Source organism: Sphingomonas sp. PEI4, assembly GCF_056679955.1.
The window spans coordinates 2,637,260-2,690,507 of the sequence record NZ_CM155258.1; the positions used below are offsets into that span (position 1 = coordinate 2,637,260).

At 65.4% G+C, this 53,248-nt stretch carries 60 protein-coding genes, 2 tRNA genes and 1 riboswitch (2 of these 63 cut by a window edge); of the genes, 20 read left to right on the top strand and 42 right to left on the bottom strand.

Annotated elements, in window-relative coordinates; all coding sequences use genetic code 11:
• The 6 genes from AC1MLZ_RS12205 to AC1MLZ_RS12230 all read right to left on the bottom strand — a co-directional run.
• A protein-coding gene (locus tag AC1MLZ_RS12205) for an LOG family protein (RefSeq protein ID WP_480958700.1) crosses the window boundary here: on the bottom strand, nucleotides 1-257 show its beginning. It extends 325 nt beyond the left edge of the window; 257 of the gene's 582 nt are visible here — the first part of the coding sequence; it begins with the start codon at nucleotides 255-257; the stop codon falls past the left edge of the window.
• A gap of 188 nt (nucleotides 258-445) precedes the next feature.
• Nucleotides 446-1,924, bottom strand: a complete 1,479-nt coding sequence (locus AC1MLZ_RS12210; protein ID WP_480958701.1) for a phytoene desaturase — start codon at nucleotides 1,922-1,924, stop codon at nucleotides 446-448.
• On the bottom strand, nucleotides 1,921-3,087 hold the full coding sequence (crtY, locus tag AC1MLZ_RS12215) for a lycopene beta-cyclase CrtY (RefSeq protein WP_480958702.1): 1,167 nt from the start codon (nucleotides 3,085-3,087) through the stop codon (nucleotides 1,921-1,923). Before crtY ends, AC1MLZ_RS12210 begins: the two co-directional genes overlap by 4 nt.
• A 123-nt stretch (nucleotides 3,088-3,210) precedes the next feature.
• Complete coding sequence (locus AC1MLZ_RS12220; RefSeq protein ID WP_056066456.1) at nucleotides 3,211-3,513, bottom strand: YggT family protein; 303 nt, start codon at nucleotides 3,511-3,513, stop codon at nucleotides 3,211-3,213.
• Between the two features lie 252 nt (nucleotides 3,514-3,765).
• Nucleotides 3,766-4,683: an acetylglutamate kinase gene (gene argB / locus AC1MLZ_RS12225; protein WP_480958703.1), complete on the bottom strand. Its 918-nt coding sequence runs from the start codon at nucleotides 4,681-4,683 to the stop codon at nucleotides 3,766-3,768.
• 138 nt (nucleotides 4,684-4,821) lie between these two features.
• Nucleotides 4,822-5,469 carry a queuosine precursor transporter gene (locus AC1MLZ_RS12230; RefSeq protein ID WP_480958704.1) on the bottom strand — a complete coding sequence of 216 codons (648 nt, stop codon included), beginning with the start codon at nucleotides 5,467-5,469 and terminating at the stop codon, nucleotides 4,822-4,824.
• A 124-nt stretch (nucleotides 5,470-5,593) separates the two neighbouring features.
• Here AC1MLZ_RS12230 and AC1MLZ_RS12235 point away from each other — a divergent pair, with 124 nt between their 5' ends.
• Nucleotides 5,594-6,859, top strand: a complete 1,266-nt coding sequence (locus AC1MLZ_RS12235; RefSeq protein ID WP_480958705.1) for a NupC/NupG family nucleoside CNT transporter — start codon at nucleotides 5,594-5,596, stop codon at nucleotides 6,857-6,859.
• Between the two features lie 216 nt (nucleotides 6,860-7,075).
• Here the strand turns inward: AC1MLZ_RS12235 and AC1MLZ_RS12240 are convergent, their stop codons facing one another.
• The 3 genes from AC1MLZ_RS12240 to AC1MLZ_RS12250 all read right to left on the bottom strand — a co-directional run bounded on the left by AC1MLZ_RS12240 (nucleotide 7,076) and on the right by AC1MLZ_RS12250 (nucleotide 8,977).
• Nucleotides 7,076-7,309, bottom strand: coding sequence for a fasciclin domain-containing protein (locus AC1MLZ_RS12240; RefSeq protein WP_480958706.1), 234 nt, complete (start codon nucleotides 7,307-7,309; stop codon nucleotides 7,076-7,078).
• Between the two features lie 82 nt (nucleotides 7,310-7,391).
• On the bottom strand, nucleotides 7,392-8,330 hold the full coding sequence (dapF, locus tag AC1MLZ_RS12245) for a diaminopimelate epimerase (RefSeq protein ID WP_480958707.1): 939 nt from the start codon (nucleotides 8,328-8,330) through the stop codon (nucleotides 7,392-7,394).
• 182 nt (nucleotides 8,331-8,512) lie between these two features.
• Nucleotides 8,513-8,977 carry a DUF6456 domain-containing protein gene (locus tag AC1MLZ_RS12250; protein WP_480958708.1) on the bottom strand — a complete coding sequence of 155 codons (465 nt, stop codon included), beginning with the start codon at nucleotides 8,975-8,977 and terminating at the stop codon, nucleotides 8,513-8,515.
• 124 nt (nucleotides 8,978-9,101) lie between these two features.
• Between AC1MLZ_RS12250 and AC1MLZ_RS12255 the strand changes: the two genes are divergently transcribed.
• Complete coding sequence (locus AC1MLZ_RS12255; protein ID WP_480958709.1) at nucleotides 9,102-9,662, top strand: helix-turn-helix domain-containing protein; 561 nt, start codon at nucleotides 9,102-9,104, stop codon at nucleotides 9,660-9,662.
• Between the two features lie 3 nt (nucleotides 9,663-9,665).
• Here the strand turns inward: AC1MLZ_RS12255 and AC1MLZ_RS12260 are convergent.
• The 7 genes from AC1MLZ_RS12260 to AC1MLZ_RS12290 all read right to left on the bottom strand — a co-directional run bounded on the left by AC1MLZ_RS12260 (nucleotide 9,666) and on the right by AC1MLZ_RS12290 (nucleotide 14,471).
• Nucleotides 9,666-9,741: transfer RNA gene (locus tag AC1MLZ_RS12260), tRNA-Val, on the bottom strand.
• A gap of 62 nt (nucleotides 9,742-9,803) precedes the next feature.
• Nucleotides 9,804-10,745: a hypothetical protein gene (locus tag AC1MLZ_RS12265; protein WP_480958710.1), complete on the bottom strand. Its 942-nt coding sequence runs from the start codon at nucleotides 10,743-10,745 to the stop codon at nucleotides 9,804-9,806.
• Between the two features lie 101 nt (nucleotides 10,746-10,846).
• A complete protein-coding gene (locus AC1MLZ_RS12270; RefSeq protein WP_480958711.1) occupies nucleotides 10,847-12,340 on the bottom strand; it encodes an NAD(P)(+) transhydrogenase (Re/Si-specific) subunit beta in 1,494 nt (497 codons plus the stop codon).
• Nucleotides 12,341-12,453: 113 nt separating this feature from the next.
• Entirely contained in the window at nucleotides 12,454-12,759 is a 306-nt protein-coding gene (locus AC1MLZ_RS12275) for an NAD(P) transhydrogenase subunit alpha part 2 (RefSeq protein WP_480958712.1), read from the bottom strand.
• Between the two features lie 2 nt (nucleotides 12,760-12,761).
• A complete protein-coding gene (locus tag AC1MLZ_RS12280) occupies nucleotides 12,762-13,106 on the bottom strand; it encodes an endonuclease domain-containing protein (RefSeq protein ID WP_480958713.1) in 345 nt (114 codons plus the stop codon).
• A gap of 104 nt (nucleotides 13,107-13,210) precedes the next feature.
• A complete protein-coding gene (locus AC1MLZ_RS12285) occupies nucleotides 13,211-14,344 on the bottom strand; it encodes an NAD(P) transhydrogenase subunit alpha (protein WP_480958714.1) in 1,134 nt (377 codons plus the stop codon).
• A 4-nt stretch (nucleotides 14,345-14,348) separates the two neighbouring features.
• Complete coding sequence (locus tag AC1MLZ_RS12290; RefSeq protein ID WP_082441508.1) at nucleotides 14,349-14,471, bottom strand: aa3-type cytochrome c oxidase subunit IV; 123 nt, start codon at nucleotides 14,469-14,471, stop codon at nucleotides 14,349-14,351.
• Nucleotides 14,472-14,610: 139 nt separating this feature from the next.
• On the opposite strand from AC1MLZ_RS12290, the gene AC1MLZ_RS12295 reads away from it, so the two are divergent.
• A complete protein-coding gene (locus tag AC1MLZ_RS12295; protein ID WP_480958715.1) occupies nucleotides 14,611-16,026 on the top strand; it encodes a sigma-54-dependent transcriptional regulator in 1,416 nt (471 codons plus the stop codon).
• A gap of 546 nt (nucleotides 16,027-16,572) precedes the next feature.
• Here AC1MLZ_RS12295 and AC1MLZ_RS12300 read toward each other — a convergent pair.
• The 7 genes from AC1MLZ_RS12300 to glmM form a co-directional block, all read right to left on the bottom strand.
• On the bottom strand, nucleotides 16,573-17,457 hold the full coding sequence (locus tag AC1MLZ_RS12300; RefSeq protein WP_480958716.1) for a bestrophin family protein: 885 nt from the start codon (nucleotides 17,455-17,457) through the stop codon (nucleotides 16,573-16,575).
• Between the two features lie 67 nt (nucleotides 17,458-17,524).
• Nucleotides 17,525-18,583 (bottom strand): dihydropteroate synthase, encoded by a 1,059-nt coding sequence (gene folP / locus AC1MLZ_RS12305; RefSeq protein ID WP_480958717.1) that lies wholly within the window; start codon nucleotides 18,581-18,583, stop codon nucleotides 17,525-17,527.
• Between the two features lie 206 nt (nucleotides 18,584-18,789).
• The gene (locus AC1MLZ_RS12310) at nucleotides 18,790-19,929 is read right to left on the bottom strand and encodes a DNA methyltransferase (RefSeq protein ID WP_480958718.1); all 1,140 of its coding nucleotides are present in this window, start codon (nucleotides 19,927-19,929) and stop codon (nucleotides 18,790-18,792) included.
• Nucleotides 19,930-20,105: 176 nt separating this feature from the next.
• Nucleotides 20,106-20,744 carry a ribonuclease HII gene (locus AC1MLZ_RS12315; protein ID WP_480958719.1) on the bottom strand — a complete coding sequence of 213 codons (639 nt, stop codon included), beginning with the start codon at nucleotides 20,742-20,744 and terminating at the stop codon, nucleotides 20,106-20,108.
• Entirely contained in the window at nucleotides 20,744-21,592 is an 849-nt protein-coding gene (gene thiD, locus AC1MLZ_RS12320) for a bifunctional hydroxymethylpyrimidine kinase/phosphomethylpyrimidine kinase (RefSeq protein WP_480958720.1), read from the bottom strand. The genes AC1MLZ_RS12315 and thiD overlap by 1 nt, the downstream gene beginning before the upstream one ends.
• A 300-nt stretch (nucleotides 21,593-21,892) precedes the next feature.
• Nucleotides 21,893-22,105, bottom strand: coding sequence for a DUF1272 domain-containing protein (locus AC1MLZ_RS12325; protein WP_480958721.1), 213 nt, complete (start codon nucleotides 22,103-22,105; stop codon nucleotides 21,893-21,895).
• Nucleotides 22,105-23,445, bottom strand: a complete 1,341-nt coding sequence (gene glmM / locus AC1MLZ_RS12330) for a phosphoglucosamine mutase (RefSeq protein WP_480961539.1) — start codon at nucleotides 23,443-23,445, stop codon at nucleotides 22,105-22,107. The genes AC1MLZ_RS12325 and glmM overlap by 1 nt, the downstream gene beginning before the upstream one ends.
• Nucleotides 23,446-23,513: 68 nt before the next feature.
• On the opposite strand from glmM, the gene AC1MLZ_RS12335 reads away from it, so the two are divergent.
• Nucleotides 23,514-24,788: a dicarboxylate/amino acid:cation symporter gene (locus AC1MLZ_RS12335; protein WP_480958722.1), complete on the top strand. Its 1,275-nt coding sequence runs from the start codon at nucleotides 23,514-23,516 to the stop codon at nucleotides 24,786-24,788.
• On the top strand, nucleotides 24,763-25,755 hold the full coding sequence (locus tag AC1MLZ_RS12340) for an aldo/keto reductase (RefSeq protein WP_480958723.1): 993 nt from the start codon (nucleotides 24,763-24,765) through the stop codon (nucleotides 25,753-25,755). The genes AC1MLZ_RS12335 and AC1MLZ_RS12340 overlap by 26 nt, the downstream gene beginning before the upstream one ends.
• Nucleotides 25,756-25,904: 149 nt before the next feature.
• On the opposite strand, the gene AC1MLZ_RS12345 is transcribed toward AC1MLZ_RS12340, so the two are convergent.
• Nucleotides 25,905-27,500, bottom strand: coding sequence for a peptide MFS transporter (locus tag AC1MLZ_RS12345; protein WP_480958724.1), 1,596 nt, complete (start codon nucleotides 27,498-27,500; stop codon nucleotides 25,905-25,907).
• A gap of 126 nt (nucleotides 27,501-27,626) precedes the next feature.
• On the opposite strand from AC1MLZ_RS12345, the gene AC1MLZ_RS12350 reads away from it, so the two are divergent.
• Nucleotides 27,627-28,202, top strand: coding sequence for a nitroreductase family protein (locus AC1MLZ_RS12350; RefSeq protein WP_480958725.1), 576 nt, complete (start codon nucleotides 27,627-27,629; stop codon nucleotides 28,200-28,202).
• Between the two features lie 37 nt (nucleotides 28,203-28,239).
• Nucleotides 28,240-28,596, top strand: a complete 357-nt coding sequence (locus AC1MLZ_RS12355; protein ID WP_480958726.1) for a GntR family transcriptional regulator — start codon at nucleotides 28,240-28,242, stop codon at nucleotides 28,594-28,596.
• A gap of 145 nt (nucleotides 28,597-28,741) precedes the next feature.
• Here the strand turns inward: AC1MLZ_RS12355 and AC1MLZ_RS12360 are convergent, their stop codons facing one another.
• Nucleotides 28,742-29,557, bottom strand: a complete 816-nt coding sequence (locus AC1MLZ_RS12360; RefSeq protein WP_480958727.1) for an arylamine N-acetyltransferase family protein — start codon at nucleotides 29,555-29,557, stop codon at nucleotides 28,742-28,744.
• 609 nt (nucleotides 29,558-30,166) lie between these two features.
• On the bottom strand, nucleotides 30,167-31,879 hold the full coding sequence (locus AC1MLZ_RS12365; RefSeq protein WP_480958728.1) for an acyl-CoA dehydrogenase family protein: 1,713 nt from the start codon (nucleotides 31,877-31,879) through the stop codon (nucleotides 30,167-30,169).
• Between the two features lie 46 nt (nucleotides 31,880-31,925).
• Between AC1MLZ_RS12365 and AC1MLZ_RS12370 the strand changes: the two genes are divergently transcribed.
• Nucleotides 31,926-32,948: an L-threonylcarbamoyladenylate synthase gene (locus AC1MLZ_RS12370; protein ID WP_480958729.1), complete on the top strand. Its 1,023-nt coding sequence runs from the start codon at nucleotides 31,926-31,928 to the stop codon at nucleotides 32,946-32,948.
• A gap of 125 nt (nucleotides 32,949-33,073) precedes the next feature.
• On the opposite strand, the gene msrA is transcribed toward AC1MLZ_RS12370, so the two are convergent.
• Nucleotides 33,074-33,616, bottom strand: a complete 543-nt coding sequence (msrA, locus tag AC1MLZ_RS12375) for a peptide-methionine (S)-S-oxide reductase MsrA (protein WP_480958730.1) — start codon at nucleotides 33,614-33,616, stop codon at nucleotides 33,074-33,076.
• A 59-nt stretch (nucleotides 33,617-33,675) separates the two neighbouring features.
• Between msrA and galE the strand changes: the two genes are divergently transcribed.
• Nucleotides 33,676-34,689, top strand: a complete 1,014-nt coding sequence (gene galE, locus AC1MLZ_RS12380) for a UDP-glucose 4-epimerase GalE (protein ID WP_480958731.1) — start codon at nucleotides 33,676-33,678, stop codon at nucleotides 34,687-34,689.
• Here the strand turns inward: galE and AC1MLZ_RS12385 are convergent.
• The 3 genes from AC1MLZ_RS12385 to folK all read right to left on the bottom strand — a co-directional run bounded on the left by AC1MLZ_RS12385 (nucleotide 34,686) and on the right by folK (nucleotide 36,029).
• Complete coding sequence (locus AC1MLZ_RS12385) at nucleotides 34,686-35,183, bottom strand: phosphatase PAP2 family protein (protein WP_480958732.1); 498 nt, start codon at nucleotides 35,181-35,183, stop codon at nucleotides 34,686-34,688. The genes galE and AC1MLZ_RS12385 overlap by 4 nt on opposite strands.
• 227 nt (nucleotides 35,184-35,410) lie before the next feature.
• Nucleotides 35,411-35,486, bottom strand: a tRNA-Lys gene (locus tag AC1MLZ_RS12390).
• 21 nt (nucleotides 35,487-35,507) lie between these two features.
• Entirely contained in the window at nucleotides 35,508-36,029 is a 522-nt protein-coding gene (gene folK / locus AC1MLZ_RS12395) for a 2-amino-4-hydroxy-6-hydroxymethyldihydropteridine diphosphokinase (RefSeq protein ID WP_480958733.1), read from the bottom strand.
• 22 nt (nucleotides 36,030-36,051) lie between these two features.
• On the opposite strand from folK, the gene AC1MLZ_RS12400 reads away from it, so the two are divergent.
• Entirely contained in the window at nucleotides 36,052-36,801 is a 750-nt protein-coding gene (locus AC1MLZ_RS12400; RefSeq protein WP_480958734.1) for a uracil-DNA glycosylase, read from the top strand.
• Between the two features lie 70 nt (nucleotides 36,802-36,871).
• Here the strand turns inward: AC1MLZ_RS12400 and aguB are convergent, their stop codons facing one another.
• Nucleotides 36,872-37,720, bottom strand: a complete 849-nt coding sequence (gene aguB / locus AC1MLZ_RS12405) for an N-carbamoylputrescine amidase (RefSeq protein ID WP_480958735.1) — start codon at nucleotides 37,718-37,720, stop codon at nucleotides 36,872-36,874.
• A gap of 79 nt (nucleotides 37,721-37,799) precedes the next feature.
• On the opposite strand from aguB, the gene ung reads away from it, so the two are divergent.
• A complete protein-coding gene (ung, locus tag AC1MLZ_RS12410) occupies nucleotides 37,800-38,495 on the top strand; it encodes a uracil-DNA glycosylase (protein ID WP_480958736.1) in 696 nt (231 codons plus the stop codon).
• Entirely contained in the window at nucleotides 38,492-38,791 is a 300-nt protein-coding gene (locus tag AC1MLZ_RS12415; RefSeq protein WP_480958737.1) for an alkylphosphonate utilization protein, read from the top strand. The genes ung and AC1MLZ_RS12415 overlap by 4 nt, the downstream gene beginning before the upstream one ends.
• A gap of 46 nt (nucleotides 38,792-38,837) precedes the next feature.
• Here the strand turns inward: AC1MLZ_RS12415 and AC1MLZ_RS12420 are convergent, their stop codons facing one another.
• Complete coding sequence (locus AC1MLZ_RS12420; RefSeq protein WP_480958738.1) at nucleotides 38,838-39,719, bottom strand: hypothetical protein; 882 nt, start codon at nucleotides 39,717-39,719, stop codon at nucleotides 38,838-38,840.
• A gap of 191 nt (nucleotides 39,720-39,910) precedes the next feature.
• Here AC1MLZ_RS12420 and AC1MLZ_RS12425 point away from each other — a divergent pair, with 191 nt between their 5' ends.
• The 4 genes from AC1MLZ_RS12425 (at nucleotide 39,911) to AC1MLZ_RS12440 (ending at nucleotide 40,997) form a co-directional block, all read left to right on the top strand.
• Complete coding sequence (locus tag AC1MLZ_RS12425) at nucleotides 39,911-40,165, top strand: type II toxin-antitoxin system Phd/YefM family antitoxin (protein WP_480958739.1); 255 nt, start codon at nucleotides 39,911-39,913, stop codon at nucleotides 40,163-40,165.
• Nucleotides 40,165-40,326: a type II toxin-antitoxin system YoeB family toxin gene (locus tag AC1MLZ_RS12430; protein ID WP_480958740.1), complete on the top strand. Its 162-nt coding sequence runs from the start codon at nucleotides 40,165-40,167 to the stop codon at nucleotides 40,324-40,326. Before AC1MLZ_RS12425 ends, AC1MLZ_RS12430 begins: the two co-directional genes overlap by 1 nt.
• Before the next feature lie 150 nt (nucleotides 40,327-40,476).
• A complete protein-coding gene (locus AC1MLZ_RS12435) occupies nucleotides 40,477-40,710 on the top strand; it encodes a type II toxin-antitoxin system ParD family antitoxin (RefSeq protein WP_480961540.1) in 234 nt (77 codons plus the stop codon).
• Entirely contained in the window at nucleotides 40,707-40,997 is a 291-nt protein-coding gene (locus tag AC1MLZ_RS12440) for a type II toxin-antitoxin system RelE/ParE family toxin (RefSeq protein WP_480958741.1), read from the top strand. The genes AC1MLZ_RS12435 and AC1MLZ_RS12440 overlap by 4 nt, the downstream gene beginning before the upstream one ends.
• Before the next feature lie 70 nt (nucleotides 40,998-41,067).
• Here the strand turns inward: AC1MLZ_RS12440 and AC1MLZ_RS12445 are convergent, their stop codons facing one another.
• The 8 genes from AC1MLZ_RS12445 to AC1MLZ_RS12480 all read right to left on the bottom strand — a co-directional run bounded on the left by AC1MLZ_RS12445 (nucleotide 41,068) and on the right by AC1MLZ_RS12480 (nucleotide 49,809).
• Complete coding sequence (locus tag AC1MLZ_RS12445; RefSeq protein ID WP_480958742.1) at nucleotides 41,068-41,979, bottom strand: GIY-YIG nuclease family protein; 912 nt, start codon at nucleotides 41,977-41,979, stop codon at nucleotides 41,068-41,070.
• Nucleotides 41,980-41,981: 2 nt separating this feature from the next.
• On the bottom strand, nucleotides 41,982-43,901 hold the full coding sequence (thiC, locus tag AC1MLZ_RS12450) for a phosphomethylpyrimidine synthase ThiC (RefSeq protein WP_480958743.1): 1,920 nt from the start codon (nucleotides 43,899-43,901) through the stop codon (nucleotides 41,982-41,984).
• A gap of 39 nt (nucleotides 43,902-43,940) precedes the next feature.
• Nucleotides 43,941-44,051, bottom strand: a riboswitch (TPP riboswitch).
• A 433-nt stretch (nucleotides 44,052-44,484) separates the two neighbouring features.
• Entirely contained in the window at nucleotides 44,485-45,354 is an 870-nt protein-coding gene (locus tag AC1MLZ_RS12455) for an outer membrane protein (RefSeq protein ID WP_480958744.1), read from the bottom strand.
• 78 nt (nucleotides 45,355-45,432) lie between these two features.
• Nucleotides 45,433-46,464, bottom strand: coding sequence for a ferritin-like domain-containing protein (locus AC1MLZ_RS12460; protein ID WP_480958745.1), 1,032 nt, complete (start codon nucleotides 46,462-46,464; stop codon nucleotides 45,433-45,435).
• 46 nt (nucleotides 46,465-46,510) lie between these two features.
• Nucleotides 46,511-47,518, bottom strand: coding sequence for a ferritin-like domain-containing protein (locus AC1MLZ_RS12465; RefSeq protein WP_480958746.1), 1,008 nt, complete (start codon nucleotides 47,516-47,518; stop codon nucleotides 46,511-46,513).
• Between the two features lie 201 nt (nucleotides 47,519-47,719).
• A complete protein-coding gene (locus tag AC1MLZ_RS12470) occupies nucleotides 47,720-48,583 on the bottom strand; it encodes a MipA/OmpV family protein (protein WP_480958747.1) in 864 nt (287 codons plus the stop codon).
• A gap of 70 nt (nucleotides 48,584-48,653) precedes the next feature.
• Nucleotides 48,654-49,043: a DUF2141 domain-containing protein gene (locus AC1MLZ_RS12475; protein WP_480958748.1), complete on the bottom strand. Its 390-nt coding sequence runs from the start codon at nucleotides 49,041-49,043 to the stop codon at nucleotides 48,654-48,656.
• Complete coding sequence (locus AC1MLZ_RS12480) at nucleotides 49,009-49,809, bottom strand: sterol desaturase family protein (RefSeq protein WP_480961541.1); 801 nt, start codon at nucleotides 49,807-49,809, stop codon at nucleotides 49,009-49,011. Before AC1MLZ_RS12480 ends, AC1MLZ_RS12475 begins: the two co-directional genes overlap by 35 nt.
• A gap of 73 nt (nucleotides 49,810-49,882) precedes the next feature.
• Between AC1MLZ_RS12480 and AC1MLZ_RS12485 the strand changes: the two genes are divergently transcribed.
• Nucleotides 49,883-50,455, top strand: coding sequence for a hypothetical protein (locus AC1MLZ_RS12485; RefSeq protein ID WP_480958749.1), 573 nt, complete (start codon nucleotides 49,883-49,885; stop codon nucleotides 50,453-50,455).
• Between the two features lie 86 nt (nucleotides 50,456-50,541).
• Here AC1MLZ_RS12485 and AC1MLZ_RS12490 read toward each other — a convergent pair whose 3' ends face one another.
• Nucleotides 50,542-50,805 carry a hypothetical protein gene (locus AC1MLZ_RS12490; protein WP_480958750.1) on the bottom strand — a complete coding sequence of 88 codons (264 nt, stop codon included), beginning with the start codon at nucleotides 50,803-50,805 and terminating at the stop codon, nucleotides 50,542-50,544.
• Nucleotides 50,806-51,017: 212 nt separating this feature from the next.
• On the opposite strand from AC1MLZ_RS12490, the gene AC1MLZ_RS12495 reads away from it, so the two are divergent.
• The 3 genes from AC1MLZ_RS12495 (at nucleotide 51,018) to AC1MLZ_RS12505 (ending at nucleotide 52,793) form a co-directional block, all read left to right on the top strand.
• Nucleotides 51,018-51,185: a hypothetical protein gene (locus AC1MLZ_RS12495; RefSeq protein ID WP_480958751.1), complete on the top strand. Its 168-nt coding sequence runs from the start codon at nucleotides 51,018-51,020 to the stop codon at nucleotides 51,183-51,185.
• Nucleotides 51,186-51,300: 115 nt separating this feature from the next.
• Nucleotides 51,301-52,176: a bifunctional methylenetetrahydrofolate dehydrogenase/methenyltetrahydrofolate cyclohydrolase FolD gene (gene folD, locus AC1MLZ_RS12500; RefSeq protein ID WP_480961542.1), complete on the top strand. Its 876-nt coding sequence runs from the start codon at nucleotides 51,301-51,303 to the stop codon at nucleotides 52,174-52,176.
• Nucleotides 52,173-52,793 carry a MarC family protein gene (locus tag AC1MLZ_RS12505; RefSeq protein ID WP_480958752.1) on the top strand — a complete coding sequence of 207 codons (621 nt, stop codon included), beginning with the start codon at nucleotides 52,173-52,175 and terminating at the stop codon, nucleotides 52,791-52,793. Before folD ends, AC1MLZ_RS12505 begins: the two co-directional genes overlap by 4 nt.
• Before the next feature lie 81 nt (nucleotides 52,794-52,874).
• Here AC1MLZ_RS12505 and AC1MLZ_RS12510 read toward each other — a convergent pair whose 3' ends face one another.
• Nucleotides 52,875-53,248 carry the end of an AcrB/AcrD/AcrF family protein gene (locus AC1MLZ_RS12510; protein WP_480958753.1) on the bottom strand. 1,429 nt of this gene lie beyond the right edge of the window, so only the last 374 of its 1,803 coding nucleotides appear in the window; its start codon lies beyond the right edge, outside the window; it ends in the stop codon at nucleotides 52,875-52,877.

The window sequence follows — 53,248 nt, forward strand, 5'->3', positions numbered from 1 at the left end:
CCCTGCACGACATGCAGTTCGGTAAGCCCTCGATGCGCAACCTCGGCATCAACCAGCGCCTGCGGAATGACGCCGATAACCTCACCGCCGCCCTCGAGCGCGCCGTCGGCGATCGCGCCCATGAGCCCAAGGCGGCCCCCGCCATAAACGAGGCCAATCCCCCGCTCGGCAAAGGTTCGACCAAGCGCCCGAGCGCCCTCGATATAGGTGGGATCAGCCGGCGTAGCCGACCCGCAATACACAGCAAGTCTCTTCATCCTGCCTCGCTAGGGGAAGCGCGCGGGGTGCCGCAAGGGAAGAATGGGTTCACGCGGAGACGCGGAGGTGTTTCTTTCCGAACAGCGCTCGCGCTGTCTTCATACTCGTTCCGTAACCCGTTGGAGACACGGTCGCTACGCGACAAGCGCAACACCTCCGCGTCTCCGCGCCTCCGCGCGAACAAACCTTACTTCTCGCCTTCCAACATCAGCCGAGCCGTAGCCTTGGCACTTCCCACCACTCCAGGAATCCCAGCCCCAGGATGCGTCCCAGCTCCCACGAAGTATAAGTTCGGAATATGCTCGTCCCGGTTGTGCACCCGGAAATACGCGCTCTGCGTCAACACCGGCTCCAGCGAGAAGGCGCTCCCAAGATGCGCGTTCAGATCCTGCGCAAAGTCCTTCGGCGCATACGAGAATTTCGTCACGATCCGCTCATGGATATCCGGGATCAACCGCCGCCCGATCTCGTCGAGGATGCGCTTCTCAAGGATCGGCGCGATCTCGTCCCAGTCGACCGGGAATTTCCCCAAATGCGGCACCGGCGCCAACGCATAAAACGTCGAATACCCCTCTGGCGCCAGCGAAGGATCGGTGACGGTCGGGTGATGCAGGTACAACGAGAAATCTTCCGACAGCACGCCGTGATCGTAGATGTCCTCGAGCAGCCCCTTATAGCGCGGCCCGAACAGGATCATGTGGTGCGGGATGCCGGGCCACGTGCCCTTGATCCCGAAATGCACGACGAACAGCGACGGCGAATATTTCTTCCGCTCGAGCGAACCCGTCTTGCGCTTCGCACTGCGCGACGTCGCCAGCAGGTCGCGGTACGTATGCATGATGTCGCTGTTCGCGGCGACCGCATCCGCCTGCGCCGACCAGCCGCTCGCGCACGTAACCCCGGTCGCGCGGTCACCGAGCGTCTCGATCGACGTCACCGGATCGTCGAGCCGCAACACGCCGCCCAAGCGCTCGAACTGTGTGACGAGCGCCGCCACCAGCCGGTTCGTGCCCCCACGCGCGAACCACACCCCGCCGTCACGCTCCAGCTTGTGGATCAGCGCATAGATCGCGCTCGTCGTCATCGGATTGCCGCCGACCAGCAGCGTGTGGAAGCTCAACGCCTCGCGCAATTTCTCCGACTTCACGAAGCTCGACACGATCGAATAGACCGACCGCCACGCCTGGTATTTCGCCAGCGCGGGCGCCGCCTTGATCATCGATCCGAAGTCGAGGAACGCGACGTGGCCGAGCTTTTCATAGCCTTCCTTGAATACCCCGGCGGAGTAATCGAGGAACTTCAGATAGCCTTCCCAGTCGCCCGGATGCAGCCGCTCGATCTCCGACCGCATCAGCGTATCGTCGTTGGTGTAGTCGAAATTCGTCCCGTCGGGCCAGTTCAGCCGATAAAATGGCAGCACCGGATCGAGCGTCACATCCTCGCTCATGTCGCGCCCGGTCAGCGCCCACAATTCGCGCAGGCAATCGGGATCAGTGATCACGGTTGGGCCCGCATCGAACGTGAATCCGTCACGCTCCCAGAAATACCCGCGCCCGCCCGGCTTGTCGCGGCTCTCGACGATCGTCGTCTGCACGCCCGCGGATTGCAGCCGGATCGCGAGCGCCAACCCGCCAAACCCTGCGCCGATGACTATTGCGGTCTTCATGATGACATACTGCCTGCGATGGCGCGGACGGCGCGCACGATGGGGACGGGGGGCTTGCCGGTCAGGACCCGCGCCTTGTCGGCGAGGGTCGAGCGTCCGGCATAGAAACGGCCTATCAGCGAGGGTGACAGGCGGTAGAAGCGCTCGAGGATACGGTAGCGTTCCTCCGGCTCGGCGGCGCGGAACAACATCGTGTCGAGCATCCGGTAGAAGCCGCGGCTTTTCCACGTCGCGCGTGCCATCGCATGCGTCGCGTCATGTAGATGGGCACCCGCGAAATCGCTGAGGCTCGCCAGCATCGCGGCGGTCCGCACCGCGTCCGGCAGCGAGTAGCCCGTAGTTGGATGAAACATTCCCGCACGCATGCCTGCCTTGGCGACATGCGCGCCGCCCGACCGCCAATACGCCTCGAAATCGCCGCCCATAGCAACCGGCAGCACGCCCGACTCCTCACGCTCGACGCTCGCCACCGACCAGCCACGCCCGGCGACATACTCATCGATCCGCGCGCCCAGCACCGGAATATCGAGATCGGGTGTGTCGCTATAATAGGTGTCCTCGACGAACATCCGGTTCGCACTGAACGGCAGGCAGTAGACGAACCGATACCCGTCGATCTGCGGAATAGTGGCGTCCATCACCATCGGCCGCGGACTTCCGTGCGGCACCGCCAGCGCCAGTTCGCGCCCGAGAAACTTCTGCCACGCGAGATTGAGCAACGACAGATCACCCGCCCCTCGCGCGTCGATCACGCCGGTGGCCTCGATCCGGTCGCCATCCGCCAGCACCACCGCGGTCGCACTCGCCCCCGACACTTTCCGCCCGAGCATCAAAGCATGCGGCGGCAGGACGCGGCGGACTTCGCGGTCCAGCCGCGTGCTCTCGATCGAATAATAGGTCGCATCGATCGTCCGCTCATGTGCCGGAAAGCGTACGTCGTACCCGCGCCACGCATGCACCACGAGCGGCGCGACGATCCAGCGATCGGCCTGCGCTACGTCGCTTCCAAAGAACGACCAGAGATGGTTGCCGCCGATGACGTCAGCGGAGTCGACCAGCCGCACGTCGAGCGCCGGATGCCTGGCCTTGAGCGCCAGCGCGATCATCCCGCCGGCCAAACCCGCGCCAACGATCGCGACGTCGCAGGAGATCGTCGATGCCATCCGCTCGGACTAGCGCAAAGTCACGCAGCCGAAAACAACCTTTCCCGCGTAATCACGGGCGAAAACAACCTGCATTGCAGGCGGCCATTGCAGGCGGGGTGACAGAAGCCCGAAACGCCGACCTCAATAGGTCGCGACGAGGTAATTCTGCGCGATGTTCGGGATGACGATGTTGCTGAGGATGTAGAGGATCAGCAACACGACCAGCGGCGACAGGTCCAGCGCGCCGAAATCGGGGAGAACGCGGCGGATCGGGCGGTACATCGGCTCGGTCATGCGTTGCAGCGCGGTCCACACGGTGCGGACGAAATCGCTGTGCGTGTTGATGACGTTGAACGCGATCAGCCATGACAGGATCGCCTGTACGACGATGATCCACCAGATGACGGTGAGCAGCAACTGGACGATCTGAAGAAGGGCGATCAAGGCGTGGGTCTCCGCTGGTGTATTGCCGATATAAGGGGGCGGGGGGAGAACGAGAAGGCCTGTGCTATTATCCCGTCTTAACTCCGGCCCCCTCCGTCACCCCGCTTTCTTTGTCACCCCAGCGAAAGCTGGGGTATCCCCGTTGGCGAGCGGTGGGCTCGAACCGGGAGATCCCAGCTTTCGCTGGGATGACGGCGTGGTGGTGGGCTGACTGACGGAAGTATTTTTGCGCCAGGACGCGACGAGAGCCCCTTACCGCGAGCGCCCGTTCGCGCTGACCAGCGTGCCCGCGCCCTGCTTGGTGAAGATCTCCAGCAGCATCGCATGCGGCACGCGGCCGTCGATGATCACCGCGGCATCGACGCCCGATTCCACCGCTGCGACGCAGGTGTCGAGCTTGGGGATCATGCCACCGGTGACCGTACCATCGGCGCGCAGTTCGGCGATCCGCGCCGGATCGAGGTCGGTCAGCAATTCGCCCTGCTTGTCGAGCACGCCGACGATATCGGTCAGCAAGAAGAAGCGGGCCGCCCCCATTGCGGCGGCGATCGCGCCTGCCATCGTGTCGGCGTTGATGTTGTAGGTGTGACCGTCGGCGCCGATCCCGATCGGTGCGATTACCGGGATGATGTCGGCGGCGATCAGCGTGTCGAGGATCGTCCGGTCGACGGCGATCGGCTCACCGACGAACCCGAGGTCGACGTGGCGCTCGATGCCCTGGAGCTTGTCCGGCTCGCGGCCGTGGCCGACTTTCCGCGCAAGGACGAGCCCTGCGTCCTTGCCCGAAATCCCGACCGCGCGGCCGCCCGCCTGGCCGATCCAGCCGACGATTTCCTTGTTGATCGAGCCGGCCAGAACCATTTCGGCGATCTGCGCGGTTTCCGCGTCTGTCACGCGCAAGCCGTCGACGAAGCGCGATTCGACGCCGAGGCGCTTGAGCATGGCGCCGATCTGCGGGCCGCCGCCGTGGACGACGACCGGGTTGATGCCGACTGCCTTCAGCAACACCATGTCCTCCGCGAAATCGCGCTGGAGCTCGGGGTCGCCCATCGCGTGGCCGCCGTATTTCACGACGAACGTCTTGCCGGCGTAGCGCTGCAGATACGGCAGCGCCTCGGTGAGCGTTTCCGCCTTGGCGAGCAGGGCGGGATCGGGCGTGTGATCGGTCATGCCGATCCCTTAGCCAGTCGAGGGGGGGAGCGAAAGCCGCGGACGTTGCTCTCGCTTCCTTGTTCTCCCGCGAAGGCGGGAGCCCAGTCTGGGTCCCCGCCTTCGCGGGGAAATAATGCGCGCTTTACATCGGGAAGCTCAGACCCGGTCCAGCCGCCGCCCCAATCGCACGAAGAACGTGATCAGGAACGGCACCAGCACGATCGACAGCACGACCTTGGTCAGCATCTGGCCCTCCATCAACGCCAAAATCGGCCGTTCGCCGAGGAACGAGATGGTGATGAACAGGATGGTATCGATGATCTGCGAAATGATGCTCGCGATCATGCCGCGGAGCCACACCAGCTTGCCCTCGCCGCTGCCGACCTGTCCCGACAGCTTCGAGAAAATCAGCACGTTGAGCGTCTGCGAGATCCCGTACGAGATCAGCCCCGCGATCATCATCCGCGAGCTCTGGCCGACCACGATCGGGAACGCGTCGACCGCGGGCGGGTACATCCCCGGATCGTGCGGCAGGGCCAGCACCAGGTGGATCAGCGCGGCCGACACCAGCAGCGGGATAAACCCGAGGCGCACCAGGAACGTTGCGGTCTTCTGGCCGTGCAGTTCGGCGATCGCGCTGCTCAGCACCACCAGCAGCAGGAAGCCGAAGATCCCTGCCTCCACGGCGAGCGGGCCGAGTGCGACCTGTTTAACCCCCAGCACGCCGGCGATGCACACCATGCCGCCATAGAGGACCGAAAAAACGAAGAGCGAACGCGGGAACGCGGGGGGCAACTTATCCATCGCCAGGGACGCTAGCGAAAACCGCCGCGCCGTCAAATGACTAGCGAGCACGGCGCGCGCGTGTCATGTCGCTGGCTTGCGCAGCCGGGGGGCGGCGCGTGTCAGTTAAAAATGCAGGGCGTCCATGGAAAGACTCTTCATCGGTTTGGCGGGCATCGCCGTCATCCTGGGCATCGCCGTGCTGCTGTCGAGCGACCGCCGCGCGATCCGCCTGCGTATCGTCGGCGCCGCGTTCGCGCTGCAGGCCGGGATCGCCGTGCTCGTGCTGTATTCGAGCTTCGGCAAGGTCGTGCTGGGCAGCATGTCTGGCGGCGTCGCCAACCTGCTCGGCTATTCGCAGAAGGGCACCGAATTCCTGTTCGGCAAGATGGCGACGCCCGAGATCGGCGGACAGAGCTTCGCGATCGCCGCGCTGCCGGTCATCATCTTCTTCGCCAGCCTCGTCTCGATCCTCTATTATCTCGGCATCATGCAGTTGGTGGTGCGCTGGGTCGGCGGCGGGATCGAGAAGGTCATCGGCGTGTCGAAGGTCGAATCGCTGTGCGCCGCGGCGAACATCTTCGTCGGCCAAAGCGAATCGCCGCTCGTCATCCGGCCGTATCTCGCGGGCCTTACACCAGCGCAGTTGTTCACGGTGATGACCAGCGGCATGGCGGGCGTCGCGGGCACGATCCTTGCGGCCTACGCGTCGATGGGCATCCGCATCGATTACCTGCTGGCGGCGAGCTTCATGGCGGCGCCGGGCGGGATCCTGATGGCGAAGATCATCATGCCCGACCGCGTCATGCCGCCGGAGGGCGAACTCGCACTTGGCGATCTGCTGGGTGAATCGTCGGCGGGCGAACCCATGCCACAAGCCACGCACGACGAGGAAAAGCCCGCCAATCTGATCATGGCCGCAGCCCAGGGCGCGCAGACCGGGGTGCGCCTGGCCGTCGCGGTCGGTGCGATGGTGTTGGCGTTCGTGGCACTCGTTGCGCTCGCGAACGGTCTGCTCGGCGGGCTTGGCAACATGATCGGGCTGCCGGGGCTGAGCTTCCAGGGGCTGCTCGGCTATGTGTTCGCGCCGATCATGTTCCTGCTGAACGTGCCGTGGAGCGAGGCCGGAATCGCCGGTGGGTTGTTCGGGCAGAAGATCGTGCTGAACGAATTCGTCGCGTACATCTCGCTCGGCACGCAACAGGGGCTGAGCCTGCGGACGATCGCGGTCATCACCTTCTCGCTGTGCGGTTTCGCGAACTTCTCTTCGATCGCGATCCAGATGGCGGTGACGGGGAGCCTTGCCCCGAACCAGCGGCCGATGATCGCGAAGTTGGGTCTGCGCGCACTGGCCGCGGGGAGTTTGGCGAACCTGATGTCCGCCGCGCTCGCGGGTCTGCTGATCGGCTGACCCTTCCGTCATCCTGACGAAAGTCAGGATCCAGAGCCACGAGGGTGGCGTTTGTTACCCTGGATCCTGACTTTCGTGAGGATGACGGAGGGGTTGAGACGACGGCAATGAGACGACGGGGCCCGCGAACGCAATCGGGCCCGCCACCTTCCGGCAACGGGCCCGACGAACCACCCCGCGGGGCAAGCGAAGCAGCTATCTCCCGTGATGGCCTGATTACGGCAGCATCACCGTGTCGACGACGTGGATCACGCCGTTCGACTGCATGACGTTGGCGATCGTGACGCGGCCCTTGTGGCCCTTGCCGTCCATGATGCCCCAGCCGCTGCCAGCCTTCATGAACATCAGCGGCTCGCCCTGCACGGTGGCGTAGGTCGCGGTGTCGCCGTTCGCCTTCGCCTTGGCGGCGATGGCGACGGCGACGATCGCGGTACGAAACACGTGATTCACGGCATGCTCTCCTGCACTGCGCCGATCGTCCGACGCTTCTGCGGGGAGATACGGCCGGATTGGAGAATGATGCAGCCGTGTTTCAGATCGTTGCGATAAGCCTGTCCCAAGCCGCGATTTCGTCGTCATGCCGCTGCGTGATGATCAGGTCGCTTGCCGTCGCCGTTGCAAGATCGACGTCGATCGAGCCGCTCCATTCGAACGTCGCATTGCCGGATAACGTGACCATCGCCGCCCCGCTCGCCTCGGCGCGGACCAGCCCGCCCTTGTTGAACACGGTCGTCGGCGTGTCGTAGGCGATCCGCCCGGTCAGGCACGCGGCATAGGTCGATGCCGCCATCGCGCTTCCGCAACTGTTGGTCAGCCCAACGCCGCGTTCGAACGTCCGCACGAACAGGTCGCGGCCACGGACCTCGACGAAACTGACGTTCGCGCGGTTGGGCAACCAATCGGGTGCCGCCTCGCACGCCTCACCCACGCGGACGAGCTCCGCCTCGTCGACGGCATCCACGAACGTCACGAGATGGGGATTGGGCATGGCGACGGCGGTGAAGGCGCGGGCCGTCGGCAAGCCGGCGATCGGCCGGTCGACGATGCGATCCGCGCCGGCTTCCATCGGCCACGCGGTGACGTCTAGCGACGCCGGCCCTGCGATTTCGCGCACGGTGAAGACGCCTGTGGCGATGTCTGCATCGTGCATGACGATCGCATCGCTGGTCTTGAGCAACGCCGTTGCGGTCTCGGCACCGCTCGCTGCGAACCCGGCGCGCGCGACGCATCGCAGGCCGTTGAGGCACGTCTCGGACTCGCTGCCATCGGAGTTGAACATCCGCATGCCGAACGCGCGGGTCTCGTCGCCGCCGGTGAGCAGGAGCAGGCCATCGCCCCCAACCGGCCCATCGCGATCCGCGAGCGCGCGCGCGACGGCCGCCCAGGCAGCGTCGTCCAGCGTCGACACACGCGCGTCGATCAAGGGGAAGTCGTTGCCGGAGCCGTGGCATTTGATGAGGTTGAAGCGCATGGCTGCCACTTAGGGATGCGTGGCGGGCAAAGCGAGTGCGGACCGGGGCGAGGTTGCAGGCCGGTTGGGTGGGGGCGCTGGGAGGACTTGCAAGAAAATCGTAGCTCGGATCGTCGACCTCACGATCCTCCCCCTGGCGGGAGAGGATCGTGAGGTCGGGTGATCGGGTTCGGCGCCCTGCGCTACCCAATCCCATAATGCGCCGCGAGGCGATCGAGCGCGAGCGTCAGGACCAGCCGCCCGGCCCGCGCCGGCCAGTGCAGCGCCTTCTCCGCAGCGGGCAGCCCTTCCCCCGCACAGACCACGCGCCACAGGATATCCGCAAGCCCCGGCCCCGCCGCGGCGATCGCGGTGTCGAACTGTCGCTTCGCCGCGATCTGCGCCGAGGTCGGATCGAGCCCGTCATGCCCGCCTCCATCGACCCGCTCCGCCCAGCGCATCGTCACGCTCGGCGCGATCGAAGCCCGCTCGTAATCGGCGCGCAACTGTTCTCCCGCCGCGAATTGCCGCGCATCGACCAGTCCGCGCGACCGCAGCCACCCGAGCGGTGATTCTGCCAGATTGACCGTCACCATCCGCCCCCGCCGCGCCCCCGATGGCTGGGGAACGCCCTCCGAATCGATCGATCGTTCCACCAGCTCGCGCATCCGTCGTCTCCCTCTGCCGCTCCACGTCATCTCCGGCGGTTGCCATATCGACACGGTTGTAGGACAGAGGAATAACCCATCTGGTTTGGAGTATTTCGATGATCCCCTCGATGATTCTGGTGCAATGATCACTGCCATTCGCGAAGTCCGCCGCGCCAAGGGCCTGACGCTGGAGGATGTCGCGCGGCGCTGTGCCCCGCCGACGACCGCGCAGACGATCGGCCGGCTCGAGACGGGCACGCGCACCGTGTCGATTGGCTGGCTCAACCGGATCGCGGCCGCGCTGGGCATCGAGGCGAGCGATCTCGTGACGTTGCCCGACCGGGCCGACCTGCCCGTCGCTGCGATCCTCGATGGCCGCGGCGTCCATGCCCCGCGCCGGACCACGACCGTGCTCCCGCCCCAGGTCGCGCCTGGGCAGGTCGCGATCACCGTCGCGAACGGCACAGGCGATTACCGCGCCGGGGACGTGATCTGGGCGGCGATGCTGAGCCCCGGCGATTTCGCAAGTGCGCTCAACCGCGACGTACTCGTGCCGCAACCGGCAGGGCGGTTCGCGTTCGGACGGCTGACTGGATGCGACAGCGACATTACTGTCCTGCCGCCGGGCGCGGGCACGCAGTTGCAGAACATCGCAAACCCCGCCTGGATCGCAGTCGCCGTGCGGCTTGTCCGCGAACTATAGGAATGGTGGGCGATGACGGGCTCGAACCGCCGACATTCTCGGTGTAAACGAGACGCTCTACCAACTGAGCTAATCGCCCCTCTCGGGTGGACGTCCGATGCCAAAGCCCGGCGGCCGGGGCAAGCTAAAAGGGCTTGGCGATCACGGAATCCGCAAGTCCGCACCTCTGGTGGCCAGGATAAACCCGCGCATCGCCTCGCTCGCGCGATCGGAAAGCACCATGAAGGCGCGCCGTCGGTCGTGCATGTCGGGGCGGCGTTCGAACAACCCGGTGTCGGTCATCCGCGCGATCCAGCGCAGCGCCGTCGTCGGTGCGACCGCAGCGGCGATGCAAAGGCTCGAAACCGATACGCGTCCCCGCTCCAACTGAGCGGCATACAGATCGAGCAGCATGTCCCAGCCAGGATCCTCGAACAACGTCGCGCCAAAGAACTGGTCGCGCAACCGCCGCGCGCGGATCGCCCGACGAACATCCGCCGCGCTCGGCTCTGACAAGGACGGCGGCGCGCCGTAGCTATTGGTCCTGTCGCCGACGATCGGTGCTGCTGGGGTGCCATCCTCGATCTCCGTGCGTGTCAGCCGAGCGAGTGCCTCGGCGATCCGCGCAACCTCCGTGTTCAGCCGCTCCAGTCGCGTGCCGTCGGTCTCGCGACTGACGTCGAATACGCCGGTTGGGCTGCGTGCAGTCTCGGCCGCGACCACGATCGCAGCGACGCAATCGGCAACGGTCGGGTCCACCAGCAATCGCGTACCGCCACCGAGCGTCGCCGCCGTAACCGCATCGATCTGGTCGAACGTCAGGGCAACCACCAGTCCTGCTTGCAAGGCAACCGCCTGATCGACGATCGCGGGCAGCCGTTCTTCGAGCAGCGCGGGATCGACCCCGACAGCCTCGATAACGATGACCTGGGGCGTGGCATGATCACCGAACGGGGTCTGCCAATCGAGCCGGCCCACGATCCGCCCATGTAACGCGCCGAGCGCAACGGTAAGCCGATCCGGTGCACCCGCAGCGGCGACCAGGACCGCGTCGATCCCGGTATTGTAATCTGCCGTATCGGGTTCGTTGTCCGGTCGGGTCATCAAGGCCTCCGCTATGCTAGCGAGAATAACCAGCGTCAGACCAAGAGTTATACCCGAACTGGATCGAGTTCCGTTGGAGTTGGGAACTTTACCGGCAAAGCTCAGTCGAGCGCCTTGACGATATCCTCGACCATCTTCTTCGCATCGGCCAGCAGCATCATCGTATTGTCGCGGTAGAACAGCTCGTTATCGACACCGGCATAGCCGACGCCGCCCATCGATCGCTTGATGAACAGCACGGTCTTGGCCTTTTCGACGTCGAGCACGGGCATGCCGTAGATCGGCGACGACTTGTCGGTCTTGGCGGCAGGGTTGGTCACGTCGTTCGCCCCGATCACGAACGCGACGTCGGTCTGTGCGAACTCGCTGTTGATATCCTCCAGCTCGAATACGTCGTCATAGGGCACGTTCGCCTCGGCCAGCAGCACGTTCATGTGCCCCGGCATCCGCCCTGCGACGGGGTGGATCGCATATTTCACGCGCACCCCCTCGGCCTTCAGCTTGTCGCCCATCTCGCGGAGCACGTGCTGCGCCTGCGCGACCGCCATGCCGTAGCCGGGGACGATGATGACCTGCTCGGCCTGGCTCATCAGGAACGCGGCGTCCTCCGCCGAGCCGCGCTTCCACGGGCGATCGCTCGCAATCGCGCCGCCGCTGGTCTCCGCGACCGCGCCGAAGCCGCCCGCGATCACGCTGATGAAGCTGCGGTTCATAGCACGGCACATGATGTAGCTGAGGATCGCGCCCGAGCTGCCGACCAGCGCGCCGGTGATGATCATCGCGCTGTTGTGCAGCGTGAAGCCCATCGCCGCCGCCGCCCAGCCCGAATAGGAATTGAGCATGCTGACGACCACCGGCATGTCCGCGCCGCCGATCGGGACGATCAGCAGGAAGCCGATGACGAAGCTCAAGCCCGTGATCGTCCAGAAGATCCACGCCGACTGATCGGTGACGAAATACGCGATCAGGCCGAGGATGGCAGCGAGCAGCGCGAGATTGATGACGTGGCGGCCCGGCAGCATGATCGGCTTGCCGCCCATGTTGCCGTTGAGCTTTAGGAAGGCGATGACCGAGCCCGAGAAGGTGATCGCACCGATCGCGACGCCGAGCCCGAGTTCGATCCGGCTGACCGGGTGGATGACCGCGAACGGCTGGCCGATCAGCGGGATCACGAGGTCGGATATCCCGAACGCCTGCGGGTTGAGGTATGCGGCGACGCCGACCAGTACTGCGGCGAGCCCGACGAGGCTGTGGAATGCGGCGACGAGCTGCGGCATCGCGGTCATCGCGATCTTCTTCGCGGTGACTAGGCCGATGATGGCGCCAATCACTATGGCCGTGAGAATTTCGGCAATCGTTAGCGCATCGTAAGTCCACGTTTCCCCGTAAAGGTCGGCGCGATCGATCATCCCTCCCGCGACCGGCACATGCGTCACCAGCGTCGTCACGACCGCGATCGTCATGCCGATGATTCCGAAGCGGTTGCCGCGCTGGCTCGATGCCGGGCTCGACAGTCCGCGCAACGCGAGGATGAAACACACCCCCGCGACCAGATAGGCGAGCGATGCCCAGGGGCTGACCGTCAGTTCATGCATCGCGTTCGTCCCCACTTACCCACTTCGTCATGCCAGCGAAGGCTGGCATCTCCCGGTTGCTCGCGCAAAGCTGGAGTCGCACGAGATCCCAGCTTTCGCTGGGATGACGGTCGCTACTTGGCGACCGGCCGTTCCTTCTTCTTGTACATCGCCAGCATCCGCGCAGTGACTGCGAAACCGCCGAAGATATTGATGCTCGCCAGCACGACCGCGAGCAACCCGAGCGCTTTGGCGACGTCCGATCCTGCACCAATTCCTGCTGCAGCGGCGGCGATCAGCGCACCGACGATGATGACCGAGGAGATCGCATTGGTAACCGCCATCAACGGCGTGTGCAGCGCGGGCGTCACCGCCCAGACCACGAAATACCCGACGAAACACGCCAGCACGAAGATCGACAGGATCGCGATAAAGTCCATTGTTAATCCTCCCTGGTACGGGGAGAGGGACCGGCCGCAGGCTGGTGGAGGGGGCTGGCCGCGGACGATACGATCATCGTCACCACGGCCTGGATATCCCTCAGCACCTCACCTGCCGCCACTCGCAGCACCCGGTAGCCATTCTGTTCGAAAAATCGGTCGCGACCGATGTCGCGTTCGGGGCGGTCGCCACGTCCGTGGAACTCGCCATCTACCTCTACCGCGAGCTTGGCGGCGGCGCAGTAGAAGTCGCAAATATACGGGCCGATCGGATGCTGATGACGGAACTTGAAGCCGGTCTTTTGTCCCCGGAGCTGCTCCCATAGCAGCACTTCCGGAAGGCTCATTTCGCGCCGCAATCTGCGCGCCAGTGATACTTCGGAGCGTAGCATGCGCGGCACGCCCCCTCCACCGGCTGCGCCGGTCCCCCTCCCCGTACCGGGGAGGATTATCATGCCAGCAGCCTTGGGTTCACGATCTTGCCGCCTTGCGTCAGGCGGATCGCGTCGCCGATCTCGGCGTCGAGTACGGGTCGCCCAGCCTCCTTGTCCCAGAAGGCATTCAGGAAGTTGAACAGGTTGCGGGAAAACAGCGCGCTGGCGTCTGCCGCGAGGCGCGAGGGCACGTTGCGGTGGCCGACGATCTTCACGCCGTTCACCACGACCACTTCGCCCGCGACCGAACCCTCAACGTTGCCGCCCTGCTCGACCGCGAGATCGACGATCACCGAGCCCGGTTTCATGCTCGCCACCTGTGCCGCCGAGATCAGCCGCGGTGCGGCACGTCCGGGGATCAGCGCGGTGGTGATGACGATATCCTGCTTGGCGATATGTCCTGATACGAGCTCGGCTTGCGCCGCCTGGTATTCGGGCGACATCTCACCGGCGTACCCGCCCGTTCCCTCGCCCTCGATTCCGGCGACATTCTCGACGAAGATCGGTTTTGCACCCAGCGACTGGATCTGTTCGCGAGTTGCTGCTCGCACGTCGGTGGCCGAAACCTGAGCCCCAAGACGCCGCGCGGTCGCGATCGCCTGAAGCCCCGCCACGCCGACGCCCATCACGAACGCCTTGGCCGCACTAATCGTGCCCGCTGCGGTCATCATCATCGGAAACGCGCGGTCATATTCGGCGGCGGCATCCAGCACCGCCTTGTAGCCCGACAGGTTCGATTGCGACGACAGGATGTCCATCGATTGCGCGCGCGTAATCCGCGGCATGAACTCCATCGCCAGAGCCTCGTAGCCGGCGGCGGCATACATCTCGATCCGCGCACGCTCGGCGAAGGGATTAAGGCTCGCGACGATCCACGCCCCTGGCGAGACCCCGCCCAGTCCCGCGCCCAGTCCGGCGGGATCAGGCCCCTGCACGCCCAGCACGATATCCGCGCCGGCCAAAGTTGCGGCGCGATCGCCCACCGCGGCACCGGCGTCCGAATACGCTGTGTTCGCAATCGATGCGGTATCGCCCGCTCCCGCCTCCACCGCCAGCGTCGCACCCAGCGCGATGAATTTCCGCACGGTTTCCGGCGTCGCGGAAACCCGCCGCTCGCCGTCCGCTTGCTCTTTCAGGACGGCGATCTTCATGCTCTTACGAGATCAGCCAGATGACGAGAGCGACGACCAGCGCGCACCCGACTGCACCCCATTTCATCATCCCCGTCACGCTCGAATAGGTCGCGACGTGCGCCTTCATGTCCCCGTTGCCGGCCATGGTTCGTCCCCAATCCTCTGAGTGTTATGCTCTATGCAGCCGACCTTATCGCGCACATACAAAATGTCCAAGCCCGGTACTTAAGTCGCCCTTTACCCGGCGTGGCTATTGCACGTGCCGGAACGGGACAGGATTCGCCATGACGCGCAACGGGCAGCGCCTTCTACTGCTGATCGACGAAGAGCCTGCGCAGCGACGGCTGGTGGCGGCACTCGCCGCGCGTGGCGGGTGGCGCGCGATCTTCGCGACCGACGGCGAAATGGCGATCGCGACGCTCGGCACGCAGGACGGCATGCAGCTCGATGCGATCATTCTCGATCACTGGGCGCCCGATGCGGACGCGACCGATCTGATCGCGGCCTTGCGCGAACGTCGCCCTGCGCTGCCGATCCTGTTGGTCACGGCCAACGGATCGGTCGCGCACGCGGTTGCAGCGATGCGTGCAGGGGCTACTGATTTCCTGGTCAAGCCGCTCGCCCCCGAACGGTTTCTCGCTGCACTCGACACGGCCGTCGGCGGCACGTCGGCAGGCGAACTCCGCCCCCTCACCGAGAAGATCCCGGCATTGCTCGGGTTCGACGAGATCGTCGGATCGTCGCCCGACTTCCGCGCTGCGCTGGCGATCGCCGCCAAGGCCGCCCGCGCCCGCGTCGCGGTTTTGCTCGAAGGCGAGATCGGCGTCGGCAAGGACGTCATCGCCGAGGCGATCCACGCGGCCTCGCCTCGCGCGAAGAAACAGATGACCAGCGTCAATTGCGGCGCGATCCCCGCAAACCTCGTCGAATCGGAATTGTTCGGTCACGAAAAAGGCGCCTTCACCGGTGCGTTCGAGCGCAAGATCGGCCGCTTCCAAGATGCCGATGGCGGCACGCTGTTCCTCGACGAGGTCAGCGAGATGCCCTTGGAGGCGCAGGCCAAGTTGCTACGCGTACTCCAGACCGGCGAAGTCCACGCGATCGGTGCACGCCACCCCCGCGAGGTCGACGTCCGCGTGATCGCCGCGAGCAACGCGCGGTTGCTCGACGAGGTCGAGGCCGGCCGGTTCCGCGAAGACCTGTATTACCGTCTCAACGCTGTCCAGGTTACCATACCGCCGCTACGCGAACGCACCGGCGACATCCCAGCGCTCGCCCGCCACCTGCTGGCGCGCATCGCCGAACAACCGGGGTTGCGGCCGTTAGGGATCACCGACGCCGCACTGGCGCTGCTGGTGCAATATGACTGGCCCGGCAACGTCCGCCAGCTCCAGAACGCGCTCTTCCGCGCGGCCGTACTCTGCGAGGATGCCGCGCTGACAGAGGAGGATTTCCCGCAGATCGCAGCTCTGGGCAACCGCCAGCGCACACCCGCTGCAGCGGCGATCGGCGGAGGCGGTGTCACGCTGTTCCGCCCCGACGGCAATCTCCGCGCGCTGGAAGAGATCGAGGCCGACGTCATCCGCCTCGCCATCGGCCATTACCGCGGCCGCATGACCGAAGTCGCACGTCGCCTCGGCATCGGCCGCTCGACGCTGTACCGGAAGCTCGGCGAACTCGGAATCGACAACGCCGCTTGATGTGATGTCTGGTTAGGAGAGGAAAGCGGATAGGCCGCTATGGACGCTGACGGCCCCGCATCAAACCAACTCCGAACGCCACTAATCCGCACAATACCGCGACATACAGGCTCCCGTAGAATATCCCCATGGCGAGCTGTCCATCATGGGAATGGGGGTCGGTATGCGTATACCACAAGATCAAGACCGCCCGGGCGGGGTAAAATCCCGCAGGGAGAGCGATGATCCCCAGCAAAGAGGCGAGGGTAAATCGTTTCCATCCCATGTAGCGAGACTGCGCGTATTGATGAACGTCCGCAATAGGTAGGTAGGTGGCAACCCTCGAACGTCGGTAATTGGGCGGTTGCCGGCAGGTTCGGGCGCACAATCCTGTCTTACAAGCGCATCGGCAAATGCTCACTCCCGGCGTCGCTCTTTGATATCGCCTGATGCTGTCAGCCATCCACATCGTGGACGAAGACGCTTCTTGACCTGACCCGGCAAACCCTATGGACCGCCGCCATGCGGCGGTCATCGCCCGCGAACCTTATCCCTCCAGACGCTGTCCTACCACAACACGCCGTGGATCGGCTGCAATGGCTCCGGTGCCTCGTCGCCGATTGCCTGGAGCAGGTCGATCTCGATCGTCCGGCACATCGCGTTCAGCGGCACGTCGTGGATGGTGTCCGCAAACGGATCGACCAGATCATCGCCGATCTGCAGCACGGCCAGGAACATCAGTCCGGCAATAGTCGAGCCGACCGGCGTCGCATAGCCCAGCGTCTCGACCAGGCCGATCGGTAGCAGCACGCAGAACAGTCGCGTGAACAGGCTTGGGAAGAACCGGTACTGATTGGGCAGCGGCGTGTTCTTGATCCGCTCCATGCCGCCCTGCGCGTTGGCGATGTCGACCAGGATCGCCTCGAACTGCGTCTGCTGGATGGTGTCGATCCAGCCGTTACGCCGGGCGATGTCGATCCGGCGGCCCGTGCCGTCGAGCAGGCCGTTGGCGATGTTGGTGCGCTCGAGCGCGAACGACGCCTCTTCCTTCGACAGGAAGCGCAGCACCTCGGGGGGCGCCGGCTGCTTGCGCAACTGGCAGCGCAGCGCGTTTACATAGGCAATCTGGCGGAGGACGATGGTCCGCTTCATGTCGTGACCCTCGGGCTCGGGCAGCATGTTGCGCGCCATACGCGCGAGGCTGCGCGAGGCGTTGATCATCAGCCCCCAGAGGCCGCGGCTTTCCCACCAGCGCTGATACGCCGAATTGTCGCGGAAGCCGAGGAACAGCGCGAGCGCGGTGCCGAAGAGGGTCAGGGGCAACGCTGGCGCATGAAACGGAAGGACGTAATAGGTGATCGTGACGATCACATCCCAGACGAAAAGGCCGAGCAGCGGGCGCCAGACCTCGCTCAGGATCTGGCTGAAGCGCGGTGTTGCAGTGACGATCAAACGAAAGCTCCCTTGTTTACAGGGCTTTTAATGCGCGAAGAGGCATTTCGCTGCAATGCAGCGACGATCAGCCGCCGACGAGCGACTGATCGCGGAGGCCGCGCCAGATCTTCAACGCCTGCACCGTCTCGGCGACGTCGTGGACGCGGAGGATCTGGACGCCAGCGTTCGCGCCCTGGAGCGCCAACGCAAGCGACCCCGCGAGGCGTTGGTAGACCGGTGCCTCGTTCGAAAGCGCGCCGATCAGACGCTTGCGGCTCGCGCCGAGCATGATCGGGCAACCGAGGCCGTGGAAGATCGCGAGGCCGTTGAGCAGCGCCAGATTCTCCGCGAGCGTCTTGCCGAAGCCGATGCCGGGATCGACCATGATCCGCGACCGATCGACGCCGCCGGCGACGACTGCGGCGAGGCGGGTTTCGAGCCAGTCGAACACGTCGGTCAGGACGTTTGTGTAGCCGCCGTCGCCGTGTCCGCCCTTCTTGGGGTCGGGCGAGTGCATCAGTACGACCGGGCACCCGCTTTTCGCGACGACATCGAGCGCACGGTCGTCCCAGAGGAGCGCGGCGACGTCGTTGACGATGTGAGCGCCGGCGGCGAGCGTCGCTTCCATCACGGTCGCCTTGCGCGTGTCTACCGAGACGATCGCGCCGGCATGCGCGAGGCGTTCGACGACGGGGACTAGGCGCGCAATTTCGTCGCCTTCCCAGACCGCGGGGGCGCCGGGGCGGGTGGATTCGCCGCCAACGTCGATCAGTGTCGCGCCGGCGGCGGCCATGTCGATCCCGGCGGCAGCGGCTGCGGCGGGGTCGTCGACATGCTTGCCGCCGTCCGAGAAGCTGTCGGGGGTCACGTTGAGGATGCCGGCGACGACCGGCTGGTCGAACCGGAGCGTGCGTTCGCCGAGTTGGAGCGATGCGCGGGGACTGGTGATGGCGGTGTGGAGGTGCGAGGCGTGCTCGCCTAGCGTCGCGACGTCGGCGACGGGGATCATGCGGCGGGTGTGGCCTTCGATCACCTCGTAGGCGGCGAACCACTGCATGCCGCCGGCGAGACGCGCGACGGTGCCGTCTTCGTAGCCGATCGGGGTGTCGACGAACTGGACGGGGCGGAGGTGGAGGCTGGTCATCGGCGTGATCTACTCCAGTCCGTCCACTCCGCGAAAGACGTTGCGCTCGCTAACCGTCACGTCTGCCCCCACCCGTCATCCCCGCAAAAGCTGGGATTCCTGCCGCATCCGTCGCGCGTCGTTGCGGGAGACCCCAGCTTTCGCTGGGTGACGGGCTTGGTTGGACGAGACGGGCTCGGTTGGACGGACGGACGCGTCCGGGTGGCTCAGATCGTGTTCGCCAGCAGGTATGTCTGGCGAAGGTCGTCGATCGGTTTCAGGCCCTTGTCGCTCTCGTAATGCCAGAAGCTCCAGCCGTTGCACGCCGGCGCGTTCTGGAGCGTCGAGCCGAGCTTGTGGATTGAGCCGATCGTGCCGCAATCGCTGAGCAGCGAGCCGTCCGCACGGACCGTCGCGCGCCAGCGTCGCTTCGAATCGGTCAGCAGTGCGCCGGGTGCGAGGTACGCGTTTTCGACGAGCACGCCAAATGCGACCTTGGGTTGCGTGCGTGGGCTCATCATCGTTGCCAGCGCGGACTCGTCCAGAGGCAACGCTGCCTCGATCCGCTCCTGCGCGGCTTCGATATAGTCGCCTTCACGGTCGATGCCGATCCAGCTGCGACCGAGCCGCTTGGCCACTGCGCCGGTGGTGCCGGTGCCGAAGAACGGATCGAGCACGACGTCGCCGGGCTTCGTGCAGGCGAGCAGGATGCGGTACAGCAGCGCCTCTGGCTTCTGCGTCGGGTGGACCTTGGTCCCGTTCTTCTTCAGCCGCTCGGCGCCGCCACAGGTCGGGAACTCCCAGTCGCTGCGCATCTGGAGCTCGTCGTTGAGCGTCTTCATCGCGCGGTAGTTGAAGTGGTACTTCGCCTTCTCGCCCTTCGACGCCCAGATCAGCGTCTCGTGCGCGTTGGTGAAGCGCGTGCCGCGGAAGTTGGGCATCGGGTTGGTCTTGCGCCAGACGATGTCGTTGAGGATCCAGTAACCGAGATCCTGCACCGCGGCACCGACGCGGAAGATGTTGTGGTAGCTGCCGATGACCCAGAGCGCGCCGTCATCCTTGAGGATGCGGCGTGCTTCCTTGAGCCAGGCGCGGGTGAAGCGGTCGTATGCGGCGAACGTGTCGAACTTGTCCCAATCGTCGGTGACCGCGTCGACATGGCTGCCGTCGGGGCGATAGAGTTCGCCGCCGAGCTGGAGGTTGTATGGGGGGTCGGCGAAGATCATGTCGATCGAGTTCGACGGGAGCGCCTTCATGTGCTCGATGCAGTCGCCGCGCAGAATCTGGTCGAGCGGAAGGACGGCCTGAACCGCCGGCGCCACTGTCTTGTTCGCACGCGGCCGTGCGATCGTGTCGATCAAACCCATGTCTTCCGCCCCTTGTCGGCGCCCATAGCTGCGGAATTGTCCGACTCCGTCAAGCAAACATTCGTTAACGGCGTTTCGGCCGGATTCTCTCGCTGCGACCAATCGAGTTGGCTTCGTCCAGATGTTGAGTCGTGGGAGACTCGCGGCTCAAGCCCTTGGGGTGTGGCGCGAAAGACTCAGCTCGTCGTTTCCTTTGCGAAAAGTCCCTCGCGAGCGAGATAGGCGGCCGCGACGGGGGCGAAACTGCGGCGGTGAATCGGTGTGGGGCCGTGATCGCGCAGTGCTTTCATGTGGTGCGCGCAGCCATAGCCCTTGTTCGAATGCCAGTTATATTCGGGGTGCACGTCGGCGGCGGCGATCATGATGAGGTCGCGCGTGTGCTTGGCGACGATCGAGGCGGCGGCGATCGACAGCGATTTCGCGTCGCCGCCGACTAGGGGCGTGGCGGGATAGGTCCAGCGCGGAAGGCGGTTGCCGTCGACCAGGACGTGGCCGGGTGCTTGGCCGAGTTCGATCGACAACGCGTCGACGGCGAGAGTCATGGCCTTCATCGTCGCCCAGTAGATGTTGAGCGTGTCGATTTCGTCCGGTTGGACGATGCCGATGCCGACGATCGCACAGCCCTTCAGGCGCGCGCAGAGCCGTTCGCGCTCCGAGGCGGAGAGCTTCTTCGAATCGTCGATACCGCGGGGAACGCCTTTTGCCGGGAGGATAACGGCGGCGGCCACGACTGGACCGGCGAGCGGGCCGCGGCCGGCTTCGTCGACGCCGGCGACGGGGCCGACACAGAGCTTTTCGTGTTTCATGCCGGGCATTAGCGGGTTCTCGACTGATCGAACGGGCTGACACCAAGTGCATGCCCCATCGGGCCGTGCCCTGCGCCTAGCCCGGGCGCGTTGGCAAGTGCGGCGCGGACGAACGCGATCGCCCGCTCGATCGCCGCGTCGAGCGGCAGGCGTTGGGCGAGCCCGGTCGCGATTGCGCTGGCGAGCGTGCAGCCGGTGCCGTGCGCATGGCGGGTCTCGATGCGGGGGTTGGTCCAGAGTGTTTCGCCGACGGCGGTGACGAGGCGGTCGGTGACTAGGGAGCCTTCGCCGTGGCCGCCTTTGACGAGGACGGCGGGGCAGAGCGCGCGGATCGCGGACTCGCCGCCTAGGGCCGCGAGTTCGGGGAGGTTGGGGGTTACAAGCGTCGCGATACGCATGAGGCGGGTGAAGGCAGCAATGGTGTCGGGGTCGGCGAGGACGGAGCCGCTGGTGGCGATCATGACGGGGTCGAAGATGACGGGGATGCGTGCTGGGTGATGTTGCCCTGCCCTTCCTTGTTCTCCCGCGAAGGCGGGAGTCCAGTCTGGGCTCCCGCCTTCGCGGGGGAACAAGTTTAGTAGGCGGTCAGCTACGGCGTTGGCGGTTTCGGCCGAGCCGATCATGCCGATCTTTATTGCATCGACGCCTATGTCCGAGACGACTGAATCGATCTGCGCGAGGACCGTGTCGGTCGGGATCTGGTGGACCGCCTGCACGCCGAGCGAGTTCTGTGCGGTGATCGCGGTGATGGCGGTCATCGGGTGGCCGCCGAGCATCGTCACGGTCTTGATATCCGCCTGAATACCTGCGCCGCCGCCCGAATCCGAGCCGGCTATTATGAGGATTCTGGCGGTCATCGGGCGAAGGCGGAAAAAGTGAAGTATAGGAAGTATAGACGCTCGCGCAGTTTCACCAGGGGGCTGTTTGGGGCTGCTGAGCGGGGTTTGGCGAGGTTGCGGATCATATGATGGGCTATGCCATAACGAGGGAGATGTAGGACAGGGGCGTGCCCTCCCCCACCACCCCGGCGAAGGCCGGAGCCCAACTGGGGAGCGTCGCTAACTGAGGGTAGCGTTCCGTTACCTTGGGCTTTCCAATTGGGCCCCGGCCTTCGCCGGGGTAGTGGAATTCTTGGACGCGTTTTGCGAAAATCGTCCTTAGTGCCGCCTGCCCGCTGCGGGCTTCTGCGGCGCTTCGCCGAGCCGTGTCGGGCGGTCGAGCAATTCCCCGCCGCAGTTCGGGCAGCGTTCGTCGAGCGCATCCGCGCATTCCGCGCAGAAGGTGCATTCGAACGAGCAGATGAACGCGCCAGGCGCGTCGGCGGGGAGATCGGTGGCGCAGCGTTCGCAGGCGGGGCGCATTTCGAGCATCAGGCCGCCGCCTTCCGCACTGCGTCGCAGATGCGGTCGACGATGCGCTCGACCTGCGCGAGGTCGTCGCCTTCCGCCATCACGCGGATCAACGGTTCGGTGCCGGACGGGCGGATCACGAGGCGTCCCTTGCCGGCGAGTTCGGCTTCGGCTTCGGCGATCACCGCCTTGACCGCGTCGTGATCGAGCGGCTTGCCGCCTGCGAACCGGACGTTCTTGAGCAGCTGCGGCAAGGGTTCGAAGCGGTGGAGCACCTCGCTGGCGGGGGCGCCCGAGCGCTTCACCTCGGCGAGGATCTGCAACGCCGCGACCAAGCCGTCGCCGGTGGTCGCATAGTCGCTAAGGATGATGTGGCCCGACTGTTCGCCGCCGACATTATAGCCGCTGGACCGCATCTTCTCGAGCACGTGGCGATCGCCGACCGCGGTGCGGACGAGTCCCAAGCCCTGCGCGGCGAGATGGCGTTCGAGGCCGAGGTTGGACATCACCGTCGCGACCAGGCCACCGCCTGCTAGCCGTCCCTGCCGCGCCCAGCTGGCGGCGATCGTCGCCATCAGCTGATCGCCGTCAACGATCGTGCCGGTCTCGTCGACGACGATCAGCCGGTCCGCGTCGCCATCAAGCGCGATGCCGATGTCCGCGCCGCTGGCGATCACGGTTTCGGCAAGCGCCTGCGGAGCGGTCGAGCCGACGCCGTCGTTGATGTTGGTGCCGTTGGGCGTCACGCCGATCGCGACGACGTCGGCGCCGAGTTCCCACAGCGCCGACGGTGCGACATTGTAGGCAGCGCCGTTCGCGCAATCGAGCACGATCCGCATGCCATCGAGACGCAGGTTCTCCGGGAAGGTCGATTTGGCAAAGTGGATGTAGCGGCCTTGGGCATCCTCGATCCGGCGGGCGCGGCCGATCTGGTTGGAGGTGACGAGCGGCACGTCGCCATCGATCAGCGCCTCGATCGCCGCCTCGGCCTCGTCCGACAGCTTGTAGCCATCGGGACCGAACAGCTTGATCCCGTTATCCGCGTACGGGTTATGGCTGGCGGAGATCATCACGCCGATGTCCGCACGCATCGACTGGGTCAGCATCGCCACCGCAGGCGTCGGCATCGGCCCGACCATCACCACGTCCATGCCGACGCTGGTAAACCCAGCGACCAGCGCGGATTCGAGCATATAGCCCGACAGCCGCGTGTCCTTGCCGATCACGACGCGGTGGCGGTGATCGCCGCGCAGGAAGTACGCGCCCGCCGCCATGCCGACCTTCATCGCCATCTGCGCCGTCATCGGCGAGACGTTGGTGGCGCCACGAATGCCGTCGGTGCCGAAATATTTCCTTGCCATCGTGCGCGCTTTCCGTCCCGTATCGGTGTTCGCCGCGTTGATAGCGCGGTAGACCACGAAGGGCGAGCATGTCGCAGACTACACGGATTCTCGCGGCCCTGATCGGCGGCATCGCGATGGGTATCGCGGCCGCTGCCTGGTCGCCTGCAAACGCGATCGCCTTTACGTCCGTGACGCAGCCGATCGGTTCGGCGTGGCTGCACGGATTGCAGATGGTCATCGTGCCACTGGTCGTCGGGCTGCTCGTGACCGGCATCGGCGCGACGACCGAGGCGGCGCGCGCCGGGCGGATCACCGTGCGCGCGATGGTGATGATCGTCGTTATCCTGTGGAGCACGACGATCATGTCCGCGCTGGTCATGCCGCTGATCCTCGAAGCCTTCCCGTTGCCGCGCGCGCTCGGTTCTGCGCTGCGCGCCGCGCTGACGGGTGCAGCACCGGTCGGGCCGGTGCCGGGGATCGGCGCGTTCTTCGATACGATCGTGCCGACCAACATCGTCGCGGCCGCATCCAGCGACTCTTTCCTGCCGCTCACCGTCTTCGCGCTGACCTTCGCCTTTGCCGTGACGAAACTGCCCGACGATCGCCGCCGCGTGCTGACCGGTTTCTTCCAGGCGGTCGTCGACGCACTGCTGATCATCATCAAATGGGTGCTGAAGCTGGCACCGATCGGCATCTTCGCGCTCGCCTACGGGGTCGGCGCGCGCACCGGGACGGCGGCGTTCGGCGCGCTTCTCCACTATATCGTCTGCGTCTCGGCGATCGGCTTCATCGTGCTGCTGTCCGCCTATCCGATCGGCATGATCGGCGGGCGGGTCAGCTTCGGCCGGTTCGCACGCGCGGTCGCGCCGGCGCAGGCGGTGGCGATCAGCACGCAGTCGTCGCTCGCGTCGCTGCCGGCGATGCTGAAGGCGTCGACCGATCTCGGCGCGTCGCCCGCCACCGCCGGGATCGTCCTGCCGTTGTCGGTCGCGGTGTTCCGCGCGACCAGCCCGGCAATGAACCTCGCGGTCGCCCTATACGTCGCGCACTGGCTCGGGTTGCCGATCGGGCCGGGGCAGATGGCGGCGGGCGTGGCGACCGCGGCGATCACCACCATGGGGTCGATCTCGCTGCCCGGCACGATCAGCTTCGTCGCCTCGGTCGCGCCGGTGGCACTGGCGATGGGCATCCCGCTCGAGGTGCTGGGTCTGCTCATCGCGGTAGAGACCATACCCGACCTGTTTCGCACCGTCGGGAACGTGACGATGGACACCGCCGTTACCATCTCCGTCGCAGCGCGGTCCGATCGAGGTGGCGGCGCCCAGGAGAATCAGCATGAAGTATCGCACGCTCGGCCCTGATTTCGAGGTTTCCGCACTGGGTCTCGGCTGCATGCCGATGGCCGGTATCGGCAACGGCATGTACGGCGAGGCGAACGCCGACGAGAGTATCGCCACGATCCACCGCGCGATCGAGCTTGGCGTGACGCTGTTCGATACCGCCGAGATCTACGGCCCGCTGGTCAACGAGGAGCTGATCGGCAAGGCGGTCCGGGGCAAGCGCGACGGCGTCGTGATCGCGACCAAGTTCGGCTTCCGCTACGACGAGAACGGGATGACCGGGGTGGACTCGACGCCGGCCAATGTGCGGCGAGCTTGCGAGGGATCGCTGAAGCGGCTGGGGATCGAGACGATCGATCTATTGTACCAGCACCGCGTCGATCCTGGCGTGCCGATCGAGGACACGGTCGGCGCGATGGCGGACCTCGTTCGCGAGGGAAAGGTTCGGCATCTTGGGCTGTCCGAAGCTGGGCTCGACACCATTCGCCGCGCGGCGGCGACGCATCCGATCGCGGCGTTGCAGAGCGAGTATTCGCTTTGGGAGCGGGACGTGGAGGACGCGATCCTGCCGCTGTGCCGCGAACTCGGGATCGGGTTCGTGCCGTATTCGCCGCTGGGTCGGGGGTTCCTGACGGGGCAGATTACCGCTCGGTCGGATTTGCCGGAGGGCGATTACCGGCGCAACGATCCGCGCTATTCGGAGGAGAACTTCGCCAAGAACATGGAAATGGTCGCGGTCGTGAAGTCGATTGCCGATGCGCATGGAGCGAGCCCGGCGCAGGTCGCGCTCGCGTGGTTGCTGGCGCAGGGGGACGACATCGTGCCGATCCCTGGGTCGAAGCGCCGGGTTACGCTGGAGGACAGCATGAAGGCGGCGGACGTCGCGCTGACCGCGGATGACTTGGCCAAGCTCGATGCGGCAGCACCTCGGGGTGGAACTGCCGGGCCGCGGTACGGCGAGAAGGCGCTATCGATGACGCGGATCTAGGCTGCCGTTTTCTCCAACCCTGTCTGTCATTCCCGCGAAGGCGGGAAGCCATACTGGCGATCGCGTATTATGACGAACGTCCGAGTTTATGGGTCCCCGCCTCCGCGGGGATGACGGACAGTGTATGAAGGATGCTGCGCCTTAACGCCTCACCCGCGCGGTACCTGCTCGCCGCGCGTGTCGAGCCCCGCCGCACCGGGCTCGCCGAGTTCGTTCTGGCCCGCCATCGCGTGGTCGACCGTACCCAGCTGGTCGAGATGCATCAGCTTCTTCACGAACGGCGCGAGTACCAGCACGACCACGCCGACGCCGATCGCGAACCAGCCGATCCGGCCATACACTTCCAGTACCAGTCCGACGCCTGCGCCTTCGCCGCCGGTCGCCTGCGCGATCAGCCCGGCAAGGAAATTGCCGCCCGCGGTCGCGAGGAACCACGTGCCCATCATCAGCCCGGTCATGCTCGGCACCGACAGCCGCGTCATCGACGACAGGCCGATCGGCGAGAAGCAGAGCTCCGCCATCGAATGCAGCATGTAGAGCAGCACGACGAAGATCGCGGGGGTCAGGCCTTGTGCCGGCGCGCCGAGCGTCAGGACGAAGAAGCCTGCGCCGACCAGGATCAGGCCGATGCCGAACTTGAACGGCGCACTGGGTTCGCGCCCTGCCTTGCCAAGCTTGGTCCAGATCGCCGCGAACACGGGGGCCAGCGTGATGATGAAGAACGGATTGACCGACTGGAACACCGAGGCCGGGATGTTCCAGCCGAAGACGACGCGGTCGACCGCCTGATCGGTGTAAAGGTTGAGCGAGGACCCGGTCTGTTCGAACAGCGCCCAGAACAGCGGCGCGAGCGCGATCAGGAACAGCGCAGCGAAGATCCGGTCGCGGTCGATGCGGGGCAGCTTCGCCACCGCGGTCCACAGGATATAGCCGACCGTGACGAGCGAAGCGACGATCAGCGCCGTGCCGACCACGCCCTGGCTGCGGACCAGCCACCACGACACCGCGACGCCAACGATCCCGCCGAGATAGATCAGCCATTCGATCGACAGCCCGGCGACCGGCTTCGACGCGAGCTTGGCGGGTGCGGGAGATTCGCCGACGCCGTGCAGTTCGCGGCGGAACAGCACGAAGACGATCAAGCCCAGCGCCATGCCGATCCCGGCTGCACCGAAGCCGTAGGACCAGCCGACCGTCTCGCCCAGGATGCCGACCGCGATCGGGCCGACGAACGCCCCGGTGTTGATCCCCATGTAGAAGATCGAGAACGCACCATCGCGGCGCATGTCGTCACGCGCATACAACTGCCCGACGAGCACCGAGATGTTCGCTTTCAGGAAGCCCGTGCCGACGATGATGAAGGCGAGACCAAGATAGAAGCCGTTGAGCGCATTGCCCTGGACGCCCTGCGGTGCCTCGACGACCGCCAGTAGCAGATGGCCGAGCGTGATGAACACGCCGCCTGCGAGCACGGCCTTGCGTGGTCCGAGGAACCGGTCGGACAGATAGCCGCCGATGATCGGCGTGATGTAGACCAGCGAAGTATAGGCGCCGTAGATCGCGTAGGCGGGTTGCTCGGCGAACAGGAAATGCTTGGTGAGGTACAGCACCAGGATCGCGCGCATGCCGTAGAACGAGAACCGTTCCCACATCTCGGCGAAGAACAGCATGAACAGCCCGCGCGGGTGCCCGAAAAACGTTTTCGCATCGGCGGGAACGCCGCTGCTTCCGATTGCGCTGGCCATGTGGTGGTGATGCTCCGTGTGTGCGCCGCTGGCGGGCGCTCGATGGCGCGCAACCTAGCGGCAAAGCCCGGCCTGTAAATATCGCCGGCCTGTAAATAGTGGGCGTCAGGGCCTATCTGCCGAGACATGCTAAACGACCGCTCCACGCCGCTATCGCTGCTCGCCACCCGCCGCTCGGGCAAGCCCCGCGACCTGATCGCGCCCGGTCCCGATTCCTACCAGCTCGCGACGATCCTGGAGATCGCGGCGCGGACCCCGGATCACGGCAAGTTGGCGCCGTGGCGGTTCGTGGTGGTCGGCGAGGAGCACCGCGTGGAACTGTCGACGCTGATTACAGAGGCCTACCGCGCGGAACGACCCGAGGCATCGCGCCTGGAGCTCGAATCGCTCGACCAGTTCGCGCATCAGGCGCCGACGCTGGTCGTCGTCCTGTCATCGCCGAAGGAGAGCAAGATTCCGCTTTGGGAGCAGGAATTGTCGGCGGGTGCGGCGTGCATGAACCTGCTGCATGCGGTGCATGCGGAGGGGTTTGCGGGCGGCTGGCTGACGGGGTGGCCAGCCTATTCCGATGTCGTTCGCGATGCGTTCGGTTCGGCGTCGGAGCGGATCGCGGGCTTCATGTTCATCGGCACGCCGTCGCGTGCGCTGGACGAACGGCCCCGCCCGGATATGGCACGGCTCGTATCACATTGGCACTCGTAAGCCTCGACTTTCGAGCTGGTTGCTGTATTATAACAGCATGACAGCGCTCAGCAGCGACGACAGCCCCGTATATATCCGCCTCCGCAGCACGATTGCTGCGGGGATACTTCGAGGCGACTACCGCGCGGGCGATCAGCTTCCCTCGGTTCGTGCCTTTGCGGCCGAGCAGGGCGCGAATCCGCTGACCGTCGCGAAGGCGTATCAGAGCTTTCAGGATGACGGGTATGTCGAGGTGCGACGCGGCGTCGGCATGTTCGTGATGCCGGGCGCGGCGGAGGCTTTGCGCGTGGCCGAGCGCGAGAATTTCATGACGACGCAGTGGCCCCGGATCCTGGGGCATATCGATCTGTTGGGGTTGGATGCGCACGACCTGCTGGAGCGCGAGCGGGCCTGATCGCCTGCCGCCTTTCGTTCTGCCTTCGCCCGTTGCCATCCCACCCGTTCGCCCTGAGTAGTCATCGAGTAGCGGCAAAGCCGCGTATCGCCGTCGATACGCTCCTGCCGGAGCTACTCAGCACGAATGGAAATCGCGCTGAGTTTCAGAACAAACCCAACGCCGCGATATCCTCGACGCTCAGGTCGATCCCGAACAACAGGCTCATGCGGATCCGGTATACGCGCGGGTCGGTGATCTCGCCGACCGTCGTGTCCGAGCCCGACCGTCGGCGGTAATTGCGGCCGGTCAGCGAGGCGAAACCGTTCGGGAGGACGATGCTGGCGATCGCAGTGTGAGTGAAGCGGCTGGCGGGGGCGGTCGAGGTCCAGTGGTTCGACATTGCGAGATCGGCGTCGAACACCGCTGCAAGCGTGAAGCTGTATTGCGGCTGGAACCCCTCCCCCGTCCCTCGACCGTCGGTCGTCATAGGGTCCCCGTCGCGCCGCAGCATCCAGCCGTTTTCGGTCGCTTCGAGCCGGAAGCGTGCGCCATCGGGCGCGGTCGCCTCGGCGCCGTCGGCGAGCGGAAGGACGGGCGTGTAGCTGCCGCCGAAGCCGGTGTCGGCGATCCAGTCCTGCCCGTCGATCGTCACGAGCGCGAAGGTGTGAGTCAGCGGCGGCACGTCGGTCGCGGCGATCCAGACGCGCGCGAGCAGCGGGCGGGCGGCGAAGCCGAGTTCCGTAAGGGCGTCGAGGAAGAGACGGTTATGTTCGAAGCAATAGCCGCCCCGGCGCGCGGTCACCAGCTTGGCGAAGACGGACGCGCTGTCGATCGCGATGCCGCGGCCGAGGACGACGTCGAGATCCTCGAACGGGATCGCGAGACGGTGCGCGTGCTGGACGCGGCCGAGGCCGATCGAGTCGAGCGTCGGCCGCGCGGGCATGGCGATGCGGTGGAGATAGGCGTCAAGGTCGAACATCGGTCGGCTGGTTCCCATATTTCTGCTTCTCCATACCGTTCGTTGTGAGGAGCCGTCGAGGGGTGGGGACTGGATGCGGCGCAGCGCAACGGCCCACCCCCGTTCGTGCTGAGCGAAGTCGAAGCATCTGTGCGCGCCGTTCGACTGCGCTCAGGGCGAACGGAGGGGCGCCACCCCTGTTTGCTCCGTCACCCCGGGCTTGTTCCGGGGTCCACTGTTCCGCATTCTCATTTCTCTCGGATTCGCGGACCGGTGGATGCCGGAACGAGTCCGGCATGACGGGGTGGTTTGGAGCTATCGCGACCGAGAACCGCTGAACGTCGATCCGCCCCCGAAAGGGGGAGGTGGCTGGCGCTTGCCAGACGGAGGGGGAGGTAAGCGATTACCGCCGTTGCGCCCCCTGCGTTACCTTCGGCGCCACCTCCCCTGGGCGGGGGAAGGATCGCGAGGTGCATCGCCTCGGCGCGAACGGGCAGGAGAATGTTCGTCATCCAACCCGTCCGTCATCCGGGGCTCGACCCAGGATCTAGAGCCAAAGGCGCTGTCGTGCTTGGCTCTGGGCCCTGACTTTCGTCAGGATGACAGAGGGTTTGTGAGCGATAGGATGGTTCACGCCGCGAACAGGTCCGCTTCGATCGAGTAGAGCACCGCCGCGCTCGCATTCGCGGCCGCGTTCAGCCCCATCGCCTCGGGGACGATTTGGTCAAGGTAGAACCTCACTGCCGCTGCCTTCATCCGGCCGAAATCGTCGCTGCCGGCGACCCCGCCCTGCCGCTCCATCAGCCAGCCGCAGGTGGCGACCGACAGCATCGTCAGGAAGGGGTAGCTCGCGGCGAGCTTGTCGTCGGCGTCTGCGGTGGCAAGGCGGCGGCCGATCGCTTCGCACGCGTCGACCAGCGCCAAGAGGCGCTCGTCCTTGGCTTCCGCGCGGATGTCGGCGATCAGCGCGGCGAACGCGCCGCCGTTATCCAACCCCAGCTTGCGGCCGACCAGATCCGCCGCCTGGATGCCGTTGGTGCCCTCGTAGATCGGCGTGATGCGGGCATCGCGGAAATACTGGGCGGCGCCGGTTTCCTCGACATAGCCCATGCCGCCGTGCACCTGGATGCCGAGCGAGGCGACTTCGTTGCCGAGATCGGTGCCGTGCGCCTTGGCGAGCGGCGTGACGAGTTCGAGGCGGTTGCGCGCGGCACGGTCGCCGAGGTTGGCACGATCGACCTGCCCCGCCGCGTAATAGACCAGCGCGCGTGCCGCCTGGGTCTGCGCCTTCATCCGCATCAGCATGCGGCGGACGTCGGGATGCTCGACGATCTTGACCGAGTCCTTGCTGGCCGAACCGGCGCGGGCCGACTGGACTCGATCAAGCGCATAGGCGACCGCGCCTTGGGTCGCGCCCTCGGCGACCTGGACGCCCTGCAGGCCGACGTTCAACCGCGCGTTGTTCATCATCGTGAACATCGCGCGGATGCCGCCGAGCTCCGCGCCGATCAGTTCGCCGATGCAGTCGTCGGTGTCGCCGAAGCTCAAGACGCAGGTGGGGGATGCGTGGAGGCCCATTTTGTGCTCGATCGAGACGACACGGACGTCGTTGAAGTCGCCCGGCGTGCCGTCTTCGTTGAGGCGGAACTTGGGGACGAGGAACAGCGAGATGCCCTTCGTGCCCGCTGGTGCGCCGGGGGTGCGCGCGAGGACGAGGTGGACGATGTTCGGCGCCATGTCGTGATCGCCGAACGAGATGTAGATCTTGGTGCCCTTGATGCTCCACTTACCGTCGCCGAGCGGGGCGGCCGTCGCGCGCAGGGCGCCGACGTCGGAGCCCGCCTGCGGCTCGGTGAGGTTCATTGTGCCGGTCCACTCGCCGGTCGCGAGATGGGGGAGGTACAGCGCCTGCTGCTCGGGGGAGCCGTGATGCTGGAGCGCTTCGATCGCGCCGACCGTCAGCGTCGGGCAGAGCGCGAAACCCATGTTCGCCGAACCGAGCGTGTCGAGCACCGCGGTCTGGATCGCGAACGGCAGGCCCTGCCCGCCCCATTCCTCCTCGACGCCGATCGTGCCCCAGCCGCCCTCGACGTAATCCTTGTATGCCTTGGCAAAACCGTCGGGCATGACGACGCCATCGGGGGTCCATTTCGCGCCGACCGTGTCGCCGGTACGGTTGAGCGGGGCCCATTCGCCGGCGGCCAGTTGGCCGACGCCTTCGAGGACCGCGTCGACGACGTCGTCGCTGGCGGCGGCATAGCGTTCGGTGTCCGCAAGTTCGCCGATCCGGACGACATGATCGAGCACGAAACGCTGTTCGGTGGTTGCTGGAGTGAAGGCCATCGCATCCTCTTATCGCTACGGTTTGGACCCGCTATACGCCTGTGAAATGACCCGTCCACACCCCCGGATTTTACCCTACGGCACGGCCGCGATCGCCGAAGCCGCCGCGCTGATTCGCGACGGCGGGATCGTCGCGGTGCCGACCGAGACGGTGTATGGGCTGGCCGCGGACGCGACCAATGCCGAGGCGGTGGCGCGGATTTATGCAGCCAAGGGGCGGCCGAGTTTCAATCCGTTGATAGTGCATGTGGCCGATCTGGCGGCGGCGGAGCGGATCGCGGTGTTCGATGCTGATGCTCGAGCGCTGGCGGCGGCGTTCTGGCCGGGGCCGCTGACGTTGGTGCTGCCGGTGCGGCGGGATTCGGGGATCGCTTCGCTGGTAACGGCGGGATTGGCGACGATCGCGATTCGAGTGCCTCGGCATCGGGCGATGCAGGGGTTGATCGCGAAGTCGGGGCGGCCGTTGGCGGCGCCTTCGGCCAATGCGAGCGGGGGGATCAGCCCGACGACGGCCGCGCATGTTGCGGGGAGTTTGGGGGGGAATGTGCCGCTGATCATCGACGACGGTGCGACCGAGGCTGGGTTGGAGTCGACGATCGTGGCTGGGCGGACGATCCTGCGGCCGGGGCCGATTACGGCTGAGGCTATCCACCGGCACCTCCAAAACCTTGAGCACTTCCCCGGCGCAGGCCGGGGCCCAGTTGGAACGTCGGATGTAACGGCGCGCAACGTGCACCATAGCCTTACCCCAACTGGGCCCCGGCCTTTGCCGGGGAACAAGACGGTGACGGCGCCAGGACAGCTTGAGAGCCATTATGCGCCAAGCAAGCCTCTCCGGTTGAACGCCGTCGACGCGGCGTCTGACGAGTGGCTGATCGGCTTTGGAGACGTGGCGGGTGACGTAACCCTATCCGCATCTGGCGATCTCGTCGAAGCCGCTGCGAAGCTGTTCGACCTGCTTCACGCTGCCGACGCGAACGGCAGTCCGAAGATCGCCATCGCGCCAATCCCGCTCGACGGAATCGGCGAAGCAATCAACGACCGCCTTCGCCGGGCTGCGCATCGTTAGAATAAGAGTGGTTCACGCGAAGGCGCAAAGGCGCGAAGAGTTTTAGGGCTCTCGATCGGCCGTGACGGTCATATCTGCAGCCAACATCTTTGCGCCTTCGCGCCTTTGCGTAAACCCATTCTGCCTTACGCGTTCACCGCCGCCTTCGACCGTGCGGCAAAGCTCTTGCGGAGCTTCTGCAGCTTCGGCGGGATTACCGCCATGCAATACGGGTTCGAGCGACCCGACGTTTCCCAATAATCCTGGTGGTAGCCCTCGGCCTCGTACCACGTATCCATCGGCTCGATCGTCGTCACGATCGGCTTCGGCGAATCCGCCTGCGCACGCTCAAGCGCCGCTTCCATCTCTGCCCGCTGTGCATCGTCCGCCGGGAACATCGCCGAGCGATACTGTGTGCCGACATCATTCCCCTGCCGGTTCAGCGTCGTCGCGTCGTGCGTCGCAAAAAAGATATCGAGCAGGTCGCCGAGCTTCAGCTGTTCGGGATCGAACCCGATGCGGATCGCCTCGGCATGTCCCGTGTCACCGCCGCAAACCTGTTTGTACGTTGGATCAGGCACATGGCCACCGATATACCCGCTCTCGGCTGACTCGACGCCGATCACGTCCTTGAAAACTGCCTCGGTGCACCAGAAGCAGCCGCCGGCCAGCGTCACATAATCCGTCATAACGATCTCCTTTCTCCCAATGTAGGAAGTCGCTACCGCCCAACAAAGAGGAGACGCATATGATCGACGGTCTGGAACTCGACGGTAAGGTTATGGTCACCGGAGGCGCCGGGTATATCGGCAGCCACGCGGTGCTGGCGCTGCTCGACGCGGGATACGACGTCGTCGTGCTCGACAATCTCGTCACCGGGTTCGACTGGGCGGTCGATCCTCGTGCAACGCTGGTCGAGGCGAACGTCGCCGACGATGCGAAGGTCCGAGCGGCGATCGCTGAGCACAGCGTCCGCGCGATCATGCATTTCGCGGGCTCGGTGGTCGTCCCCGAGTCGGTCAGCGATCCGCTCAAATATTACCGCAACAACACCGCCGCCAGCCGTGCGCTGATCGAGAGCGCAGTCGTCGAGGGCGTGCCGCACTTCATCTTCTCGTCGACCGCCGCCACCTATGGCACGCCCGAGAAGGTGCCGGTCGCGGAGGGCGATCCGACCGTGCCGATCAACCCCTACGGCATGTCGAAGCTGATGACCGAGGCGATGCTGCGCGACGTCGCCGCGGCGCACCCGATGAACTACGCCGCACTCCGGTACTTCAACGTCGCCGGCGCGGATCCGCAAGGGCGCAGCGGTCAGTCGACGATCGGCGCGACTCACTTGATCAAGATCGCGGTCGAGGCGGCCACCGGCAAGCGTAGCCATGTCGGCGTCTACGGTACCGACTTCGACACGCCCGACGGCACCGGCGTGCGCGACTATATCCACGTCACCGACCTCGCCGCCGCGCATGTCGCCGCGCTTGAAGTTCTCGTCGCCGACCCAGTCAGGAGCCACACGCTTAACGCGGGCTACGGCAAGGGCTTCTCGGTGCTGGAAGTGCTCGATGCGGTCGACAAGGTTACGAACATGACGATCGAGCGTCGCCTGGAAGGGCGTCGAGCGGGGGATCCGGCGATGCTGATCTCGGACAACAGCGCGATCCTGGAACGGCTCGACTGGACGCCGCGCCACGCCGATCTCGACGGGATCGTCCGCGATGCGCTGGCGTGGGAGCGTGTGCTGGCCGAGAAGGGCCGCTAGGAAGCCGGGTCGGCGGGCGGATCGGCAGGCGGGGTGCCGAACGCGTGGCGTTCGCCGCCGATCGCTTGCCGCGCGCGGGCGGTGGCGAGCCACCAGGCGAGCGCCCACAGCGTGCCGAAGCTCCAGCCGGCCAGCACGTCGCTCGGCCAGTGGACGCCGAGATACACCCGGCTGCAGCCGATCGCGCCGACCAGCAGGATCGCGACGATCAACAGGTAACGCCTTGCCGCGCGGTGCTCGGTCACCTGCGAGGCGAGGCCGGCGAGCGTGAGATAGACGATCGCGCTGTTCGCCGAATGCCCGCTCGGGAAGCTCATGTTCGAGGCGGTGACGAGGTGCTCGACGATGTCGGGGCGGGGACGGTTGACCTGCGCCTTGACGAAATCCACGATGAGCCCGCCGGAAATGCTTGCCGCGAGCGTCGCCATCGCGGTTAGCCATAACCGCTGGACCATCAACAACCCCGTGACGACGACCACGACGATCGTCAGCACGATACCGCCGCCGAGCGCGGTGACGTCGATCGCGACGTCGGGCAGCCAGGACGGTCCGTGCCAAGTGCGCAGGCCGAGGATGATCGCGCGATCGAACGCAAACGGCCAATGGTCGATCGCGAGACCGACCAGCAGGATGAGGATGATGCCGACGGCGGCGACCGATGCCCCTGCGAGAATCGCCGGGACATGCCTCCGCCTGCTCGGCGCGTCGCCCGAGGCATCGATGGTGGGTCCGCCGGGGCTCGAACCCGGGACCTCTCGATTAAAAGTCGCTTGCTCTACCAACTGAGCTACGGACCCCCGCCATCGTGGACCGCGCACCTAATCGCGTGGCCGCTTTCGGTCAACCGATTGCGCCAATTGCCGTATCGTTCTGCCGGTCAGCGGATCGCGCCATGTCGGGGCAAGGCCCGCGAGCGGGCCGAGGACGAAGCTCCGGGTGCGGAAGGCTGCGTGGGGAACGGTGAGTCCGGGCGACGACCATGCGCCGCCCGACCAGAGGATGATGTCGAGATCGATCACGCGACTCCCCCAGCGGCGACCGGGGCGACGGCCGAACGCGCGTTCGATCCGTTTGAGCCGAACGAGCAGCGTCGCGGGATCTTCCGGCGTTTCGATCAATGCGACGGCGTTGGCGTAGCGGCGGTTCGAGGGGCCGAGCGGTGCGCTGGCGACGGTCGGCGATCGTGCGACGACAGTGCCAAGTGCTTCCAGCGCGGCGGCGATCTCGCGCTCGGGGCTCCCGTGACGGCCGCGTCGGTTGGAGCCGAGCGCGATCGCGTAGGTGGGTGCGCCGGTGGTTGCGGGGCGCGCGATCGGCGGGAGCGGGGTTGCAGGCGACATTTGGTCCGCCTAGCGCACTCCGATGGATTCCACACCTTACGCTTCCGCGCTTCCCGAGCACGCGATCGACTCGGCTGACGAGATCGATGTCACGACTGTATTCGCGCCCGTCTCCGCGCTGCCCGATACCGAGCCGCCGCATGATTGCCCGCTCTGCCCCCGCCTCGTCGCAGTGCGCGAACACCTGCGGACCGAGTTCCCGACCTGGTGGAACGCGCCCGTCCCCGCGTTCGGCGATCCGGCGGCGTGGCTCGGCATCATCGGCCTCGCGCCCGGCAAGCATGGCGCGAACCGGACCGGACGCGCGTTCACGGGCGATTATTCGGGGCAGTTCCTGTTCGAGACGCTGGGGCGGTTCGGGCTCGCGACCGGCACGTATGGCGCGAAGGCCGAGGACGGGTTGGCGCTCGACGGCGCGATCATCCTCAACGCCGTGAAGTGCCTGCCGCCCGAGAACAAGCCGACGCCGGAAGAGATCCGCACGTGCCGCCCGTTCCTCGAGACGCAGGCGGATGCGGTGCCGAGTGCGCGCGTGTTCGTCGCGCTGGGGCATATCGCGCATCAGTCGGCGGTGAAGATGCTGGGCGGGCGGTTGCCCAAGGCGCGGTTCGCGCATGGGGCGGAACATGTGATGCCTGATGGTCGCATCCTGATCGATAGCTATCATTGCTCGCGCTACAACGTGAATACGGGTGTGCTGACCGCGGAGATGTTCGACGCGGTATTCAAGCGGGCGCTGGAGTTGCGCGGGAACCCCGCTCCGTCGTCCTGACGGAAGTCAGGCCCTCGGGGCTGGCTTGGTTCTGAGTTGATCGTCCCCCTGGCAGGGGAGGATCGAGTCTTCAGATATCCTGGACCAGCCGGCCGTACAAATCCGGACGGCGATCGCGGAAGAAGCCGAAGGCGGCGCGGTGGCGCTTGACGATGTCGAGGTCGATCGTTGCGGTGATGACGCCTTCGTTGTCGCGGCCGAGTTCGGCCAGGATGTCGCCGCGCTCGTCGGCGATGAAGCTGGTGCCGTAGAAGGTCTGGCCGTGCTCGACGCCGACGCGGTTGGCGGCGACGATCGGCACGACGTTCGACACCGCGTGGCCGAGCATCGCGCGGCGCCACAGGCGCGCGGTGTCTAACGAGGTGTCGTGCGGCTCGCTGCCGATCGCGGTCGGGTAGAACAGCATCTCGGCGCCCATCAGCATCATCGCTCGGGCGGTTTCCGGATACCATTGGTCCCAGCAGACGCCGACGCCGAGCTTGCCAGCGGGGTGTGGCCAGACCTTGAAGCCGGTGTTGCCGGGGCGGAAGTAGAACTTCTCCTCGTAGCCGGGGCCGTCGGGGATGTGGCTCTTGCGGTAGACGCCCTGGACGTTGCCGTCGGGGCCGATCATCGCGAGGCTGTTGTAATGGTGCGGGCCGTCCGCCTCGAAGAAGCTGGTCGGGATCGTGACCTTGAGCGCCTCGGCTAGCGCCTGCATCGCGAGCACCGCCTTGTGTTCTGTGACGGGGGCGGCGTTGGCGAAGAGGCCCTCGTCCTCGACGCGGCAGAAATACTCGCCTTCGAACAGCTCGGGCGGGAGGATGACCTGCGCGCCTTTTGCGGCGGCCTCGTGGACGAGGCGCGACACGTTGGCGATGTTGCGGTCGATGTTGGGCGTGAAGCCCAGCTGCAGCGCGGCGACGGTGATCTCGGTCATGGGCGCTCACATAATGATGTGGAGCGCGTTGTGCGAGGGTGATTGACACCCCCCTCGCCCGTCCGACATGCCGCCGGGGATGACACCTACTCTTCCCGACAGCTGGCAGTCGCTGCAAGCCGAGTTCGAGGCGCCGTATATGCGGGCGCTGGATGCGTTTCTGGAGGCTGAGCGGGCGGCGGGGGCTCGGGTGTTTCCGGAGGATGCGGACCGGTTTCGGGCGTTGGAGTTGACGCCGCTCGATCAAGTGCGGGTCGTGATTTTGGGGCAGGATCCGTATCATGGCGCGGGGCAGGCGCATGGACTTAGCTTCTCGGTGCGCGAGGGGGTTCGGACGCCGCCTAGTCTGGTCAATATCTATAAGGAGCTGGAGGCGGATCTGGGGATACCGCGGGCGTCTCATGGCATGCTCGATCACTGGGCGGCGCAGGGCGTGCTGTTGCTCAACGCGGTGCTGAGCGTGCGGATGGGCGAGGCTGCGTCGCATCAGAAGCGGGGGTGGGAGCGGTTTACTGATGCGGTCATCGCGGCGGTGAACGCGCAGGACAAACCGGTCGTGTTCCTGCTGTGGGGGGCGTATGCGCAGAAGAAGGCGGCGTTCGTCGATGACGTGAGCAAGGGCGGGCGGCACCTGGTGATCCAGTCGGCGCATCCTTCGCCGCTGGCGGCACGGACCGGGTTCTTCGGATCGCGGCCGTTCAGCCGGGCCAATGACTTTCTCGAAACCCATGGGCGCGCTCCGATCGATTGGGCGCTGCCGGAGACTGACCGATGACTGACGAATATGTCTATGACGAAGCGACTGGCGAGTGGGTTGCCGGCGGTGCCGCGACGGCAGTGGCGGCAGATGACGGCGCGGTCGTGGTGCGGGATTCGGTTGGGAACGTGCTGGCGGATGGCGATCAGGTTACGCTGATCAAGGACCTGACCGTGAAGGGTGCGGGGCAGACGTTGAAGCGGGGCACGGTGATCAAGTCGATCCGGCTGACCGGCGACGCGCAGGAGATCGACTGTCGGTATGAGGGGATCAAGGGGCTGGTGCTGCGGGCGGAGTTCGTTCGGAAGCGGTGAGTCTTCGGCGCCGCGTTCATGGCTGCGGCCAAAGGTTACGATAAAGTCACGCTCGGAAACGACGCCGCCCAGGTCTTTCATCGTCATCCTCACCTTCGTCTTCGGCGCGGACACGCCAAGGGTATTTGGGCGGGACCGTCGCCTTGGCGGCGGCGAGTTGCGCCTCGAATGCGGCGCCGAGCGGCGACGTATCGCCGGCAGATTGGGGATCGCAGGCGGAAGCAGGACGGCGGGCGGCTGGTTCGCTGCGGATATCGGCGACCTGGAGCGCGATCGCGAGGTCGTCCGGCGCCATCAGCAGATGCGGCTCGGGCGGTAGCGGCGGCGCGAGCGCGACGAGCGCGGTTTCGACGGACGGCGCCGACAGGGATGGCGTGGCGGACGGGGACCGCGTGGCGGACGGGATTGAAGTGCTGGGCGGGGCGGACGATTGGCCGGGGGTGCGATAGCGGTCGGGCTGATGCGCGCGCAGAAGGAACATCAGCAGGCGATCGTTGAAGCGGACGCGCTGGCCGACGCGGTTGCCTTCGCGGTCGAATACCGGCTCGGGCGACCCGTTGATCGCGCGGTCGAAGGCGAGATCGACCAGCCGCAGCGACGCGGTCTGCACCGCCGCATCCCACGCCGCCGCGAACGCCCCGCCATCGGCCGCACGGCGCAGGCGGTAGCAGGAGGTCGCCGACATGTTCACCTCGAGCGCGGCCTGGGTGACCGAGCCAGTGTCCGCCAGCACGCCGATGAACGCCTGCTGCGTCGCGACCGTCCACCCATCGCGCCGCACCTTCCGGCGAACCGGCACCCAGTCGTATTCGGTGAGGTCGAAGTCCTCGACCTTCGGGAAAAACTCGGCCTCGGTGATGGTCAGCGCGTTGGTTCGTCCGGTCGGCTCGGGGGCAATCGGTTCGAGAGGAGGGGCGATGTCGGGCATGACACCGTGGCGAGCGCGCGTGCGCGTGGGTTTCGTCGTCATTTGCCGGAGCGGATCAGACCGGCGGCGTGTAGGACAGCGTTTGCGGTGCTTGTTGGACTTTTTGTGCGGCGGGTGTGGCGCGGGGGCATCCATCAAGCCGGGCGTTACGGCTCCGTTGACATGGATAATATCTTGTCCACCTTAAGGTCATGCAGACCGTGACCTATTCTGAAGCACGCGAGAATCTGAAGGCGGTGCTCGACAAGGTCGTAGCGGACCGCGCGCCCGTGATGATCACGCGGCAGCGCGGTGAGAATGTCGTGTTGATCTCGGCGAGCGAATGGGCGGGAATGGAGGAGACGCTGCATTTGCTGGCGTCTCCGGCGAATGCGAAACATCTGCTCGATGGCATCGCCGGACTCGATGCGGGACGAGGCGAGGAGCATGAACTGATCCGGCCGTGATGATCGTCTTTCGAGGCGATGCGTGGCGCGACTATGTCGACTGGCAGCGCACCGACACCAAGGTCTTGGAACGGATCAACGCGCTGATCGCCGAGTGCGCGCGCGACCCGTCCAGGGAGACAGGACGACCGGAGCCCTTGCGGCAGAACCTCACGGGTTGATGGTCGTGCCGGATCACGGGCGAGCACCGATTGGTGTACCGGGTTCGCGGATCGGGTGACGCGCAGGCATTAGAAATACCGTCGTGCGGTATCATTATTGATTGGCTTGTCGGTCCGGTCACAGCAGAATATACCGGGATCATGGCACAGATGCATGTCCTGCTTCCCGATGACCTCCAGAGTTGGACGGAGGCGCGTGTCGCTCAAGGGCGGTACGGCAGTACCAGCGACTATATGCGTGACCTAGTCCGCCGCGACCGCGACGATGCGGAGAAGTTGAAGGCTTTACGGGCAGCTATCGACTCGGGGTTGGCTTCCGGAGTAAGCGAACGGACCATCGAGGATATCATCGCTGACCGTAGGAAGCGGGACGGTTTGGCTTGATACTCGTTACGCTTAGTCGTGACGCTGACGCCGATCTTGCCGGCATTCTAGACTACAGCATCGGGGCGCACGGCTTGGCCATCGCAGAGGAATATCTGCGGACGATCCACGGAACGTTGTCGCGGCTTTCAGAATTTGCCGAACTCGGTGTCTTACGGACCGATCTGGCCGCAGGCATACGAAGCCTCCCGACCGGCGAGCATCGGGCTTTCTACAAGATTACGTCTGAGGGCGTGCTGGTCGTGCGTGTCCTACATAAAGCAATGGATTCGACGCGGCACCTATAGCGACCGCGTATCTGGATACAATCGAGCGCCCGCCCCGACGTGTCCTCGATTTTTCTCGATTCGATTGGCACTAGCCAATGCCCGTTTGAGCCAGCTTCCAGTCCGCATACGTACGCTTCGAACCCTTGACCTTCCATTCCGTGCGGCCGTTGGCATTGCGATCCAGCACTACGGCAGCGGCAGCGGATGGACTGTTAAATGCATAAGGCTCTGTGAAAACATACTGTTCATCGATAGTCGGAACCAAGGCACCGCTAACAATTAGCGTATTCTTCAAGAACGAGTATGAGTTCGAGGAAAATCCCGATTCCTTCAGCGCCTGCGAACCTTCCAAGACTATAAACTCGCCATCTTCTTCTACTGCCTCAGCTCTCGCCCCAGCCTTATGATTTATTTCGAAATGAACATCGTGCGCCGTTCTTTGCTCTGCCGGAATTATCGTTTGGGCAGCAGCTCTCGGCTGAGGTTTTAGCAGATCGAGACCGATAACCGGCAGTATGACCTGCAGGTTCAGTAGGAACTGTTCCATGTTTGCCTGGTCTGCCTCGGGGAGGCGCCGCCGATGCCCGGCGGGCTGCGTACCGTTGTCCAACTCAACACGTTTTGCAGCCACTGCCATCTCGATCAGCCGAGCTTCTAAATACTCAACATGGCCTTTCGAAAGGTCGTCATCGCTGGTGGTGACCGCAATCGCGGTCTCCCAAAAAGCTCGCTGTCCGGCGCTCTGCTTGATACGCTCGGTCACGCTATTCGCCGAGCCGATATAGGCACGGGTCGCACCCGACTTTATTGGGTCAGGTCCATGAAGAACGTAAACGCCCGTGCGATCCAACTCAGGACGAGCAACCAAAGCGGCAAAAGTCGCGTCGGTCGCGACGAATGTCAGCCCCGTCCAGCCATGGATCGTGGCCTTCCTTAGCCCGTTGGGCGTGCCGTCGACCAAAAACAATTGGATCGTGCGTCCGAAAATAGCATCGGGCATCTTTACTCTTTCGCCGGCAGATAAATTTCACTGCCCCTCTCTCTAAACACCTCGCTCATCGCCGCCATCCCCTTCTCAGCGTCCATATGCGCACCCTTCGCGAAGAGCGCGCGGTTGGTGTCGGCGGTGGTTGCGGCTGTGTCCGCCACTAGAAACGTGTCCGCAGGCGCATTCTGCTTCGCTGCGAAGTCCCGCACTTCTTGCGTGATCTTCATCGAGCAGAATTTTGGGCCGCACATGCTACAGAAGTGCGCGGTCTTGGCGCCTTCTGCCGGTAACGTCTGGTCGTGGTATTGTTCGGCGGTGTCGGGGTCCAGGGATAGGTTGAACTGGTCTCTCCAGCGGAATTCGAACCTTGCGCGGCTGAGGGCGTCGTCGCGCATCTGGGCGGCGGGGTGGCCTTTGGCGAGGTCGGCGGCGTGGGCGGCTAGTTTGTAGGTTACTACGCCTACTTTCACGTCGTCGCGGTCGGGGAGGCCTAGATGCTCCTTCGGCGTGACGTAGCAGAGCATCGCGGTGCCGTACCAGCCGATCATCGCGGCGCCGATGCCGCTCGTTATGTGGTCGTAGCCGGGGGCTATGTCCGTGGTGAGTGGCCCTAGCGTGTAGAAGGGCGCTTCGCCGCAGACTTCGAGTTGCTTGTCCATGTTCTCCTTGATCTTGTGCATCGGGACGTGGCCGGGGCCTTCGATCATGACCTGGACGTCGCTCTTCCAGGCACGGTGGGTGAGTTCGCCGAGCGTGTAGAGTTCGCTGAACTGCGCTTCGTCGTTGGCGTCGGCGATGCTGCCGGGGCGCAGGCCGTCGCCTAGGCTGTAGGCGATGTCGTAGGCCTTCATGATCTCGGTGATCTCGTCGAAGCGCTCGTAGAGGAAGCTCTCCTTGTGGTGGCTGAGGCACCATTTCGCCATGATCGAGCCGCCGCGCGAGACGATCCCGGTGACGCGTTTCGCGGTCATCGGGATGTAGGCGAGGCGGACGCCGGCGTGGATCGTGAAGTAATCGACGCCTTGTTCGGCCTGCTCGATCAACGTGTCGCGGAAGATCTCCCAGGTGAGGTCTTCGGCGACGCCGCCGACCTTTTCGAGCGCCTGGTAGATGGGGACGGTGCCGATCGGGACCGGCGAGTTGCGGAGGATCCATTCGCGGGTGTCGTGGATGTTGCGGCCGGTGCTGAGGTCCATCACCGTGTCTGCGCCCCAGCGGATCGACCAGACGAGCTTGTCGACTTCGGCGGCGACGTTGCTGGCGACCGCGGAATTGCCGATGTTGGCGTTGATCTTGACCAGGAAGTTGCGGCCGATCGCCATCGGTTCGGATTCGGGGTGGTTGATGTTGTTGGGGATGATTGCGCGGCCGCGGGCGACCTCGTCGCGGACGAATTCGGGGGTTACGAAGTCGGGGATCTGTGCGCCGAAGCTTTCGCCGTCTCGTTTGTAGTCCTTGAGCATGGCGCGGCCGAGGTTTTCTCGGGTGGCGACGTATTCCATTTCGGGGGTGATGATGCCGCGGCGGGCGTAGTGCATCTGGCTGACGTTGTGGCCGGGCTTGGCGCGGAGGGGGCGCTTGATGGTGCCGGGGAATTGGGGGACGCCGCCGGAGCGGTCTGGGCCGAGCTGGCCGTTGTCTTCGGGGCGGAGTTCTCGGGCTTCGTAGGATTCTACGTCGCCTCGGGCTTCGATCCACTGGCGGCGGATTGGCGGCAAGCCGGCGTTGATGTCGATCGTGGCGCGCGGGTCTGTGTAGGGGCCGCTGGTGTCGTAGACGCGCAAGGGGGGTTCGGAGCAGCTTGGGTCGAGGACGATCTCGCGCATGGCGACGCGGACGTCTGGGCTGGAGGGGACCGCGACGTGGATTTTGCGCGAGCCTCGGATCGGGCCGGTGGTTACGCCGATGTCGGTGGTCTTTTGCGTGACGGCCATGCGCTTGCTCCTAAAGGTCTCGGAGCAAAGGCTGCGGTTCTGTGGCGACCGCTCCCTCCCTCCGCCGGTATCAACCGGATCAGGTTCAGCGGGTCGAAGGCTCCTGCCTTCCTCTCAAGCGCGGATAAAGCGCTCCCCCGGGGTGGGGCGAGCATAGGGGGCTTGGGGTGGGGTGCAACGGGAAACTTCGCCGTTCGTGGTGAGCGGGTGCGAGGCGTTTGCGCTTGCGGCTTGCCCTTCGACTTCGCTCAGGGCGAACGGAGGAGAGGGGGGAATGGGCAGCTTCTAACGATCCTCCCCCGCCAGGGGGAGGTGGCAGGCCTTAGCCTGTCGGAGGGGGAGGTAAGGGGAAACCTCTGTTGCGTGTCCTCCCCCTCCGTCGCCTACGGCGCTACCTCCCCCTGGCGGGGGAGGATTGAAGTAACGCGCACAGGAGAAAGGCCGCTGCCGCGGTGTGGGGCAACGGCCTTTCCCTTACTCCGCGCGCCGTCAGTCGTAGCAAAGCTACGCCTTGTGGCGTGCTTTGCTGCGCTGGCCGGGCTTGGGCGAGTCCTGCGCCAGGTTGGCTCAAGCCGCCCGGCGCCTAAAACCTGAAGTTCACTGTGCCGCGCAGCGAGTGCCAGCGGAACTTGTCGTCGCTGCGGCGGAAGTCGGTGCCGCTGGTGTTGGGCGCGATTAGGAAGGGGTTGTTGGCGAGCAATACCGGGCTGCCGGCAAGTGCGGTGCCAGCGGTCACGCGGACGCGGGCGTCGTCGTCATTATACTGGTGGAACATGTATTCCATGCCGATCGAGATGTTCTTGGTCAGCTTCTGCTCGATGCCGCCGCCGCCGAGGATACCCCACTGGTTCTTCGAGCCGCTGGCCGAAAACGCGTTGGCGGTGTTGGTGCTGAAGAACAGATTGTTGATCTTGGCATAGCCCGCACCGAACGTGCCGTAGAACAGCGTGGTGTTCACCGCATAACCCGCGCGACCGCGGATCGAGCCTTCCCATTTCAGCTTGCGCGCCATGGTGTAGCTGGCGGGCGTGGTCGAGAAGCCGGAGGTGCTGTCGGTGATCTCGGACTTGCCGAATTCGCCGACGACGCCGACGACGATGTTGCCGCGCTGTGCATCCATGCCGACGCGGCCGTAATAGGCCCAGCCGTCATCGTCGTTGCGACAGCCATAGGCAGCGGCGCCGGTGCGCGCGGAGCCGTTGCAGAACCCGGGCGAGAAGGCGTTGGCGCCGGTGATCGTGTTGACGCTGTCGCTGAAATTGCCGTCGCCGTTGCGGTCGAACAGGATCGACGAGCCGGTATCGTTGCCCTGGATGTCGTACCCGCCGGCTGCACCGACATAGACGCCGGAGAACGGACGGTCTTCGGTGATTTCCTGTGCGTGGGCCGGAACGGCGGAAAAGCTCGCGACGGCGAGGCCGGATAGCGCGGTAAGCTTCGTAAAGTGCTTCATGGTCATTCCCCAAACGAGGGTCGCGGCGCTCCCAATGCTCGCCGCGACCCGAGGTCTATGTTCAATCGGTGGTCGCGATCACGGATTGGCAGCGCTGGTCTTGATCACGCCGTTGACGCCGGCCGGGAAGAACCCGCCCATCGAGACGGCGGCCTTGTTCAGGTAGACGATGTTGAGCACCTGCCCGGTCGAGCGGCTGAAGGCCAAACCGTTGGCGTCCGTCGGCACGATGTTGGACATCGTCGGATCGCTGCTGGTGATGCCCTGATCGTCGTCAGCGATGACGCCGGTCGCGGCGTTCGTGACGGTGCCGTCGAGGCTGTCGCGCGCGTCGCTGATCTGGTTGGCAGCGGTGCGCAGCGACGGGATCGTCAGGCCGCGGCGATACAGCACCGTGCGGATGAGACCCGCGTGATACCCTTCCGTCGCGAGGATGCCGGCGGAGGCCTCCAGGAACGTCTTGTTCTGCAGCAGCGGTGCCGCGCCCTTGTAAGCCGAGACGCCGACATCCTCGAAGATGAACGCGCCGAGGAAGAAGCTGTTCTCGTCGGCATACGGGTTGAAGATGCCTGTCGGGCCGACAACGCCGGCCGAGCGAGCGGCGAGCGTGAAGGCACCCGGCGCTGCAGCAGTGCCGGGCGAGATGTCGATCGCAGGCTGAGCGATCGCGGCGGTGCCGAGCGCGGTGCGCAGGAACGCAACGTGCGCGACTTCGTCGATCGCGATCTCCCGCGCATATTCGCGCAGGACCGGATCCTGGAACGGCACCTGCGCGCCGCCGGTCACGGCTCCCTGCTGGCCCGTTCCGGTGAGCATGCTGGCGTTGAGGCCGACGCCAAACGTCGAAATCGCGTAGAATTGCGATTCCAGATATTCGAGGTTGAGCGCAAAGTTCAGCACGTCGGCGTCGTTCAGCGCCGCAGCGGGTGGCGGCGTCGGCGTAGGCGTCGGGGCCGGCGCGAGATCGTCATCGTCGCTACCGCACGCGGCAAGCAACGATGCACCGCCGACGGCAAGCGCGGATCCACCCGCAAAACGAAGGAAGTTGCGGCGTTCGTTACGACGGCTGGCGATCGCGTCGAAGATGTCCTGGGTATTGATATCGGTCACTTGGGTCTCTCCCCTGTGTCGAAGAATAGCGTTGGGTCGGAGCCGATCAGGCTGCAGCTACGCTCGTCTTGATGTTGCCGTTCATGCCTGCGGGGAAGAACCCGCCCGCCGATGCCGCGCCCCTGGTGAGGTAGACGATGTTCAGCACCTGGCTGGTCGACCGGCTGAACGCGAGAGCGTTGGAATCCAGCGGGGCGACGTTCGCGATCGTCACGGCGGCCTGCGTCGTGGCAAGGTTGGTCGGCGTCATCGTCATCGGCGCGACGCCCTGATCGATGTCGCTCGTGCCGTCGAGGCTGTCGCGCGCGTTCGAGATCGCTTCGGTGGCAGTACGCAGCGACGGCGTCTCGATGCCCTTGCCGTACAGCGTCGTGCGGACGATCGCGGCATGATAGGCCTCGACCGCGAGCAGGCCGGCGGCGGCCTCCAGATACGCCTTGCTGGTCAGCAGCGGGGCAGCACCCTTGTAGGCGGTGACGCCGACGTCTTCGAAGATGAACGCGCCGAGCAGGAAGTTCTCGTCGTTCGCATAGACGTCGAACGACGCGCCCGCGCCGATCAGGCCCGCGGCGCGTGCGGCGTTCGAGAAGGCGCTGGTGGCGGTCACGCTGACGTCGATCGCCGGCTGCGACACGGCGGCGGTGCCAAGGGCCGTGCGCAGGAAGTTGACGTGCGCGATCTCGTCGGCGGCGATCTCCCTGGCGTATTGCGCGACGATCGGGTCGGTGAACGCGACCTGGCGGCCGCCGAGGACGGCGCCCTGCTGACCGGTGCCGGTGAGCAGGGTGTTGGGGAGACCTGCACCGGTTGCGGCGTAGGAATAGAATTGCGCCTCGAGATATTCGAGGTTGAGGGCGAAGTTCAGGACGTCCGCGTCGGTGATGGCCTGCGCCGCCGCCGAGGAGGAGAAGGACAGCGCGGTGGCGCCGGCGGCGGTGATCGCAGCCGCGCCGAGCGCGTTCTTGAAGAAGTCACGCCGGTCGTTGCGTCGCGCTACGCGGGCATCGAGGGCTTCGATCAGGTGCGCGCTCTCGGTCACGTTAGGCTCGGTCATATCAGGGTCCTCCCCTTGTTGTTGCGGACGTCGGATTGCTTTCCGGCCATCGCGCAACAAGCGTGTTCCGACAGGCCTCGTTTAACCGAAGTTCCCGCGTAACCTGTTCTGTTACGGACATAAAAAAAGCCGTCCGCGTCGAGTAACGACTGCGGACGGCTTTTGGATGCGGGTTTCAAGACCCGCCAAAAAATAATTCGATTAGAACGTGTAGGTGAGTCCGACCGCGCCCAACAGCTGGTCCGCGTCGCCCACATCGGCCACGATCGGGCTGTCCTTGTACTTGCCGAGCATGCGACCGTAGAGCACGCCCGCACCGACACCGAAGCCGTGCCGCAGATCGCCCGACAGGCTCTGCAACACGAAGAACGAGGCGTTGACGCGACGGAAACCGCTGTCGTTGACGTCGTAGGTACGCAGGCCGCTGGCAAGCGTGCCGATCGGCGTCACCGCCGCATAGGTGCGACCAAAGCCCTTGCCCGCATAATCCGCCGACACGCCGAACGCGACGAGCGTACGGACCGACAGGGGCGTGGTGTAGTTGATCTGCGGTGTGATGACATAGCTGTCGTGCGTGCCCGAGACGTCGTGGACATACGCGACGCGTGCCGTGATCGTGTCGTAATCGCTGGTGATCACGCCGGTCTTGCCGATGCCGACATAACCGCCGACCTCGTACGCCGTGTCGATCTTGCCGAGTGCACGGACCTGGCGATTGTCGACCTTACCGGTGCGATCGGTGCGGATCGCGCCAATGACGCCCAGCTCGTAGTTGATGCCGGCCTCGCCCGTGTTCGGGATCAGGTTGACGTAGAGTTGCGTGCCGCGCGTGAAGAAGTCGTGTCCGCGGACCGTGCCGATCGCAACCGCGCCGGGAGTGAAGGAATTGCTGTCCGCGCCCTCATAGTCGGGCAGCGATGCCGCGCCGATGCCGACCGTGATGCGGTTGTTGTCCGCAGGGTTGGTGATCGGGGGCGACGGGTTGGGATCGGTCTGGGCGAAGGCCGGCGTGGCGATCGTGAGCGCCGCGGTTGCGGCAGACGTGAAGAGAGTGAATGCGCGCAAGGAAATGCTCCGGACAGAAAAGGTTCCACGGCGAAACGCGGTGAAACCGTTTTCGGTCCGTCACGATCGGTCAGAAGATGTAACGCATTTTCACCTGTTGTAATTCGGCATCACCCGCGAGCATGAACTGGGCGGCGGAAAAGTGCGGCGGACCGAAGCGGACGGCGGCATTGCGCGAGAAGCCATAGCCCTCGCGCGGGATGCCGGCGAAGGTATCGAGCTTGGAATTGCTGTTTTCGTCGTGGATCACCGCGAGCGCATAACCGCGCTGCGGCAGGCCGGGGAAACTGATGGTGTGGACGCTGGCCGGGATCGAACGCGTCAGCGCGTTGGCATCGTCGATGCAACCCGGGAAATTATCCGGATCCGCGGTGAGGCAGATCCGGATCAGGCCCTTTGCCGAGCGGAGATTGTCGACCTCTACGTCAAGCCGCGTGACCGGCGCCGCCGCTGCCAGCATCGCCCACGCGATCGCGCATGCCGCCACGAGCCGCGGCTTTGGCATGCGATTTCGTGAAGTCGCCAAGGCCCCGGTCGGTGCCGCAGAGCCGATCCCAGATTCGGAAATATAGCCCATAATTGCATCCGTATTGTTCATGATGACGCTGATGGTGGCTGGCCGTTATCAGCCATCCCCCCAATGCTCCCCGCCACATGAACCGCGGGAATATCTCCCACCCCATGTGATTGGTCACCCCCATAACCGTCATGACGGTCAGGACCAAACCAAGGGCGGCGACATTGATCGGAATCAGGAGGACCAGTAGCGGAATTATCACAGCCCCGGTGATCGCCTCGATCGGATGGAAGGCCATCGCCGCCCATGCGGTCGGCGGCCGGCTGGCGTGATGGACCGCGTGCGCGAGCTTGAACGGCCGCGGCCAGTGCATCCAGCGGTGCGTCCAGTAGAACCAGGTATCGTGCGCGAAGAGATACAGCAGCACCGAGACGGGCAGATACCAGAGCGGATAGGCGTGGACGTCGGCATAGACCTGCGTCCAGCCACGATTCTGCCAGCCCCAGGCGAGGATACCCGCGGGGACGCCGTAGATCGCCGCCGACGCGATGCTCCAGCCGATCTCGCGGCGCATCTGCGCATCGAGCCCGCGGTAGAGGCCGGGATGCCGCGCGCGCGTAGCCGCGGCGAACGCGCCCGAGACGATCAGGTAGCGGATGCCGATAATCGCGGTCATCGCCAGCGCGGAGAGGAGGATGGCGAGCCACATGAGCCGCTTATAGGGGCGTTTGCGGTGCGACGTAATGGGTGGTGCCGCGGAAATGGGCACGCTAGCCTGACGCATGGCGCGAGCGAGCAAGCTGAAAGTATACCGCACGGCGGCGGGGTTCCATGACGCCTATGTCGCCGCGCCGAGCCAGAAGGCGGCGCTGGCGGCATGGGGCAGCGACCATGACCTGTTCGCGCGCGGGATCGCCGAACTGGTGACCGATCCGGACCTGTCCGCCGAACCGCTGGCGTCGCCGGGGGTGGTGATCAAGCGATCGCGCGGCACGAGCGCGGAACAGATCGCGGCAATGCCGGTGCGTGCTCCAACGACTGCGCGCGAGGCCGATGTCGCGGACGAGGATGGGGGCGAACCGCGGCGCTCGGGAGCGAAGGCGTCCGCAGCCGCCGCGCCTAAACCCAAGCCCAAACCGAGTCGGCGTGCGCTGGAAGCCGCCGAGGAGGCATTCGAGGCGTGCGAATCCGAATTTCGCCGTACGTTGCGGGCGCTCGTCGATCGCGAGGCGGCGTTGGCGCGCGAACGACGCGAACTCGAACGATCGCGGGACAGGGCTGTGGAAAAGGCGCGGGCGGCGGTAGAGGCTGAAAAGCGACGCTACGATGATGCGTTGGCGGACTGGAAGGGCTGACGGGTTGCGGTCGCGCGGTAGTCGCAGGTCGCGGCTATGACGTCATTGCTGCTGGATCACTTGCTGCTGCCGGGTCATTCGGCGGGTCATTTCCGCTGGCGTTGTTCTGCCTTGATCCGTGCCTCGATGCTTTTGCGACCGTCCTCCATGCCCTCTGCATAGGAGGCGCACCCCTGAACCAGCATGGCCGTTTCGGTGTCCGTCCAGCCGCGCTGCCTGGCGGCGTCGTGCAACGCCTTGTCGAGATCCTTGCCGCTCAACGCACGGTTGGCCGCGCAGATATCAAGGACTTCGAGGGGAAACTCGCCACCGAACGCCGCCGAAGCCTGCGCCAATGCGATCGCTGCCATGATCATGCGGCGACGCTAGGGCGCAGCGAACGGGTCGGCCAGACGCTACCTGTCGAACGGTGGCGTATCCTCGACGGATGTGTCGGTGAAGGTCGGATTGCGGCTGTCGACGGGTGCGCGCGACACGCTGCGAAAGGCTCTATGCAGTGCGGCGAAAACTGTTAGCCTCGACATCAGAGCAGGACGACCTGCCGGACTTCGGAGAGTGATGAATGGCAAACCGCATCGAAACTGCGCCCAAGGATCATAAGCGCCTGATCTACGCGATCACCGGCGCGATCCTCGCAGTAGGGGTTCTGATGATGGCGTTCTACGATCGTGGCGGCGATTCCGCGCCGCTCGCGTCCGCGCAGAAGGCGATCGTCACCGCCCAACACTAGGACCGGCGACGCACATGCCGGGTGGGTGAGCGGTCGGCAGGACGTCGATCATTGTCGAGTCGTGGACGGCGTCGCTGCGCTGGCGGAAATCTCGTCCGCGCTCTATGCCGCAAGCATGAGCGCGACCATCATCGACGGCAAGGCCTTCGCCGCCGGCCTCCGGGCCCGTATCGCAGACGGCGTCACCGCCTTTCGAGCGGAGGCAGGCCGCGCGCCCGGCCTTGCCGTAGTGCTGGTCGGCGAGGATCCTGCGTCCAACGTGTACGTCCGGTCTAAGGGCAAGGCGACGCGCGAGGCCGGGATGGAGAGCATCGAGCATCGGCTTCCCGCCGATGTGCGGTCCGAAGAGCTGCTCGCGCTGGTCGCGGCGCTGAATGCCGATCCGACGATCGATGGCATCCTGGTCCAGTTGCCCTTGCCGAAGCATATCGACGAGCAGGCGGTCATTTCCGCGATCGATCCCGACAAGGACGTCGACGGATTCCATCCGATCAACGCGGGGCGACTCGCGACGGGCTTGGCCGGGTTCGTGCCGTGCACGCCGCTCGGCTGCGTGATGCTGTTGAAGAGCGTGCTGCCGAGTTTGAGCGGGCTCGAGGCGGTCGTCGTCGGTCGCTCGAACATCGTCGGCAAGCCGATGGCGCAACTGCTGCTCCGCGAGAGTTGTACGGTGACGGTCGTCCATAGTCGTACGCGGGACGTGCCCGCGCATGTCCGTCGCGCCGATATCGTCGTCGCGGCGGTCGGTATCCCGGAGATGATCAAGGGCGACTGGCTCAAGCCCGGCGCAACCGTCATCGACGTGGGCATCAACCGGACCGATGCAGGGCTGGTCGGCGACGTCGATTTCGCCAGCGCGGTCGAGGTCGCAGGCGCGATCACGCCAGTGCCGGGCGGCGTCGGGCCGATGACGATCGCGTGCCTGTTGCGGAACACTTTGGTCTCGGCCGGACGCCGCGAAGGCGTTGCGATCGATGAGGGCGCGCTGTGATCGAACTCTACATCTCGTCGCTGATCACCTTCTTCGTGGTCATCGATCCGCCGGGCTGCGCGCCGATCTACGCCGGGCTGTCGGCGGGCGCCTCGACGTTGCAGAAGCGCGCGATGGCGATGCGCGCGGTCGGCGTGGCAGCGGCGATCCTGTTCGTGTTCGCACTGTTCGGCGAGGCGTTGCTGAAGGGGCTGGGGATCAGCCTGGCAAGCTTCCGGATCGCCGGCGGCATCATGCTGTTCCTGATCGCGCTCGAAATGGTGTTCGAAAAGCGCACCGAACGCCGAGAGGATCGCGCTGCCAAGGTGGCGAACGATCCCGAGGTCGAGGACGTCTCGATCTTCCCGATGGCGATGCCGATGATCGCAGGACCCGGTTCGATCGCGTCGGTGATGCTGTTGATGAGCCGCAACAGCGGGCTCGAGCGCTCGGCCGTGGTGCTGGCCGCGATGGTGACGATCCTGCTGCTGACACTGGTCGCGCTGCTCGCGGCGGGGCCGATCATGCGGATCCTGGGTGCGAAGATCGAGGCGGTGATCACGCGGTTGCTCGGCGTGCTGCTGGCCGCGCTGGCGGTGCAGTTCGTGCTCGACGGGTTGTCGGTGGTGCTGCGCTAGTCGGTTCTCCCACGGGAGCGGGAGCCCAGGATCACAAGGGGTAGCGTTTGGAACCCTGGGCTACTGCGTTCGCAGGAGAACCTAGTCCACCTTGAACAACCGCAGCGGCGATTTCGCGGGCAGCGGTAGCGGGGTCAGCCATGCCGGCACCTCGTTCGTCGCCAGCTCGGCATAGAACCCCTTCGGGCTGCGCGCCTTGTAGTTGGTCGATTCGGCCGCGTTGGGGCAGAGCAGGAGCATCGTCGCGCCGTGCCGCTTGATGATCGCGTGCGCCTGATCCGCCGTGCCGCCGAACGCGTGCTGGACGTCGAGGATCGCATCGCCGTTGCGGTGATACGGCCCGGCAATCGCGTCGTGATGCGTGATCGTGATCAGCCGGGGGCCCATGTCGACGAAGGTGAACACGGTCTGCGCCGGGTATGTGTTCAGCGCGAGCAGCACGGTGGTCCGCAGGC

What these genes read in the sequence shown, in the direction of transcription:
- AC1MLZ_RS12210 (WP_480958701.1), bottom strand. Translation starts at nt 1,924, where the DNA reads ATGAAGACCGCAATAGTCATCGGCGCAGGGTTTGGCGGGTTGGCGCTC.
- crtY (WP_480958702.1), bottom strand. Translation starts at nt 3,087, where the DNA reads ATGGCATCGACGATCTCCTGCGACGTCGCGATCGTTGGCGCGGGTTTG.
- argB (WP_480958703.1), bottom strand. Translation starts at nt 4,683, where the DNA reads ATGACCGATCACACGCCCGATCCCGCCCTGCTCGCCAAGGCGGAAACG.
- AC1MLZ_RS12230 (WP_480958704.1), bottom strand. Translation starts at nt 5,469, where the DNA reads ATGGATAAGTTGCCCCCCGCGTTCCCGCGTTCGCTCTTCGTTTTTTCG.
- AC1MLZ_RS12235 (WP_480958705.1), top strand. Translation starts at nt 5,594, where the DNA reads ATGGAAAGACTCTTCATCGGTTTGGCGGGCATCGCCGTCATCCTGGGC.
- dapF (WP_480958707.1), bottom strand. Translation starts at nt 8,330, where the DNA reads ATGCGCTTCAACCTCATCAAATGCCACGGCTCCGGCAACGACTTCCCC.
- AC1MLZ_RS12250 (WP_480958708.1), bottom strand. Translation starts at nt 8,977, where the DNA reads ATGCGCGAGCTGGTGGAACGATCGATCGATTCGGAGGGCGTTCCCCAG.
- AC1MLZ_RS12255 (WP_480958709.1), top strand. Translation starts at nt 9,102, where the DNA reads ATGATCACTGCCATTCGCGAAGTCCGCCGCGCCAAGGGCCTGACGCTG.
- AC1MLZ_RS12265 (WP_480958710.1), bottom strand. Translation starts at nt 10,745, where the DNA reads ATGACCCGACCGGACAACGAACCCGATACGGCAGATTACAATACCGGG.
- AC1MLZ_RS12270 (WP_480958711.1), bottom strand. Translation starts at nt 12,340, where the DNA reads ATGCATGAACTGACGGTCAGCCCCTGGGCATCGCTCGCCTATCTGGTC.
- AC1MLZ_RS12275 (WP_480958712.1), bottom strand. Translation starts at nt 12,759, where the DNA reads ATGGACTTTATCGCGATCCTGTCGATCTTCGTGCTGGCGTGTTTCGTC.
- AC1MLZ_RS12280 (WP_480958713.1), bottom strand. Translation starts at nt 13,106, where the DNA reads ATGAGCCTTCCGGAAGTGCTGCTATGGGAGCAGCTCCGGGGACAAAAG.
- AC1MLZ_RS12285 (WP_480958714.1), bottom strand. Translation starts at nt 14,344, where the DNA reads ATGAAGATCGCCGTCCTGAAAGAGCAAGCGGACGGCGAGCGGCGGGTT.
- AC1MLZ_RS12290 (WP_082441508.1), bottom strand. Translation starts at nt 14,471, where the DNA reads ATGGCCGGCAACGGGGACATGAAGGCGCACGTCGCGACCTATTCGAGC.
- AC1MLZ_RS12295 (WP_480958715.1), top strand. Translation starts at nt 14,611, where the DNA reads ATGACGCGCAACGGGCAGCGCCTTCTACTGCTGATCGACGAAGAGCCT.
- folP (WP_480958717.1), bottom strand. Translation starts at nt 18,583, where the DNA reads ATGACCAGCCTCCACCTCCGCCCCGTCCAGTTCGTCGACACCCCGATC.
- AC1MLZ_RS12310 (WP_480958718.1), bottom strand. Translation starts at nt 19,929, where the DNA reads ATGGGTTTGATCGACACGATCGCACGGCCGCGTGCGAACAAGACAGTG.
- AC1MLZ_RS12315 (WP_480958719.1), bottom strand. Translation starts at nt 20,744, where the DNA reads ATGCCCGGCATGAAACACGAAAAGCTCTGTGTCGGCCCCGTCGCCGGC.
- thiD (WP_480958720.1), bottom strand. Translation starts at nt 21,592, where the DNA reads ATGACCGCCAGAATCCTCATAATAGCCGGCTCGGATTCGGGCGGCGGC.
- AC1MLZ_RS12325 (WP_480958721.1), bottom strand. Translation starts at nt 22,105, where the DNA reads ATGCTCGAAATGCGCCCCGCCTGCGAACGCTGCGCCACCGATCTCCCC.
- glmM (WP_480961539.1), bottom strand. Translation starts at nt 23,445, where the DNA reads ATGGCAAGGAAATATTTCGGCACCGACGGCATTCGTGGCGCCACCAAC.
- AC1MLZ_RS12335 (WP_480958722.1), top strand. Translation starts at nt 23,514, where the DNA reads ATGTCGCAGACTACACGGATTCTCGCGGCCCTGATCGGCGGCATCGCG.
- AC1MLZ_RS12340 (WP_480958723.1), top strand. Translation starts at nt 24,763, where the DNA reads ATGAAGTATCGCACGCTCGGCCCTGATTTCGAGGTTTCCGCACTGGGT.
- AC1MLZ_RS12345 (WP_480958724.1), bottom strand. Translation starts at nt 27,500, where the DNA reads ATGGCCAGCGCAATCGGAAGCAGCGGCGTTCCCGCCGATGCGAAAACG.
- AC1MLZ_RS12350 (WP_480958725.1), top strand. Translation starts at nt 27,627, where the DNA reads ATGCTAAACGACCGCTCCACGCCGCTATCGCTGCTCGCCACCCGCCGC.
- AC1MLZ_RS12355 (WP_480958726.1), top strand. Translation starts at nt 28,240, where the DNA reads ATGACAGCGCTCAGCAGCGACGACAGCCCCGTATATATCCGCCTCCGC.
- AC1MLZ_RS12360 (WP_480958727.1), bottom strand. Translation starts at nt 29,557, where the DNA reads ATGTTCGACCTTGACGCCTATCTCCACCGCATCGCCATGCCCGCGCGG.
- AC1MLZ_RS12365 (WP_480958728.1), bottom strand. Translation starts at nt 31,879, where the DNA reads ATGGCCTTCACTCCAGCAACCACCGAACAGCGTTTCGTGCTCGATCAT.
- AC1MLZ_RS12370 (WP_480958729.1), top strand. Translation starts at nt 31,926, where the DNA reads ATGACCCGTCCACACCCCCGGATTTTACCCTACGGCACGGCCGCGATC.
- msrA (WP_480958730.1), bottom strand. Translation starts at nt 33,616, where the DNA reads ATGACGGATTATGTGACGCTGGCCGGCGGCTGCTTCTGGTGCACCGAG.
- galE (WP_480958731.1), top strand. Translation starts at nt 33,676, where the DNA reads ATGATCGACGGTCTGGAACTCGACGGTAAGGTTATGGTCACCGGAGGC.
- folK (WP_480958733.1), bottom strand. Translation starts at nt 36,029, where the DNA reads ATGTCGCCTGCAACCCCGCTCCCGCCGATCGCGCGCCCCGCAACCACC.
- AC1MLZ_RS12400 (WP_480958734.1), top strand. Translation starts at nt 36,052, where the DNA reads ATGGATTCCACACCTTACGCTTCCGCGCTTCCCGAGCACGCGATCGAC.
- aguB (WP_480958735.1), bottom strand. Translation starts at nt 37,720, where the DNA reads ATGACCGAGATCACCGTCGCCGCGCTGCAGCTGGGCTTCACGCCCAAC.
- ung (WP_480958736.1), top strand. Translation starts at nt 37,800, where the DNA reads ATGACACCTACTCTTCCCGACAGCTGGCAGTCGCTGCAAGCCGAGTTC.
- AC1MLZ_RS12415 (WP_480958737.1), top strand. Translation starts at nt 38,492, where the DNA reads ATGACTGACGAATATGTCTATGACGAAGCGACTGGCGAGTGGGTTGCC.
- AC1MLZ_RS12420 (WP_480958738.1), bottom strand. Translation starts at nt 39,719, where the DNA reads ATGCCCGACATCGCCCCTCCTCTCGAACCGATTGCCCCCGAGCCGACC.
- AC1MLZ_RS12425 (WP_480958739.1), top strand. Translation starts at nt 39,911, where the DNA reads ATGCAGACCGTGACCTATTCTGAAGCACGCGAGAATCTGAAGGCGGTG.
- AC1MLZ_RS12430 (WP_480958740.1), top strand. Translation starts at nt 40,165, where the DNA reads ATGATCGTCTTTCGAGGCGATGCGTGGCGCGACTATGTCGACTGGCAG.
- AC1MLZ_RS12435 (WP_480961540.1), top strand. Translation starts at nt 40,477, where the DNA reads ATGCATGTCCTGCTTCCCGATGACCTCCAGAGTTGGACGGAGGCGCGT.
- AC1MLZ_RS12445 (WP_480958742.1), bottom strand. Translation starts at nt 41,979, where the DNA reads ATGCCCGATGCTATTTTCGGACGCACGATCCAATTGTTTTTGGTCGAC.
- thiC (WP_480958743.1), bottom strand. Translation starts at nt 43,901, where the DNA reads ATGGCCGTCACGCAAAAGACCACCGACATCGGCGTAACCACCGGCCCG.
- AC1MLZ_RS12455 (WP_480958744.1), bottom strand. Translation starts at nt 45,354, where the DNA reads ATGAAGCACTTTACGAAGCTTACCGCGCTATCCGGCCTCGCCGTCGCG.
- AC1MLZ_RS12465 (WP_480958746.1), bottom strand. Translation starts at nt 47,518, where the DNA reads ATGACCGAGCCTAACGTGACCGAGAGCGCGCACCTGATCGAAGCCCTC.
- AC1MLZ_RS12475 (WP_480958748.1), bottom strand. Translation starts at nt 49,043, where the DNA reads ATGCTGGCAGCGGCGGCGCCGGTCACGCGGCTTGACGTAGAGGTCGAC.
- AC1MLZ_RS12480 (WP_480961541.1), bottom strand. Translation starts at nt 49,809, where the DNA reads ATGTGGCTCGCCATCCTCCTCTCCGCGCTGGCGATGACCGCGATTATC.
- AC1MLZ_RS12485 (WP_480958749.1), top strand. Translation starts at nt 49,883, where the DNA reads ATGGCGCGAGCGAGCAAGCTGAAAGTATACCGCACGGCGGCGGGGTTC.
- AC1MLZ_RS12490 (WP_480958750.1), bottom strand. Translation starts at nt 50,805, where the DNA reads ATGGCAGCGATCGCATTGGCGCAGGCTTCGGCGGCGTTCGGTGGCGAG.
- AC1MLZ_RS12495 (WP_480958751.1), top strand. Translation starts at nt 51,018, where the DNA reads ATGGCAAACCGCATCGAAACTGCGCCCAAGGATCATAAGCGCCTGATC.
- folD (WP_480961542.1), top strand. Translation starts at nt 51,301, where the DNA reads ATGAGCGCGACCATCATCGACGGCAAGGCCTTCGCCGCCGGCCTCCGG.